Source organism: Paraliobacillus sp. PM-2 (genome assembly GCF_001368815.1).
Taxonomy (GTDB): Bacteria; Bacillota; Bacilli; order Bacillales; family Amphibacillaceae; genus Paraliobacillus.
Map to the genome: position 1 here is coordinate 57672 of NZ_CTEI01000003.1, position 57671 is coordinate 115342.

General features: G+C 35.9%; 63 protein-coding genes and 1 riboswitch (2 of these 64 cut by a window edge). Of the genes, 21 read left to right on the forward strand and 42 right to left on the reverse strand.

Annotated elements, in window-relative coordinates; all coding sequences use genetic code 11:
• The 4 genes from carB to BN1058_RS12875 form a co-directional block, all read right to left on the reverse strand.
• A protein-coding gene (carB, locus tag BN1058_RS12860; protein ID WP_090858469.1) for a carbamoyl-phosphate synthase (glutamine-hydrolyzing) large subunit crosses the window boundary here: on the reverse strand, window positions 1–1194 show its 5' portion. 2031 nt of this gene lie to the left of the window's left edge; only the first 1194 of its 3225 coding nucleotides appear in the window; its start codon is at window positions 1192–1194; the stop codon falls past the left edge of the window.
• Window positions 1187–2284, reverse strand: coding sequence for a carbamoyl phosphate synthase small subunit (locus BN1058_RS12865; RefSeq protein WP_090858472.1), 1098 nt, complete (start codon window positions 2282–2284; stop codon window positions 1187–1189). Before BN1058_RS12865 ends, carB begins: the two co-directional genes overlap by 8 nt.
• 141 nt (window positions 2285–2425) lie before the next feature.
• Complete coding sequence (argH, locus tag BN1058_RS12870; protein WP_090858475.1) at window positions 2426–3856, reverse strand: argininosuccinate lyase; 1431 nt, start codon at window positions 3854–3856, stop codon at window positions 2426–2428.
• Window positions 3853–5112, reverse strand: coding sequence for an argininosuccinate synthase (locus BN1058_RS12875; RefSeq protein WP_090858478.1), 1260 nt, complete (start codon window positions 5110–5112; stop codon window positions 3853–3855). Before BN1058_RS12875 ends, argH begins: the two co-directional genes overlap by 4 nt.
• A gap of 292 nt (window positions 5113–5404) precedes the next feature.
• Between BN1058_RS12875 and BN1058_RS12880 the strand changes: the two genes are divergently transcribed.
• Window positions 5405–6328, forward strand: a complete 924-nt coding sequence (locus tag BN1058_RS12880; protein WP_090858480.1) for a DUF4349 domain-containing protein — start codon at window positions 5405–5407, stop codon at window positions 6326–6328.
• 112 nt (window positions 6329–6440) lie between these two features.
• Here BN1058_RS12880 and BN1058_RS12885 read toward each other — a convergent pair whose 3' ends face one another.
• The 8 genes from BN1058_RS12885 to BN1058_RS12920 all read right to left on the reverse strand — a co-directional run bounded on the left by BN1058_RS12885 (window position 6441) and on the right by BN1058_RS12920 (window position 12310).
• Window positions 6441–7058, reverse strand: coding sequence for an NUDIX hydrolase (locus BN1058_RS12885; protein WP_090858482.1), 618 nt, complete (start codon window positions 7056–7058; stop codon window positions 6441–6443).
• A 15-nt stretch (window positions 7059–7073) separates the two neighbouring features.
• Window positions 7074–7586, reverse strand: a complete 513-nt coding sequence (locus BN1058_RS12890) for a GNAT family N-acetyltransferase (protein WP_090858485.1) — start codon at window positions 7584–7586, stop codon at window positions 7074–7076.
• A 280-nt stretch (window positions 7587–7866) separates the two neighbouring features.
• Window positions 7867–8970 carry a D-alanine--D-alanine ligase gene (ddlA, locus tag BN1058_RS12895; RefSeq protein ID WP_090858488.1) on the reverse strand — a complete coding sequence of 368 codons (1104 nt, stop codon included), beginning with the start codon at window positions 8968–8970 and terminating at the stop codon, window positions 7867–7869.
• Between the two features lie 103 nt (window positions 8971–9073).
• Window positions 9074–9742 (reverse strand): ABC-2 transporter permease, encoded by a 669-nt coding sequence (locus BN1058_RS12900; protein WP_090858491.1) that lies wholly within the window; start codon window positions 9740–9742, stop codon window positions 9074–9076.
• 18 nt (window positions 9743–9760) lie between these two features.
• Complete coding sequence (locus BN1058_RS12905) at window positions 9761–10390, reverse strand: ABC-2 transporter permease (RefSeq protein ID WP_176694522.1); 630 nt, start codon at window positions 10388–10390, stop codon at window positions 9761–9763.
• 2 nt (window positions 10391–10392) lie between these two features.
• Window positions 10393–11250 carry an ABC transporter ATP-binding protein gene (locus BN1058_RS12910; RefSeq protein WP_090858497.1) on the reverse strand — a complete coding sequence of 286 codons (858 nt, stop codon included), beginning with the start codon at window positions 11248–11250 and terminating at the stop codon, window positions 10393–10395.
• Window positions 11251–11268: 18 nt separating this feature from the next.
• On the reverse strand, window positions 11269–11637 hold the full coding sequence (locus tag BN1058_RS12915) for a GntR family transcriptional regulator (RefSeq protein ID WP_090858500.1): 369 nt from the start codon (window positions 11635–11637) through the stop codon (window positions 11269–11271).
• Window positions 11638–11773: 136 nt separating this feature from the next.
• Window positions 11774–12310 (reverse strand): CueP family metal-binding protein, encoded by a 537-nt coding sequence (locus tag BN1058_RS12920; protein ID WP_176694523.1) that lies wholly within the window; start codon window positions 12308–12310, stop codon window positions 11774–11776.
• 249 nt (window positions 12311–12559) lie between these two features.
• Between BN1058_RS12920 and BN1058_RS12925 the strand changes: the two genes are divergently transcribed.
• The gene (locus tag BN1058_RS12925) at window positions 12560–13342 is read left to right on the forward strand and encodes a carbon-nitrogen family hydrolase (protein ID WP_090858506.1); all 783 of its coding nucleotides are present in this window, start codon (window positions 12560–12562) and stop codon (window positions 13340–13342) included.
• Between the two features lie 35 nt (window positions 13343–13377).
• Here the strand turns inward: BN1058_RS12925 and BN1058_RS12930 are convergent, their stop codons facing one another.
• From BN1058_RS12930 to BN1058_RS14620, 6 genes are all read right to left on the reverse strand, one after another.
• Entirely contained in the window at window positions 13378–13806 is a 429-nt protein-coding gene (locus tag BN1058_RS12930; protein WP_090858514.1) for a DUF4064 domain-containing protein, read from the reverse strand.
• 259 nt (window positions 13807–14065) lie between these two features.
• Complete coding sequence (thiD, locus tag BN1058_RS12935) at window positions 14066–14869, reverse strand: bifunctional hydroxymethylpyrimidine kinase/phosphomethylpyrimidine kinase (protein ID WP_090858517.1); 804 nt, start codon at window positions 14867–14869, stop codon at window positions 14066–14068.
• A 24-nt stretch (window positions 14870–14893) separates the two neighbouring features.
• Window positions 14894–15379 (reverse strand): DUF456 domain-containing protein, encoded by a 486-nt coding sequence (locus BN1058_RS12940; RefSeq protein WP_090858520.1) that lies wholly within the window; start codon window positions 15377–15379, stop codon window positions 14894–14896.
• Window positions 15380–15458: 79 nt separating this feature from the next.
• Window positions 15459–15983, reverse strand: coding sequence for a type 1 glutamine amidotransferase domain-containing protein (locus BN1058_RS12945; protein ID WP_090858523.1), 525 nt, complete (start codon window positions 15981–15983; stop codon window positions 15459–15461).
• Window positions 15984–16020: 37 nt separating this feature from the next.
• Window positions 16021–16731: a nucleotidyltransferase domain-containing protein gene (locus BN1058_RS12950; RefSeq protein ID WP_090858526.1), complete on the reverse strand. Its 711-nt coding sequence runs from the start codon at window positions 16729–16731 to the stop codon at window positions 16021–16023.
• A 2-nt stretch (window positions 16732–16733) separates the two neighbouring features.
• Window positions 16734–17744, reverse strand: a complete 1011-nt coding sequence (locus BN1058_RS14620) for a GNAT family N-acetyltransferase (protein ID WP_090858529.1) — start codon at window positions 17742–17744, stop codon at window positions 16734–16736.
• A gap of 235 nt (window positions 17745–17979) precedes the next feature.
• Between BN1058_RS14620 and BN1058_RS12960 the strand changes: the two genes are divergently transcribed.
• The 3 genes from BN1058_RS12960 (at window position 17980) to BN1058_RS12970 (ending at window position 21552) form a co-directional block, all read left to right on the forward strand.
• Entirely contained in the window at window positions 17980–19053 is a 1074-nt protein-coding gene (locus tag BN1058_RS12960; protein ID WP_255307079.1) for a Fe(3+) ABC transporter substrate-binding protein, read from the forward strand.
• A gap of 145 nt (window positions 19054–19198) precedes the next feature.
• Entirely contained in the window at window positions 19199–20842 is a 1644-nt protein-coding gene (locus tag BN1058_RS12965; RefSeq protein ID WP_369688262.1) for an ABC transporter permease, read from the forward strand.
• Window positions 20843–20847: 5 nt separating this feature from the next.
• The gene (locus tag BN1058_RS12970; RefSeq protein WP_090858535.1) at window positions 20848–21552 is read left to right on the forward strand and encodes an ABC transporter ATP-binding protein; all 705 of its coding nucleotides are present in this window, start codon (window positions 20848–20850) and stop codon (window positions 21550–21552) included.
• Between the two features lie 54 nt (window positions 21553–21606).
• On the opposite strand, the gene thiE is transcribed toward BN1058_RS12970, so the two are convergent.
• The 6 genes from thiE to lepB form a co-directional block, all read right to left on the reverse strand.
• Window positions 21607–22236 carry a thiamine phosphate synthase gene (gene thiE / locus BN1058_RS12975; protein WP_090858537.1) on the reverse strand — a complete coding sequence of 210 codons (630 nt, stop codon included), beginning with the start codon at window positions 22234–22236 and terminating at the stop codon, window positions 21607–21609.
• A gap of 3 nt (window positions 22237–22239) precedes the next feature.
• Complete coding sequence (thiM, locus tag BN1058_RS12980) at window positions 22240–23049, reverse strand: hydroxyethylthiazole kinase (RefSeq protein WP_090858540.1); 810 nt, start codon at window positions 23047–23049, stop codon at window positions 22240–22242.
• A complete protein-coding gene (gene thiD, locus BN1058_RS12985; RefSeq protein WP_090859147.1) occupies window positions 23021–23860 on the reverse strand; it encodes a bifunctional hydroxymethylpyrimidine kinase/phosphomethylpyrimidine kinase in 840 nt (279 codons plus the stop codon). Before thiD (BN1058_RS12985) ends, thiM begins: the two co-directional genes overlap by 29 nt.
• Window positions 23861–23961: 101 nt before the next feature.
• Window positions 23962–24065: riboswitch (TPP riboswitch) on the reverse strand.
• Between the two features lie 104 nt (window positions 24066–24169).
• Window positions 24170–25198, reverse strand: a complete 1029-nt coding sequence (gene splB, locus BN1058_RS12990; RefSeq protein ID WP_090858542.1) for a spore photoproduct lyase — start codon at window positions 25196–25198, stop codon at window positions 24170–24172.
• Window positions 25191–25451: a transcriptional regulator SplA domain-containing protein gene (locus BN1058_RS12995; RefSeq protein WP_090858545.1), complete on the reverse strand. Its 261-nt coding sequence runs from the start codon at window positions 25449–25451 to the stop codon at window positions 25191–25193. The genes splB and BN1058_RS12995 overlap by 8 nt, the downstream gene beginning before the upstream one ends.
• Before the next feature lie 58 nt (window positions 25452–25509).
• On the reverse strand, window positions 25510–26055 hold the full coding sequence (lepB, locus tag BN1058_RS13000; RefSeq protein ID WP_090858548.1) for a signal peptidase I: 546 nt from the start codon (window positions 26053–26055) through the stop codon (window positions 25510–25512).
• 195 nt (window positions 26056–26250) lie between these two features.
• On the opposite strand from lepB, the gene BN1058_RS13005 reads away from it, so the two are divergent.
• The gene (locus tag BN1058_RS13005) at window positions 26251–27429 is read left to right on the forward strand and encodes a CynX/NimT family MFS transporter (protein ID WP_090858551.1); all 1179 of its coding nucleotides are present in this window, start codon (window positions 26251–26253) and stop codon (window positions 27427–27429) included.
• Between the two features lie 171 nt (window positions 27430–27600).
• Here BN1058_RS13005 and BN1058_RS13010 read toward each other — a convergent pair whose 3' ends face one another.
• The 3 genes from BN1058_RS13010 to BN1058_RS13020 are packed head-to-tail and all read right to left on the reverse strand — an operon-like array spanning window position 27601 to window position 29398.
• The gene (locus tag BN1058_RS13010) at window positions 27601–28266 is read right to left on the reverse strand and encodes a hypothetical protein (RefSeq protein ID WP_090858554.1); all 666 of its coding nucleotides are present in this window, start codon (window positions 28264–28266) and stop codon (window positions 27601–27603) included.
• A 3-nt stretch (window positions 28267–28269) separates the two neighbouring features.
• Window positions 28270–29073 (reverse strand): pyrroline-5-carboxylate reductase, encoded by an 804-nt coding sequence (gene proC, locus BN1058_RS13015; RefSeq protein WP_255307082.1) that lies wholly within the window; start codon window positions 29071–29073, stop codon window positions 28270–28272.
• Complete coding sequence (locus BN1058_RS13020) at window positions 29066–29398, reverse strand: hypothetical protein (protein WP_176694524.1); 333 nt, start codon at window positions 29396–29398, stop codon at window positions 29066–29068. Before BN1058_RS13020 ends, proC begins: the two co-directional genes overlap by 8 nt.
• A gap of 157 nt (window positions 29399–29555) precedes the next feature.
• Between BN1058_RS13020 and BN1058_RS13025 the strand changes: the two genes are divergently transcribed.
• The gene (locus tag BN1058_RS13025; RefSeq protein ID WP_090858557.1) at window positions 29556–29933 is read left to right on the forward strand and encodes a hypothetical protein; all 378 of its coding nucleotides are present in this window, start codon (window positions 29556–29558) and stop codon (window positions 29931–29933) included.
• A complete protein-coding gene (gene yidC, locus BN1058_RS13030) occupies window positions 29879–30700 on the forward strand; it encodes a membrane protein insertase YidC (protein WP_176694525.1) in 822 nt (273 codons plus the stop codon). The genes BN1058_RS13025 and yidC overlap by 55 nt, the downstream gene beginning before the upstream one ends.
• 47 nt (window positions 30701–30747) lie before the next feature.
• Here yidC and BN1058_RS13035 read toward each other — a convergent pair whose 3' ends face one another.
• Window positions 30748–31167, reverse strand: a complete 420-nt coding sequence (locus BN1058_RS13035; RefSeq protein ID WP_090858560.1) for an organic hydroperoxide resistance protein — start codon at window positions 31165–31167, stop codon at window positions 30748–30750.
• A gap of 411 nt (window positions 31168–31578) precedes the next feature.
• On the opposite strand from BN1058_RS13035, the gene BN1058_RS13040 reads away from it, so the two are divergent.
• Together BN1058_RS13040 and BN1058_RS13045 are read left to right on the forward strand one after the other, a co-directional pair.
• A complete protein-coding gene (locus BN1058_RS13040) occupies window positions 31579–32964 on the forward strand; it encodes a sodium:solute symporter family protein (RefSeq protein ID WP_090858563.1) in 1386 nt (461 codons plus the stop codon).
• 93 nt (window positions 32965–33057) lie between these two features.
• A complete protein-coding gene (locus tag BN1058_RS13045; RefSeq protein ID WP_090858567.1) occupies window positions 33058–34158 on the forward strand; it encodes a M24 family metallopeptidase in 1101 nt (366 codons plus the stop codon).
• A 155-nt stretch (window positions 34159–34313) separates the two neighbouring features.
• Here the strand turns inward: BN1058_RS13045 and pflA are convergent, their stop codons facing one another.
• From pflA to BN1058_RS13065, 4 genes are all read right to left on the reverse strand, one after another.
• Window positions 34314–35054: a pyruvate formate-lyase-activating protein gene (gene pflA, locus BN1058_RS13050; RefSeq protein WP_090858570.1), complete on the reverse strand. Its 741-nt coding sequence runs from the start codon at window positions 35052–35054 to the stop codon at window positions 34314–34316.
• Window positions 35055–35112: 58 nt separating this feature from the next.
• Window positions 35113–37368: a formate C-acetyltransferase gene (gene pflB, locus BN1058_RS13055; protein WP_090858573.1), complete on the reverse strand. Its 2256-nt coding sequence runs from the start codon at window positions 37366–37368 to the stop codon at window positions 35113–35115.
• A 464-nt stretch (window positions 37369–37832) separates the two neighbouring features.
• Complete coding sequence (locus BN1058_RS13060) at window positions 37833–39251, reverse strand: MDR family MFS transporter (RefSeq protein WP_090858575.1); 1419 nt, start codon at window positions 39249–39251, stop codon at window positions 37833–37835.
• 26 nt (window positions 39252–39277) lie between these two features.
• Window positions 39278–40162: a TetR/AcrR family transcriptional regulator gene (locus tag BN1058_RS13065; RefSeq protein WP_176694526.1), complete on the reverse strand. Its 885-nt coding sequence runs from the start codon at window positions 40160–40162 to the stop codon at window positions 39278–39280.
• Window positions 40163–40409: 247 nt separating this feature from the next.
• Between BN1058_RS13065 and BN1058_RS13070 the strand changes: the two genes are divergently transcribed.
• Window positions 40410–41576 (forward strand): iron-containing alcohol dehydrogenase, encoded by a 1167-nt coding sequence (locus tag BN1058_RS13070; protein WP_090858582.1) that lies wholly within the window; start codon window positions 40410–40412, stop codon window positions 41574–41576.
• A gap of 199 nt (window positions 41577–41775) precedes the next feature.
• Complete coding sequence (locus tag BN1058_RS13075) at window positions 41776–42204, forward strand: pyridoxamine 5'-phosphate oxidase family protein (RefSeq protein WP_090858585.1); 429 nt, start codon at window positions 41776–41778, stop codon at window positions 42202–42204.
• Window positions 42205–42245: 41 nt separating this feature from the next.
• On the opposite strand, the gene BN1058_RS13080 is transcribed toward BN1058_RS13075, so the two are convergent.
• Window positions 42246–42683: a hypothetical protein gene (locus BN1058_RS13080; RefSeq protein WP_090858588.1), complete on the reverse strand. Its 438-nt coding sequence runs from the start codon at window positions 42681–42683 to the stop codon at window positions 42246–42248.
• A gap of 297 nt (window positions 42684–42980) precedes the next feature.
• On the opposite strand from BN1058_RS13080, the gene BN1058_RS13085 reads away from it, so the two are divergent.
• The gene (locus tag BN1058_RS13085; protein ID WP_090858593.1) at window positions 42981–43211 is read left to right on the forward strand and encodes a hypothetical protein; all 231 of its coding nucleotides are present in this window, start codon (window positions 42981–42983) and stop codon (window positions 43209–43211) included.
• 55 nt (window positions 43212–43266) lie between these two features.
• Window positions 43267–45864 carry a bifunctional acetaldehyde-CoA/alcohol dehydrogenase gene (gene adhE, locus BN1058_RS13090; protein ID WP_090858596.1) on the forward strand — a complete coding sequence of 866 codons (2598 nt, stop codon included), beginning with the start codon at window positions 43267–43269 and terminating at the stop codon, window positions 45862–45864.
• Window positions 45865–45985: 121 nt separating this feature from the next.
• Here the strand turns inward: adhE and BN1058_RS13095 are convergent, their stop codons facing one another.
• The 6 genes from BN1058_RS13095 to BN1058_RS13120 form a co-directional block, all read right to left on the reverse strand.
• The gene (locus tag BN1058_RS13095) at window positions 45986–46942 is read right to left on the reverse strand and encodes a nucleoside hydrolase (protein ID WP_090858599.1); all 957 of its coding nucleotides are present in this window, start codon (window positions 46940–46942) and stop codon (window positions 45986–45988) included.
• Window positions 46943–46946: 4 nt separating this feature from the next.
• Window positions 46947–47885 carry a nucleoside hydrolase gene (locus BN1058_RS13100; protein WP_090858603.1) on the reverse strand — a complete coding sequence of 313 codons (939 nt, stop codon included), beginning with the start codon at window positions 47883–47885 and terminating at the stop codon, window positions 46947–46949.
• Window positions 47886–47959: 74 nt separating this feature from the next.
• On the reverse strand, window positions 47960–48631 hold the full coding sequence (locus BN1058_RS13105; protein ID WP_090858607.1) for a lysozyme family protein: 672 nt from the start codon (window positions 48629–48631) through the stop codon (window positions 47960–47962).
• A gap of 88 nt (window positions 48632–48719) precedes the next feature.
• Window positions 48720–48977 (reverse strand): hypothetical protein, encoded by a 258-nt coding sequence (locus BN1058_RS13110; RefSeq protein WP_090858610.1) that lies wholly within the window; start codon window positions 48975–48977, stop codon window positions 48720–48722.
• Between the two features lie 18 nt (window positions 48978–48995).
• Window positions 48996–49562 (reverse strand): hypothetical protein, encoded by a 567-nt coding sequence (locus BN1058_RS13115; RefSeq protein WP_090858612.1) that lies wholly within the window; start codon window positions 49560–49562, stop codon window positions 48996–48998.
• Window positions 49563–49666: 104 nt separating this feature from the next.
• Entirely contained in the window at window positions 49667–50359 is a 693-nt protein-coding gene (locus tag BN1058_RS13120; RefSeq protein ID WP_090858615.1) for a BMQ_0737 family morphogenetic spore coat protein, read from the reverse strand.
• A gap of 209 nt (window positions 50360–50568) precedes the next feature.
• Here BN1058_RS13120 and BN1058_RS13125 point away from each other — a divergent pair, with 209 nt between their 5' ends.
• Window positions 50569–51462, forward strand: a complete 894-nt coding sequence (locus tag BN1058_RS13125; RefSeq protein WP_090858618.1) for a hypothetical protein — start codon at window positions 50569–50571, stop codon at window positions 51460–51462.
• Window positions 51463–51663: 201 nt separating this feature from the next.
• A complete protein-coding gene (locus tag BN1058_RS14385; RefSeq protein WP_176694527.1) occupies window positions 51664–51828 on the forward strand; it encodes a hypothetical protein in 165 nt (54 codons plus the stop codon).
• Between the two features lie 96 nt (window positions 51829–51924).
• Here BN1058_RS14385 and BN1058_RS13130 read toward each other — a convergent pair whose 3' ends face one another.
• Window positions 51925–52257 (reverse strand): DUF1360 domain-containing protein, encoded by a 333-nt coding sequence (locus tag BN1058_RS13130; protein WP_255307098.1) that lies wholly within the window; start codon window positions 52255–52257, stop codon window positions 51925–51927.
• Between the two features lie 120 nt (window positions 52258–52377).
• Window positions 52378–53151, reverse strand: a complete 774-nt coding sequence (locus tag BN1058_RS13135) for an ABC transporter ATP-binding protein (RefSeq protein ID WP_090858622.1) — start codon at window positions 53149–53151, stop codon at window positions 52378–52380.
• 124 nt (window positions 53152–53275) lie between these two features.
• Here BN1058_RS13135 and BN1058_RS14210 point away from each other — a divergent pair, with 124 nt between their 5' ends.
• From BN1058_RS14210 to BN1058_RS13155, 5 genes are all read left to right on the forward strand, one after another.
• On the forward strand, window positions 53276–53416 hold the full coding sequence (locus tag BN1058_RS14210) for a YfhD family protein (RefSeq protein WP_141652154.1): 141 nt from the start codon (window positions 53276–53278) through the stop codon (window positions 53414–53416).
• 261 nt (window positions 53417–53677) lie between these two features.
• Window positions 53678–54193 (forward strand): diaminobutyrate acetyltransferase, encoded by a 516-nt coding sequence (ectA, locus tag BN1058_RS13140; protein ID WP_090858625.1) that lies wholly within the window; start codon window positions 53678–53680, stop codon window positions 54191–54193.
• Window positions 54194–54273: 80 nt separating this feature from the next.
• Entirely contained in the window at window positions 54274–55545 is a 1272-nt protein-coding gene (gene ectB, locus BN1058_RS13145) for a diaminobutyrate--2-oxoglutarate transaminase (protein ID WP_090858628.1), read from the forward strand.
• A gap of 59 nt (window positions 55546–55604) precedes the next feature.
• Window positions 55605–55991, forward strand: coding sequence for an ectoine synthase (locus tag BN1058_RS13150; protein WP_090858631.1), 387 nt, complete (start codon window positions 55605–55607; stop codon window positions 55989–55991).
• Between the two features lie 178 nt (window positions 55992–56169).
• Window positions 56170–56607, forward strand: coding sequence for a YueI family protein (locus BN1058_RS13155; protein ID WP_090858634.1), 438 nt, complete (start codon window positions 56170–56172; stop codon window positions 56605–56607).
• A gap of 60 nt (window positions 56608–56667) precedes the next feature.
• Here the strand turns inward: BN1058_RS13155 and BN1058_RS13160 are convergent, their stop codons facing one another.
• Window positions 56668–57671 carry the 3' portion of an aminotransferase-like domain-containing protein gene (locus BN1058_RS13160; RefSeq protein WP_090858638.1) on the reverse strand. 202 nt of this gene lie beyond the right edge of the window, so only the last 1004 of its 1206 coding nucleotides appear in the window; its start codon lies off the right edge, out of view; the stop codon is at window positions 56668–56670.

Below are 57671 nucleotides of genomic sequence, written 5' to 3' on the forward strand. Positions count from 1 at the left end.
ACGAATTGCTTTATTTAGTGCTGTTGGAAAATTTCTTGCTAACGCCATCACTTCTCCAGTCGCCTTCATTTGTGTTCCTAGTAAACGATCCGCTTGATAGAATTTATCGAATGGCCAACGTGGTATTTTTACTGCAATATAATCAATAGCTGGTTCAAAACTAGCATAGGTATCTCCTGTGATAGGGTTTAGTACTTCATCTAAGTGATAACCAAGTGCTACTTTTGCTGCAATTCTTGCAATGGGATACCCTGTTGCTTTAGACGCCAATGCACTTGATCTACTGACTCGAGGATTTACTTCAATAATAATATACTCGTTACTTAATGGATTTAAAGCAAATTGAATATTACAACCACCAATCACACCAAGCTCTCGAATGACTTTTACAGAGGATGATCGTAACATTTGATATTGATTATCTGTTAACGTTTGTGAGGGTGCAACAACAATACTATCACCAGTATGTACGCCAACCGGATCAACGTTTTCCATATTACAAACAATTACACATGTGTCATTTGCATCACGCATCACTTCATATTCTACTTCTTTCCACCCTTTTACACTTTGTTCAATCAATACTTGACTGATTGGACTAGCATGCATCCCTTGCTTAACAATTTGCTTTAAATCAGAGGCATTATTTGCAATGCCACCACCAGCGCCACCCAGTGTATAAGCTGGACGAACAATGATTGGATAACCAACTTTCTCAGCAAACGTTAGTGCATGATCGATCGAACTTGTAGACACACTTTCTGCTATCGGTTCATTAATCTCTTTCATCATTGATTTAAATATTTCACGATCTTCTCCTTTTTGAATCGTCTCTAATGGTGTGCCTAATAATGTCACATCGTGTTTTTCTAGCACACCTGCTTCTGTTAATTCCATTGCTAAATTTAATCCAGTTTGTCCGCCTAATGTAGGTAATAAGCCATCTGGTTTTTCCTTTACAATAATATGTTGAAGGGATTCTAAAGTTAAAGGCTCTAAATAAACAGTATCTGCAATATTTTCATCAGTCATAATCGTTGCTGGATTATTATTAACAAGAATGACTTCAACACCTTCTTCTTTCAGCGCAAGGCAAGCCTGTGTACCGGCATAATCAAACTCGGCTGCTTGCCCAATAACAATGGGACCTGAACCAATGACTAATACCTTCTTAATCTGCTCAAGCTTAGGCATGTTGTTTCACTCCTTTTTCACTTAGCCGCTTAACAAAATGCACAAAGATTTCATGTGTATCTCTCGGGCCTGGATGTGCTTCTGGATGGAACTGTACTGTTGTAATATCCATATGCCTATGTTTTAACCCTTCGACCGATTGATCATTTACATTTCGATGCGAAATAATCCAATCTGTGTTGTCAATAGAAGCATCATCCACAACATAGCCGTGATTTTGTGAAGTAATCACTACTTTCCCTGTTAATAAATCTTTTACTGGGTGATTACTTCCTCGATGACCATATGGAAGTCGTTTCGTTGTAGCACCAAACGCTAATGCAATGAGTTGATGACCTAAACAAATGCCTAAAGTAGGATAGATTTGTACCACTTGTTTTAGTGTCTGTAATTGCTCTTGTACATTTGTTGGATCACCTGGACCATTCGAAAGAATCACCCCATCAGGATCGATACGTTTAATAGAAGCGAAGGAAGTATCATAAGGAACAACTGTGACATCACAGCCTAAATGTAACAATGATTCTGTAATCGAGTGTTTATATCCAAAATCAATCACAACAACATGGACTTTTTGATGAGAAGAAGGAGATTGCAAAGCATGATATTGTTGCATAGATGGAACAGAAACCTGTTTTACAAGGTTAGGATTCACCTTGCAATTTTTTGGTTTATCGGCTTGATTTGTTGTTATCTTCCCGTATACTTCTCCATACTCACGAATGATTCGAGTTAATGCACGAGTATCTATTTCCTGTAACGTTGGGATGTTGTATTTGGTTACCATGTCTTTAATAGAATAAGCGGATTGATAATGATCTGGTGTATTACAAGCTGTTCCGATGATTAAACCAGCCAATGATGGGCAATAGCTTTCTTTCGTTGTATCATTACAACCATAGTTTCCGATTAATGGATAAGTGAGTGTAACAATTTGTCCTGCATAAGAAGGGTCTGTTAACACTTCTTGATAACCAGTCATGGCTGTATTAAAGACCATTTCACCTTCTTGTTTTATTGGTTTTCCAAGAAATTTCCCCTCCAATACATCCCCTGTATTTAAAATCAGATAACCTGTTTGCTTTGTCATCTTTTATCCCTCCATTCACTTATGCATAATTATACTAATAAACTAATAAATATACATTTTTTCTTAAAAGAAAACTAGCATGATGCTAGTTTTCTATTGTCTATACTGGACACTCAAATTTTTTAATTTAAAACAGATCTGTTACTTATTTAGTGATAACTTTTGCAGGATGGTTAATTTCTCTTTTAACCAGATTTTATTTGTCTCAAACAGTTCGTCAGCCTGTTTGAATTGTTCTTCTACGCGATTTTTAGCGGTTCCTCCTGCTACATTTCGAGCATTGACAACCGATTTTGGTGCTAGCACTTCATAGATATCTGCTTCAACTTCATCTGAAAATTGTTGAAATTCAGCTAATGTTAAATCAAGCAAATATTTTTCTTGTTCGATACTGTATAGTACGGTTTGCCCAACAACAGCGTGTGCTTCCCGAAAGGGGATGTTTTTTCCAACTAAATAATCAGCTAAGTCGGTTGCGTTGGAATAATCCTTTGCAACGGCTTCGTACATATTTTCTTTTTTTACTTCCATTGTTTCAATCATCGGCGCAAACAATGCTAGCGCGCCTTTCAATGTTTCCACCGTATCAAACATACCTTCTTTGTCTTCTTGCATATCTTTATTATAAGCAAGTGGCAGTCCTTTTAAAGTTGTTAACATACCCATCAAATGACCAACGACACGTCCTGTCTTTCCACGCACTAATTCCGGTACATCTGGATTTTTCTTTTGAGGCATCATACTACTTCCTGTACAGAAAGCATCATCTAATTCGATAAAATCAAACTCAGCACTAGACCATTGTACAAGTTCTTCAGATAATCGAGATAAATGTGTAGTAATTAAGGAAGCATCGGCTAAAAATTCAACAACAAAATCACGATCACTTACCGAATCTAAGCTATTTTCAGTGACACCATCAAAAGCTAATGTATCGGCTACATCATGACGATCAATTGCAAAAGACGTACCAGCTAAAGCACCTGCTCCTAAGGGAGAACGATTGATTCGTTTCCAACTATCAATGATACGTTCTATGTCACGTTGAAACATAAACACATATGCCATCATATGGTGTGCAAATAAAACAGGCTGTGCTCGTTGTAAATGGGTATACCCTGGTAATACAGTATCTAAATTATTTTGGGCTTGCTTATATAAAGCTTCTTGTACATTTACTAATAACTGATTGATTGTTACTACAGCATCACGTAAATACAACCGCATATCGAGTGCTACCTGGTCATTTCTACTTCGCCCCGTATGCAATTTCCCACCAACAGGCCCTACTTCATCAATGAGCAGTTTTTCTATATTCATATGAATATCTTCGTTCTCTTCTGTTAATTCCGCTTCTTCATTCGCAATTTTATCTGCAACTACCTTTAAACCTTTAGCAATTGTATCCGCATCTGCTTGTGAGATAATATTGCATTTTGCAAGCATAGCAACATGGGCGAGACTACCTTGAATATCGAAAGCGGCTAGCTTTTGGTCAAATCGAATGGATGCTGTATATTCATCTACTAATTGATTGGTAGGTTTGGTAAACCGTCCGCCCCATAATTTCATTGCTTGATCGCTTCCTTTACATCTATCGTTGTTTTTGTAATAACAGCTTTCTTATCTTGTTGTGCACCTGTTACTGTTTCATGTACCTGTGTTGGTAATCCCCAAAGTTTAATAAATCCTAAGGCTGCTTCATGATCAAATGCATCACCTTTTGTGTAAGTTGCAAGGTCCATATCATATAACGAATGTGTTGATTCACGGCCTACCACTTGTGCATGGCCTTTATATAATTTTACTTTTACCGTTCCTGATACATACGTTTGTGTGTCTTTAATAAAAGCCTGTAATGCACTAGTAAGTGGGGAATACCATAAGCCATCATAAATTGTTTGTGCTAATTTATGTTCAATAGTTGGCTTAAATTGTGCCACCTCTCTAGGTAATGTCAATGCTTCAAGTTCTTGGTGTGCCGCAATCAATGTTAATGCAGCTGGCGCTTCATAAATTTCACGTGATTTAATACCAACTAATCTGTTTTCAACATGATCAATACGTCCAACACCATGTTTCCCCGCCATTTTGTTTAGTTGTAAAATTAACTCATCTAGCGGTAGCTCTTTACCATTAATAGCTACGGGCTTCCCCTTGTCAAAAGAAATTTGAATCGTTTCTGGTGTATCTGGGGCATCAACTGGATCTGTAGTTAAATCGAATGCATCCTTTGGTGCTTCTGCCCAAGGATCTTCTAAAATACCACATTCATTACTACGTCCCCATAAATTTTCATCTACACTATAAGGGCTATCTAATCCGACAGGGACGGGTATACCATTTTTCTCTGCATATGCAATTTCTTCATCTCTTGTCATCTTCCACTCACGAACTGGTGCAACGATCTTCAATGATGGATTGAGTGCAGTAAACGCAACATCAAACCGAACTTGATCATTTCCCTTCCCTGTACAGCCATGTGCTACTGCAACTGCTCCTTCTTTTTCCGCAATATCAACTAATATTTTAGCAATTAATGGACGTGATAGCGCAGAAATAAGCGGATACTTTTGTTCATATAATAAGTTTGCTTGTAAAGCTGGTAGCACGTAATCTTCTGAGAATAATGCTTTCGCATCAACAGAATAAGATTTAATCGCACCAACGTCCAAGGCCTTCTTTTTTACAAATTCTAAATCTTTGCCTTCTCCTACATCTAAGCCTACTGCAATCACATCATAATTGTATTGATCTTGAAGCCACTTAATTGCTACCGATGTATCTAACCCGCCAGAGTATGCTAATACTACTTTTTCCTTCGCCATGTATAACCTCTCCTAACAATTTATTTATTTCTTTAAATACGTTTCATTTGTTTGTATGAATTATTATGCACCATTCAGTATATTAATTCAAGTGATTTTTAAGAATTTTTTAAATGTTTTTTATTATTTTTACAATAAAAATAATCTATTTAAAATATAAATAGTTATATCAGACAAGAAATTAAATATGCATGATTATTTAATATTTATACACTGTTGCAACCTTTTGTAAGTCCATGACGACTATAATAATAAGAAAACGTTTTTCTACCAAAAAAAGGAGGTTAATGACATGTATAAAAAACTCGGATTGATGTTGGTATTGTTGTTAATGTTTATACTCTTCGGTTGTAGTAGTAATGATAAAATGGAAAGTACATCGCAAGGAGCGAATGATTCAACGGAAATGATGACAGAGGATTCTTCAATAGGTGAGGAACTACCTTCTAACTCAGAGGACGAAGCCGCAAATCAATCAAATGAACGAGTCGAGCAAAAAGGTAATGAAGCTATTCCTGAAGGAGCGAAGGCAGATCGTAAAATTATCTATCATGCCAATTTAGACTTAGAAGTAACAGATTTTCAAGGTGCAATGGACCAGTTGGAAAAAGAAATTAATGGCACAGGCGGTTATATTGTTACTTCAGAGTCATACCAGGTAGATAATGAACAAAAAGAAGGAACGATTACTGCAAGAATTCCACAAGAGCAATTTGATAGCTTTATTCGCTTGGTAGAAACAGGTGACATGAAGGTATTACAAAAAAGTGTATCTGGTGAAGATGTGACCGAACAATATGTCGATCTAGAATCAAGATTGAAATCCAAACAAGTCGTTGAAGAAAGACTACTATCCTTTATGGAAAAAGCAGAAAAAACAGAAGATCTATTAAAAATTTCTAATGACCTTGCTGAGGTACAAGAGGAAATCGAGCAAATCACTGGAAGAATGAACTATTTAGAAAATAAATCAGATCTTGCTACGGTAACTATGCATATCCGAGAAAACCGGGTAGATATTGTTAAAGATGAAGACTTGAATACTTGGGAAAAAGTAAAAGAACAATTGAAGAAAAGTATAAACTTCTTGTTATCGGCCGGATCAGGACTGATAGTATTTTTAGTCGGTAATTTACCAGTTCTTCTTATTATTACGATTGCTGTCGGGTTTGGCTATTTTGTATGGAAACGCCAAAGAAATAACAGGAATGAATAAAGTAAATTATATTACTCCCACTCTTATGCAGTACATAGAGTGGGATTTTGCTTGTAATCGATTAAGTGCTAAACTATTTCAAACATCAAAACTAAATACGCTAAGAGCTATTCTAATCAAATATTGTTTGCTTTGACGGATTTTTCATAAAGTCAAACATCATCTTAATTTGTGCTTCGGTATTACGCTTTAATGATAGATTCGGTAAATGACTTTCTTGAAAAAATTGCACATCATTTGTTTCTACGCCGGTTCGCGCGTGTCCATCTACTATGTCACAATAGATAAACAGTTTATAAAAATGAAAAGGATCTGGTGGGTGGCCATGTTTATTTTTATCTAACACAGCTATTAGTTTTCTAGGCTCAACAATTAGACCAGCTTCTTCTTCGACCTCTTTTCTTAAATTCTCGGATGCGGATAATCCAATATCACAGAAACCACCCGGTAAAGCCCATGCATCATCAGATTTTTCTTTCACTAATAATAGTTGATTATGCTTAAACACAGCTGCACGGACATCTACTTTGGGAGTCGGATAGCCTGTCTCATTAGTAAATAAATCAGTAATCTTGTCTGTTTTCACCCCTGTATATGCGTGTAAAATCTCGACACTTAAATCGCTTAATTCTTGATACCGTTCTTGGTCGAACACATCTTTGGAAAAAGTTAACCCCGCTTGAGCAATTGCTTGCATCCTTTTTGCCCAATCTAACCATTTTTCACTCATTCTAACACCTCTCTACTAACTTTTTGGAGAATCATCATCCCAACCATAAGCTACTTCTATTAATTGTTTACCACCAATCGTTATTTCTTCTTCATCCACCTTTTTCCCACCAATTCCTTGGTAAAAACCTACGGAAGGATTGTCTGCTAATACCCAAAGGAGTACACCATTTAATTGTTGTTCTTTTAGATTTGTTGTTACACGTTGAATTAGCGCTTTTCCGATTCCTTTGTTTTGATACGATTGTAGTATATAGATCGCGTAAATTTCTGCTTGATAACGTGGATAATCTCCTGTACGTTCTTTTCCTCCATTAGCAAAACCGACAATTTGACCGCAATCGTTCTCTGCTACGTAAACCTTTGCTCCGCTAGCAAGTATCTTTTGCCAAAGTGTTTCCTTTTCAACATATGATAATTGATCTAAATAAGAATGAGGAACAATATGATGATACGTCTCACGCCAACTGTCCACGTGAACCTTTGCAATTGCGGCGTAATCCTCTGTTGAGGCAACTCTGATTTTCATTTCATAGCCTCCCTTCCATTGTTAGTTCGTTTTTTCGCTGATATATTCCTGCGAGCGCTGATATATTCCTGCGAGCGCTGATATATTCCTGCGAGCGCTGATATATTCCTGCGAGCGCTGATATATTCCTGCGAGCGCTGATATATTCCTGCGAGCGCTGATATATTCCTGCGCGATCATCTCCCAAAACCGGAGATGATCATTTTTCATCAAAAAATCACCACTTACTGATATGAAAAAAGATCAAATCGCTTCTTGATTTGATCTCCCTGTATTATTACTAGTCACCCAGCACTGTATTCTTAAGCTGATTATTACGATCGTGTCGTTCCATTGCGAACGTAATTAAACGATCGATTAATTCTGGATACGGTATGCCACTTATATCCCATAATCTTGGATACATACTGATCTTAGTAAATCCTGGAAGCGTATTGACCTCATTAACAACTAGTTCACCATTTTCTTGTAAGAAAAAGTCCACACGAGCCATGCCTTCACAATCCAATGTCTGGAATACATCTACTGCCGCTTGTTGTACTTTTTTGGTTAACGCTTCAGACAAATCAGCTGGTGCAGCAAGCTCTGCCCCTGTTTCATCAATATATTTTGATTCATAGGAATAAAAATCTGTCTGTGGTAAAATTTCCCCTGGCAATGAAGCGATTGGATCTTCATTTCCAAGAACCGCACATTCAATTTCACGCCCAATAATCGCTTCTTCTACTAGCACTTTATGGTCATATTGAAACGCATCTTTCATGCCTTGGTAGAATTCTTTCTCATCACGTACTTTACTAACACCAACAGACGAACCTTGATTTGCTGGTTTAATAAACATCGGTAATCCTAACGCTGCTTTGACTTCTTCAAAATTCAGCTCCTCTTGCTTACTTTTTCTAAAAGTCACTCCTTTAGCAACCGCGATTCCCGCTCCTTGCAGCAAACGTTTCGCAACATCTTTATCCATACTTACAGCAGAACCTAATACATCTGTTCCCACAAATGGAAGATTAGCTATGCGCATCATGCCTTGAATACTACCATCTTCGCCAAGTGTCCCGTGTACAATTGGAAAAACCACATCTACTTGGTCAAGCGGATTTGTGTTGGACACATTTACTAACTGCGCCTCTGCTTCACCAGGAACAACCGCCACCTGTTGGTTACTTTTGTTCAATTGAATTAACTTTGGATTCTCTTCATGTAATAAATAAGAGGATGGATCATTGATGTGCCATTTCCCTTGTTTATCTATTCCTAACAATACCACTTCATATTTTGATTGATCGATTGCATCAACGATATTCTTTGCTGATTGGAGCGAAACCTCATGTTCAGCAGATTTACCACCGAAAACAATTCCAACTTTAATTTTTGCCATTTTTTTGCTCCTTCTTTCTAAACATACTTTACACGTCACTTATATTTAAGATACCATATTGAAGCTTGTTTTGAGAAAGGTTTTTCTCGAAAAATCATCTGCATTATGAGTGGCGTGTGAGAATCTGCTCGGTAAGTAGCATGGAACAGCCATACAATAATAATGCACAAATCATACTTACACTAGGTGAAAATGGCATGATCATTTCTAGCCAATCAGATGTTCCGTAGGTTGTTCTTTCTAGATAACCATATTGCGTTTGTTGTTTAGCAAATCGATCAGCATTAAATTCAACAAAAATCCACATTGCAAGCCAAACAAATAACAATACATCAACAGCCAACTTTTTTTGAAAGAAATAGAATAGTGGTAAACTAATACTTAAAACAAACAATACAATAGCAAATGTGAAAACGAAATCTTGTATTCTAAATAGAAAGACAAATGCAGAAGCCCCTTTTCCTCTAGAAACAGTTGCCCACATGTTCATAAATTTTAGAAATGTCATAAATAGAACAACAGAAATAAGCAAAAAAGCGTATCGACTGTAAACAATCTTTCTTGTACTTATAGGTAAGCTCTTAATAAAAATATTGATCTGGTTGTTTCTATCTTCTCTAAATATAGAAAAACAAAACAGTACAATAAAAACCGTAACCGTTAGGACAGTCTGCCCTACAGCACCAAAGAAAAATATAGCAGCGAACATCCCTAAAAATACTTTATAAATAATCGATAAGTCTTTCCGCCATAACATCATGATTGTTTGCAAATAAATAACCTCCTATCATTAAAGCACTACTTTTTTCTCCACTAGTTGTCTTGAACATACAAAAGATACAACAAACGCAACGAAGCAAGAAATACTAAAACCAATAAGTTTCTCTTGATTTTGCGCAAAATAATCTACTGGAAAATCCCCACCTGGATTGGCTAAGATAAATGTTGTAAATAAAACAAGTTGTGAAACAAAGAAAGCGATTCTAGCTTCGATTGTTTCTGGTTTAAAACGAAAAAATAAAGGAATAAAGATGCTTGCTAGCATGACAATAAATAACACGTAAACAAACACATGTGATCCAATCTCTTGTAACGTAAATCGGTCGGATGAAAAAATATGCAGTAATTCATATCCACCCCACATTAATAAACCTACTAAAGTAATATAGAGTAAAATAAACACATAATAGAGGAGTACATAAGCCAATCTTGAAATCGGTAAGCTTAAGACAAATCGTTGGATGTGAAACCTCTCCTGCCTTTCTGCAACCGAATAAAACATGAGTAAGTTTACAAACAATAGCAAAACATATGGTGATATATTTAAATAATGCAAAACGAAAAACAGTAAGATGTTTAGCAAAAAGAAAGGTATATAAGCTTTCCAGTACAGACCGATCACTAACTGAAAATATTTCACGGCTACCACGCCCCCTTTTTACCTTTCATCAAATACATCATATCTTCTAGTGATGGTTTTTCAACTACCATCTCTTGATTGCCCGAAGCAAGCGGCGTACTATCCCCTTGAAATAAACCCGTAAATCCTTGCCCTGTTTCACGCAATCCTAAAAACGCATCACGTCCAATGGCAGTAAGTTGTTCTTTCGTCCCTTTTATTAAATGAAACTCCTCTTCTATCTCTGCCATACTTTTTTGTAGTTTAATCCGTCCATTATCGATAAATACAATGTAATCAGCTAACCGATCCAAGTCGTTGGTAATGTGTGTCGAAAAGAAGATTGTTCGCTGCGAATCAAGCATAAGTTCCTGTAACAAATCCATCAGTTCTCTCCTGAACACGGGATCTAATCCTGCTGTTGGTTCATCCATAATAAGTAGTTCTGGGTCATGTGCTAATGCAAAAAGTAATGACGTTTTCATCTTCATCCCTTTTGAAAATGTTTTTAATTTTTGCTTCATCGGCAATTCAAATGCCCTACGATAACGTTCAAACAGCGAATCATCCCATGACTCATATAATGGCGCAATGAATTTATGCATATGGCTAATGGTGAAATTGTCATACATATACAATTCATCATAAACGAATCCAATTCGCTGCTTCATTTCTGGATTTGTGTTTGATGACCCAAAGACTTCAATTTCGCCTTGTTTCGGTCGAATCACATCCATTATCATTTGAATGGTTGTTGTCTTTCCGCTACCATTTTGACCAATAAATCCAGTAACATAGCCTTTTGGTATGGAAAAATTCAAATCTTCTATTCGAAATTGACCCAATCGATTCGAAACATTCCTCACTTCAATAACATCCATTTGGAAGCCCCCATTCTATTAATCAAAAAATAAATGAATTCGTTCAATCATTGCTTGCTTCGTTAAGCCGATTTGTTGTGCTCTTTCAACGATCTGTTCTAAATCATTTTCTAGTTCGCGTATTTGTCGTTCTTTTAAAACATGTGGTTGCTGGCCTGCTACAAAGGTTCCTTTTCCTACAGAAGAAACCAGAAATCTTTCTTTTTCTAAATCTTCATAAGCACGCTTTGTTGTAATAACACTTACTTGCAACTGTTTAGCAAGCAACCTTATCGAAGGAAGCGCCTCTCCTTCTTTTAATTCTCCTTGATAAATCTGTTTTTTAATTTGTTCTTTTATTTGTTGAAATAACGGTTCTTTACTGGTGTTAGACAGCAGGATATGCATACGTATCACCTCACTGTTTATATTGTATATATAGTATATGTACAATATAAACAACTGTGATATATTTGTCAATATAAAACAAATAAAAAAACAGTTCAGTATTATTTACTGAACTGTTCGACGATCTCGCCGTTTATTAAGCTAATTGCATCGTTGTGATACAAGTATTGTCTCCTTCAAATGTAGAAATGCTTGCAGTTGTTTGTTTTCCGTCATAACTTATCGTTACATCATAATCTTTATTTCGTGGTAACCATAGATCAATAAAACCATTTGCTTGTGATTGTATCGTTTTATCTACAATCGTATTCCCCTCGGCATCTTCAATATAAATAGCAAATGACGCATTTGCTAATTCACCTTGGCAACCTGTTAAACTATGAACTGCACATGGATGTGTTGCATGAACATAAGGAGCAATAGAAACAAAAAATTCATCACTTGGAAGTTGATACGTTGTTTCGTTATTATTACTATTCTTAACAATTAATTGCTCTGAGTTAATAGATGCAGCTTCCCTAGTCGTTTGATTACTACTATAATCTGCTACTAATTCTTTTACATTCACCTGTTCCGTTGCTTCGTTTTCCCCCTCTGTATTCATGTATATATAAACGCTTATGCCGATGACAAAAATTGCTGCAATAAACAAGCTCGTTCGAATTCGTCTCATTTCAATCTCCTTTCTTGGATTAACTATAAGTTTATTATTCTCTTCATTCTTCCTTTTTATTCTATCATTTTATGTAGTAGCATACTGTGACAACTTTTAAAAAAATAAAATTGTAATATAACTGAAATAGACTACCTGCTTATAACACACTACCTACCTTATAAGAGAAACAATAGGCTACTTAATTGACAACGCTTACTTTTGGTGGGATAATACAGCATTACACAGATAAGAGGAGCTGATTTTCAAATGAGTCTACGTATTGCCTTACTTCAAACAGATATTGTATTTGGTGATCCAGAAGGGAATAAAAAGAAGATGGAACAGTACTTCAAATATATCAATTCAGATGTTGATATTGTCGTTCTCCCTGAATTATGGACTACTGGATACGATTTAAATCGACTAGATGAAATTGCTGATACGAATGCCCAAGATTCCATTGCGTTTTTAACACAATTAGCTAAACATTATCATGTAAATATTGTTGGTGGTTCTGTAGCAAAACGTACGCCAGAAGGGGTAACCAATACCATGTTGGTTATTAATCGAAAAGGAGAATTTGTTTCGGAATATGAAAAAGCCCACCTTTTTCGCTTAATGAATGAAGAAAAGTTTTTAATAGAGGGGAATCATACTGGCTTATTTACATTAGAAAATGAACCAAGTGCTGGTGTAATTTGCTACGATATCCGCTTTCCAGAATGGATTCGCACAAACATGGTTGATGGAGCAAAAATGCTTTTTGTCGTTGCTCAATGGCCATTGGTGAGGATTGATCATTGGAAGACTTTATTAACGGCCCGTGCGATAGAAAATCAGTGCTATGTAATAGCTTGTAATAGAGTTGGAGAAGATCCAAATAATACATTTGGTGGACATTCAATGTTCATTAATCCATGGGGAGAAGTAATCAGAGAAGCTAGCACAGAAGAGGAAATGCTACGATGTTCCATTAATTTAACAGATGTGGATAACATTCGTAAAACGATCCCCGTTTTTGATGATCGCCGCCCAGATATCTATCAATAATGGGACACGGGGCCTGACCCCCTGTCCCATTCTCATTAAAGGCTGGCGATTTCTTCTTTTGGTTTTCGCATAAGTGACATAATTCCTGCAGCAAGATAAAATATTCCTGTGAATATACTTATTCCTACGGGCAATATCGTTACAACTGCAACAGATACAATGAACAGGATCCCTGCTGCTTTTGGTTTTTTATTTCCTTTAAGGAATACTATCGCTACAATACCAGCAATCATTGCAGCTAAGGAAACAACAATTAAAATAACCGCTCCAGCTCCCATTGATTCAATAAATGTTTGAAAATCTGGTAGTGCTACTTCTGGATTTTGTTCGACCATATCTGTATAAATCTCTTCAATTGTCTCTGGATTTTTTCTCATCAAAAGCATTGAACCGCCCAGAATTGCGGCAATACCATAAATAAGCGTTCCAATAATCCCTAATATAATCTCTACTGTTCGTTTCATCTTAAAACTCTCCTTTTTTTATTGTCCTGCAATATCTCTTCTTGTAAATGACCACTAAGTAACTACGATGAACAGTATATAATATACCAATAATCTAGTGTTAGAGAAAGTCAAACTCATTCTTTTTTTCTAGACTACAGCCAAGACTAAATATACTTACGGATATAATGAATTAATTGTTTCATTTTTAATAAAGATAAGGCTTTTAGACTATTTAATTTATAAAATTATCAGCTGCTATCATTTGTAATAGCAACCATCATTCCACACCATAGTTTCTCCTTGCAGCATGGTTAGTTGAGCCAACTCCCCTACCAAAGGATAGGGAATGGCGAATAGCGGCATGAACAAATTCTTTTGCTAATCGTACCGACTCTTCCATGTCTCTTCCTTTAGCTAATTCAGCTGCAATTGCAGAAGAGTAACTACAGCCAGCCCCACTTGTATGAATCGTACGCACTCTTGGCTTTTCATAATAGTTAAACCGCTCCCCATCAAACAACACATCAATCGCTTGGTCTTTCAACGCACCACCTTTGATTAATACGTAGCTTGGTCCTAATTTGAAAAGCTCTTTGGCCGCTTTCTCCATATCTACTACGCTACGAATCATCGTTTTTCTATTTAATAATTTCCCTGCTTCATGTAAATTTGGTGTAATAATCGTTGCTAAAGGTATTAATTTTTCCTTTAAGACTACAATCGCATCATCTGCTAAAAGCTGCGAACCCATTTTACCGATCATCACCGGATCTACTACGATCTGTTTTGTAGGACAATCTTGTAACCAAGTAGCAATCTCCTCAATGAGTTCTTTTGAAAAAAGCATTCCTGTTTTAATCGTGTCGACACCGACATGTTCCAAAGCTGCTTCATATTGCGCCTTTACCATTTCTTTATCATGGATAAAAATTCCTTGTGTTGTTTTACTGTTATTAGCTACAATTGCTGTAATTGCAGCCATGCCATATACATCACACTCTTGAAAAGTCTTTAAATCCGCTTGAATCCCTGCACTTCCTTGCGCAGCGGATCCTGCAATACTTAATACGCGTGCTTTCATGTTAAATCCTTCCTTCCCGTTGCATTACCAGATGGCTAAAGAGACAAAAAACCAAATGATCATCATCAGTTGAATGAACACTTTTGCAGCAACGCCACCTAAAAAGCCAAATAATGACCCTATCGCAGCTCGAATCGCTTCTTTACCTGTTCGTTTTTGCATCAATTCAATCAAAATAACCACCACAAATGGAACAATTAAGATACCAAATGGCGGAACAATAAATGAACCAACAATCACAGCTACACCAGCTGCTCGCTCTCCCCATTTACTGCCACCATATCTTTTAACAAAATAGCCATTTGCAAAAACATCTGAGACAATTAGTATAATCGTCAAGACAGCCATTGATGTCCAAAATATCCAATTAAAATCTGAATTGAAAGTGAAATAATACAAGAAAAAGCCTATCCACAAAACGAGTGGCGAAGGAATGATCGGATAGATTATTCCAACAAAGCTCAAAATAAAACTTGCAATAATTAACATCCAAATAATGATATCCACCATATACACTCCCCCTTCGCTAGTTTGAAGTAGAAAATGGAGTTGTCGATAACGACAACTCCATCCTTACTAACCTGAAAATTTAGTTTTCTGCTAATTTATCAGCGAATGCTTTGACATAAGGTGGTAAATCTGGTGGACGACGACTAGAAATAATATGTCCATCAACAATTACCGCTTCATCATGCCACGTTGCCCCAGCATTGGTCATGTCATCTTTGATGCCTGGTGTACTCGTTACTTGTTTCCCTTGTAGAATGTTAGCTGAAATTAATACCCAACCAGCATGACAGATTTGACCAATTGGCTTCTTCATCTTATCCATATGTTTTATGAAGTCAATCACTTCTTGGTATCTTCTCAATTTATCTGGTGCCCAACCACCTGGTACAAGGATCCCATCATAGGATGACACATCTACATCTGTAAAAGCTTTATCCGATGTTGCTGGCACGCCATATTTTCCATTATAGGTTTTATTTGCTTCTTTTCCTACTAAATCTACCGTTGTTCCTTCCTCACGTAGACGAAGTACAGGATACCAAAGCTCTAAATCTTCAAAATCATCTTCTACTAATGCAATAATTTTTTTATTAGCAAGACGCATGTAACCCCTCCTTTGTTTAACTTAACAACCTATACTGTTATTCTTTCCCCAAAGAAAAACCTTCAAACAATCTGCCGCCATATGGTGCTAACACTTCATCAACTAAATCGATCAGCGGCTTTTTTTCTCCCTTTTTATAAAAGCTTTCTAATGCATGGATATAACGTTCAGCAAAGCCTTGATCATACCGTTTTAATTCTCGATAAATCCACTTCGATTCTCCAACCCATTGGTCATTTATTCGCAAATAAAATTCATGTAATGTAGCTGCTAAACTTAGCACAATACAAATCGCTTCTTGTCGCGTTGTCGCCCCAATAAAATCATCAACAAGATCAGTTAATGTATAACGCTGTATCTTGATCGTTTGATCTGACCATACTGCTGGTCCATTTGCAATGATTTGTTGCGCTTCTGTTTGCATCACCGATACGATGCCATTATCTCGAATAATACTCCCTTCTGCAACCATCCGAGGTAAATGAGGTGTACCACTAGCTGCATCCATTGCGAAAAAAGAAGAATAGGAAGTTGTGGTGTGCACAAACAATTCGATCGGCCATCCGAAAGCTACCAGTGATTCACGATAACTATGGTCCATTGTATCATCTATAATGACGATATCTAAATCAGAAGTACTTGTTGCTTCTTTGCGCACGACACTCCCTGCTAAAATTGCTGCACTACAATTCGGAAAATAGTGTTCTACAAAAAGTACTGCTGTTTCAAATGCTGATTTTCTCTCCACATTTAGTCACCCTTTTGATATGCTTTAAGCATGATTTGGGTTATTTTATGCAGTGGAGTAGGTAAATTTTCCATTGAAAAATAACAAAGTGCCTCACTTTCCCCATCATTCATCTGTAATTCTCCTGACACATCATTCGTTTTAAACAGTGAGATAACATGATACACTTGGTCTCCATTCGGGTATTTATCATATAAATGATCCCCTGATAGCAATTTGATAAAGGTTAACTGATTTGCATGCAAACCAGTTTCCTCCAATAATTCTCTTTTGGCTGTCTGTTCCAAGTTTTCACCAATTTCCATCGCGCCACCTGGTAATCCCCAATCATGCGTATCTGAGCGAAGCTGAAGTAATACTTCCTGTTTATCATTAAATACCATCACTCCAGCACCCGCCATGATTAACGGTTTTGTACCAACATATTTACGAAGATCAAGAATATAATTTTCCATCAGAGTTTTTTCCTGCTGTGGTAGCCATTCTGCTGCCAACATGCTATAAATGGCATGATCCACAAAACATCCATCTATTCTTTCTGCCTGTCTCAACCTACCTTCATATGTAAATCCTAGCCTTTCCGGAATCGCCCGGCTATTCTGATTGTATATTGCTGCGCGAATTTCTACACGATTCATTGCTAGTTCTTTAAATGCATAAGTTGTCAGACCGTAAACAACTCGGGTCATAATCCCTTTCCCTTGATAACGTTCCCCAAGCCAATAGCCAATATGAGCCGTCTTATTTGTCCAATCAAAGGAATTAAAACCAGCTACTCCAACGATTTGACCTTGAAAAATAATAGCTGTGTTTAATGACTTGTTATCTGCATACCCTTTAATCGTCGCATGTATAAAATCTATTGTATCTTGTACGCTTTTCGTTACATCTACCCACGGCAACCACTTCCTCAAATAAGTTCGTGATTGATCAGTTAAATAAAAGATTGCTTCTGCATCTGATTGCTCCAACTGTTTCAAATATATTTCCTCATCAATGGTATAGTTGAACATTGTATGTATTCCTCCTCTCTCTTTCACGATAGCATATCGCTATAAAACTGGATAGAAAAATACAACTTTACTTTAGGTATACCATATATTTGTGAAAATTTCACACGCAATATCGTAAAGGTTTTTAATAACATTCCTAAAAATTTTTATTAAAAAGCATTGACTTAAATATAATTATCAGTAAAATGATATTGAGAATCAATATCATTTAAGAGATTACATAGGGGGATTTAAATTGAATAAAAATCGTTTGTTACTCGGACTAGTATTATTACTAACTGCTGTCCTTGTTTTATCTGCATGTGGAGAGAAAGAACAGAAAGATAATTCAGCGGAAGGTAACCAGAATGCAGAAAGTGGCGTTGTAAACTTGTACACTAGTCGTCACTATGATTCTGATAATGAACTTTTTGCAACATTTACAGAACAAACAGGTATCAAAGTAAATGTAGTACAAGGTGACTCTGATGAATTAATTGAGCGCCTAAATCGTGAAGGCGAAGCAACAGAGGCCGATCTATTCTTTACTGCTGATGCAGGCCGTTTGTTCCGCGCCAAAGAAGCAGGCCTATTACAATCAGTAGAAAGTACAACCATTAGCAATAACATTCCTGAAAATCTTCGTGATGCAGATAATCAATGGTTTGGTCTAACGAAACGTGCTCGTGTAATGGTATATGCGAAAGACCGTGTAGATGAATCAGAGCTCTCAACTTATGAAGCACTAACGGATGATAAATGGCAGGGGAAAGTACTCATTCGTTCTTCTGAAAATATTTATAACCAATCACTTCTAGCCTCTTTCATTGAATTAAATGGAGCAGATGCTGCGAAAGAATGGGCAAATGGTATCGTTGAAAACATGGCTCGTAAACCACAAGGTGGAGATAGAGATCAAGCGAAAGGTATTGCAGCTGGAGAAGGGGATATTGCAGTTATCAACACCTACTATTTCGGAAAGATGTTACATTCTGAAGATCCAGAGGAAGTAAAAGTTGCTGAAGGGCTATCGCTTTTCTTCCCTAATCAAGAAACAACAGGAACGCATGTTAACGTTAGTGGTCTTGGTGTAACAAAGCACGCAAAAAACAAAGACAATGCTATAAAGTTGATCGAATTCCTATCTAGTGAAGAAGCTCAAGCACGTTTTGCTGAAGCAAACTACGAGTATCCAGTTAATCCAAATGCAGAAGTATCTGATTTACTTAAATCTTGGGGTAAATTTAAAGAACAAGACATTAATTTAACTAAGCTTGGTGAAAACAACGCTGAAGCAGTGATGATTTTTAATGAAGTTGGTTGGAAATAAAAAATATATGTTCACACAGACTGTCTCATCCATTAACATAGGGTGGGGCAATCTGTTTTATTCGTGAAAGATTTGCTTGCAATATTCGACTGACACGACTAAACTTTACAAGAAAAAATATATGTTTAACTTAGATTGCAAGGGTGTGTCTACCATCAAACGAATTCAAAAACTATTTATTCATATTAATGGTTGGTCTATGTTAACGTTCCTATTCGTTCTCATTGTCCTCCTACCAAACTTAACTATTCTTCTCCAACTTTTTTCTGAACCAAATCAAAATTGGGAACACATAAAAACGTATATGTTGCAAGAATACTTAGTTACTACTTTTATCATGTTAGCTTGCCTTGGGGTTCTTACAATCGTTATTGGTGTAAGTCTAGCATGGCTTGTTTCTGCATACGATTTCCCAATGAAACGATTCCTAAAATGGGGACTAATCTTACCATTGGCTATTCCACCTTATATAGGTGCCTATACTTACCATGGTCTATTAAATTACACCGGAATCATTCAAACAACGTTGCGTGATTTGTTTGCGATTCAAGTAAATCAAAAGTATTTCGACATTATGAACATACCGGGAGCTATTTTTATTTTTACGATGTTTTTATTTCCCTATGTATTTATGATCACACGTGCGTTTCTTGCAAAACAATCTGCTTCGATTATTGAAAATGCGAGATTACTAGGTAGTAGTTCATTTGAAATCTTTTTTCGCATTGTTATACCGATTTCTCGTGTAGCAATAGTTGGCGGCGTGAGTCTTGTTATTTTAGAATTTTTAAATGATTACGGTGTTGTTAAATACTTTGGCATTCAAACGCTCAGTACTGCTATCTTTCAAACGTGGTTTGGATTAGGCGACCTCGAATCGGCAATAAAATTAGCTGGTACGTTAATGGCAATCGTTCTTTTTCTTCTAATAATAGAAAAAATATTGCGCGGTAGAAAAAAATATAGTTCAACAACTACGAAGATGCGCCCTCTTCAGCCAATAAAATTAACTGGATGGAAAGCAGGAATAACTCTTTTTTACTGTGGAGGTATTTTTACATTTGCTTTTTTAATACCTTTTGCACAGTTGGTCATATGGGTATTTATGGCTTATGATGCAGTTCCTTATCAGGAATTTCTTAAAATAATTAAAAACTCCATTTTTGTAGCAAGCGTCGGTTCCATTGCAATTGTAATCATTGCTTTAGTAATTGGTAACTTTACAAGGTTAAATAATGGGTTGTTTTCCAAAATTTCGGAAAAGTTTGTTATTCTCGGTTATTCCATACCTGGTGCAGTAATTGCCATTGGGGTTTTGACAATATTTATTGGTTTGGATAAATTCCTTCGTTCCTTTTATGATTTACTCGGTATCAATCAAACATTAACTTTAAGTACTAGTCTTTTATTGTTATGCTTTGCATATGTCATTCGCTTTTTAGCAATTGGTTACAACTCCATTGAAGCTGGGTATGCAAAACATGGAAACCATTATACTGAAGCATCGAGAATGTTAGGAATGACGATGACACAAACATTTTTCAAAGTGGATTTAAAATTAATAAAAAGCGCCGTATTTAGTGCATTCATCTTATCTTGGGTTGAAATTATTAAAGAATTACCTTTGACGTTAATACTTAGGCCATTTAATTTTGAAACATTGGCTACCAAGGCGTTCCAATATGCCGGAAATGAAATGATCCAAGAAGCGGCAATACCTTCTATTATTATCGTTGTAATCAGTGGTATTTTTATCTTTTTCTTACATTATATTATGGAAAAGGAGTAATCCTAATGTACATTCAAATTAAAGATCTATGTTTCACATATAAAAAAACAGAAAAGATAGCAGTCGATCACTTTTCTATTGATTTAAACAAGGGGGAAATCTTATCCATTCTCGGAGAAAGTGGCAGTGGAAAAAGTACAATCCTACGATTGCTAGCTGGTTTAGAAGTCCCTTCTAGCGGTTCCATTAAAGTAGACGATTTGTTTCTCTTCAGTAAAAGTGATTTTGTATTGCCTGAAAAGCGTGGGATTGGTATGGTCTTTCAAGATTATGCTTTATTTCCACATATGACAGTTGCCAAGAATATTACCTTTGGATTAAAAAAATGGGGGCGTAAACAAGTGCAACAACGATTAGAGGAAGTACTTGATTTAGTAAACTTATCTGATTATCAGAAACGCTATCCTCATGAACTGAGTGGTGGTCAACAGCAACGTGTAGCTTTAGCCAGGGCTTTAGCTCCTAATCCCGTGCTTTTGTTATTTGATGAACCTTTCAGTAATTTAGACGCAAATTTACAATATAAGATCAGAGAAGAATTAAGAGTAATTCTCAAAAAGACAGGAACAACTTCCATCTTTGTTACGCATGACGAAAATGATGCAAGAACTTTGGCTGATAAAATGGTGATTTTAAACGAAGGAAAAATGGTTAAATCGGGTAGACCCTGTGATATGCTAAGCCCACTTAATGAAAAAGTGCATGCTTAAAACTTTTTCATTAAGTGGGTAGGTGATGAAGTTGCTATTATACTATGAGCTTTTTCATACGTGTAATTGACTAGCCGCGCTAGCTGCATCTTCGGCTAAGCTAATAGCAGAAATGACAGATACACCATCAGCGCCAGCAGATCGAATAGAAGATACATGAGAAGCAGCAATGCCTCCAATTGCAACCATTGGTGTATCACCAATTATCCCTCTCATCTGTTGTAACCCCTTTAATCCAATAGGTGCCTTTGCATCTCTTTTTGTATCTGTAGCAAAAACAGGACCTGCACCAATATAATCTGCACCAGCTTTAGCGGCTTGTTCCGCTTCTATTACATTTGTTGCAGACACGCCAACAATAAATGAGTTTGGACAACGCTGTTTCACTTCATCAATAGAGGCATCCTCCTGCCCGACGTGTATCCCATCTGCTTTCACTTCAATAGCAAGGTCTACATCATCATTCACAATAAAAGGCACATGGTATTGTCCACATAATGCTTTCATTTTTTCTGCTAATAAGCGTTTGTCTTTGCCAGTTAATGCGCCGCTACCTTTTTCCCTAAATTGAAACATCGTAATGCCACCGTCTAGAGCAGCTTTTAAAACCGCTAATGGATCTTTATCACCAACATTATTACTACCCATAATAAAATACACAGCTAAATGTTCTCTTTGAAACATCGTTTATCCCTCACCTACAATATGATGCGTTATTCTTGCATCTGCAGAAACATCCACACTCGTCGTTGACGCTAGCGCATCTAGAAATGCAATCTGAAAACTACCTGGACCTTCGGCATTTTGAGCAGCTTTTTCTGCAGCTACATTATAAAACATAACAGCAGCGGTCGCCGTTTTGACTTTATCTTCACCTGTTGCTAGGAATGCAGCAACAACAGCACCTAGTAAACAACCGGTCCCTGTTACCTTTGTTAACATAGGCGTACCGTTAGATACTTCGAATAAGGATTTACCATCGGTAATCACATCTTTTTCTCCAGTGACCAATACAGGGATACCTAAGATTTGTTGGGCATGACGTGCAATGGATTGATTATCAAAAGAACCCGATGAATCTACTCCACGAACTTGTGCTTCCAATCCTGCTAATTGACTAACTTCACCGGCATTGCCACGGATCATCGTTACTTTTACTTCATTTAAAATTCGTGATGCTGCTTGATTTCGATATGGTGTTGCACCTACACCAACCGGATCAAAAATAACTGGAATACCTTTGTCGTTAGCAGCTCTTCCAGCCTCGATCATCGCATCGACTTGGTCACTCGTTAGTGTTCCAATGTTTAATAGTAATGCATCTGCATTTCTTGCCATATCCGCCGCTTCTTCGATTGCATTGGCCATTACAGGCGAAGCACCTAGTGCATATAATCCATTCGCCGTGAAATTGATGACCACTTGGTTTGTAATATTGTGAACCAATGGATTTTTTTTGCGAACAGCATTAATCATTGTTGTTAGACTCATTTTCATTTCCCCCTTGATTTGGTAATTCTTTTAAGCGATAACCCCAGTGATTTGTCGGACCATTTCCTTTCCCAATGTTTAATGGATAACGAATCGCAGCAGTGATAAATTGTTTTCCCATTTTTACTGCTTCCAAGGTTGATTTTCCTTTTGCAAGTTCAGCAGTAATGGCAGCAGAGAACGTACACCCTGTACCGTGTGTATGTTTCGTGTTCACTCGATCAGCCTCTAAAAAGTGAAATTGTCTATCATAAAATACATCAACTGCTTTTCCATCTAGATGACCACCTTTAACAACAGCAGAAGCAGCACCTAATTCCTCTACAATTACCTTTGCGGCTTTTTTCATATCTTCTATATTTTGAATCGTAAAGCCAACTAAAATCTCTGCTTCTGGTATATTTGGAGTGACGACCGTAGCTTTTGGTACTAATACATCACGAATGACTTGACGAGAACTTTCTTCCATTAATGCATCTCCACTAGTAGAAACCATTACTGGATCAATCACATACGGTATACTGTCTGTTGACACATAGTTTGCAATAAGCTCCATCATTTCAATCGTAGAGATCATACCTGTTTTAATGGCATGTGGTTTTATATCTTGAAAAACGGCATCTAATTGCCTTTCAATAAAATCAATTGGTAAATGATGCACGGCCTGTACCCCTTGAGTGTTTTGTGCAACAGCAGATGTTAATACGCTCATCCCATATACTTCGCGTTCTTGAAATGTCTTTAAATCGGCTTGAATGCCGGCACCACCTGTAGGATCGGTTCCTGCAATCGTTAATGCACTGACAATCTGAGTCATCATTATCCCCCTCCTTCATAATCGAATACATACAAATAAGAAAAACCACTCCCAAAAAATGGAGTGGTTGAATGTATAGATCTATCTTGATGAAATAATTAAAAGAACCGACTCCACTTTCCTACGCTGGCATAACCCAGTTCAGGTTCAAAGGGACCAAAGAATACTCTTTATCTCAGCCATTTCGGCGCCCCTAGTGGTTTCTATTTATATATGTTGTACTTTAAATTAATCATTATTTGACCTATTTGTCAAACATATAAGGTTTGATGTATTAAAAATTTCTCTAATGTAGGATTTAATATATTATCACGTAAAATACTCAATAGAAGCAGTCGGAAATAATTTTTTAATCGTTTCGATAAATAATTGTTTCATCTCTTCTTGCTCTTGATCTGTGTAGACATACTTCCATATTCCATATCTTCCCCATTTTGTTTTACGCTTTGATTCATCTAATTCCAATTTTGTCATTGGATAATTTTTTTGAATCACTCGCTTTGCCGGCTTAGTAAAGCGATGTTGAATAAGTTCAAAGGTTAAATCTTTTTTTGCCTCTGCCGGAAGTGTTTCTGCTAGTTTTTCTAGCATCGAACGGTATCCTTCCCGCCAACCATCATGTAAATAAATCGGAGCAATAATAAAACCTAATGGATAACCAGCATGCGCAACCTTAGCAGCCGCTTCTAATCGTTCATGTAACCTGGATGTCCCCGGTTCAAAAAATTTAATCACATAATCATCATTAATACTAAAGCGAAAGCGTGTCTTTCCTTTATGATCTGCATCTAAAAGATGATCTACATGGGCAAACTTTGTTACAAAACGCAATCTTCCATGATCAGATCGACCAAAATATTCGATTGCTCCTTTTAATGTATGTGTTAGATGATCAATCCCAACAATGTCAGACGTACAAGAAGCTTCAAAACGCGTTATTTCAGGTGATCTTTCCTTCATGTATTCTTCCGCAGCGTCAAAAATTTCTTCTGTATTCACATACGTACGAATATACGGTTTACTGCCCATCGTTGTTTGTAAATAACAATAATGACAGTGCCCCATACAGCCTGTCGCAAACGGTATCGCATATTCTGCTGAAGGCTTTGACGTATCAAATTTCAAGGTTTTCCTGAGGCCTACCACGAGGGTTGATTTAGCGTTGCGATACTTTTGAAAGTCATTATCTCCTGGTAAATTACGAACTTGATTATGTGACGTCGTTTCTCTAATTTCGACATCCATATTAGAAAATTTTTTATATAAAGACTTTCCTAACGGATATTCTAATGCCTTCGGTTCAAAATAAACTAATTGAGGGACAAATGGTTTAACCATAGTAGCCCTCAACTTCTGTATCACCGAATGCTTGTTGAAAAGCTGTCTCTGCTTCGTGCTGTGTTTGATAAACAGCAACATCCTCAGAGAGCGGGTAATATGTTTCATATATAAACAACGCTAACTCATTTGGGCGTTCAGGATTATTCACCACTGCAGCCTGTTGAACATTGGCAGCACCTTGAACATGCGGATTTCTTATAATGACATATGCAATGTCACCTGGATGAAAAGATTCATTTTTAATTTCCATATATTTTCACCTAACTTTCTTTAAGTTAGGTGTAGTATTTCCATCATTACAAAAAATATTATTTAGGTATACCAATAGCATCTAACGGCCAGATACGAAAAACAACATCACCAATGACCGAATCTTCTTTTACAAACCCAAACCTACGACTATCTCTACTTACCGGGCGATTATCACCCAAAACAAATAAATAACCATCCGGCACTACGGTTTCTCCGGTTATTTCTTCTAAAGTGAAATTTTCTGTAAAATAATTGTTGACAGCAGTTTGTTTTTTATCAGTTAAATATTCTTCTTGATATGCTTTTCCGTTAATATATAGCATGTCATCTTTCATTTCAATGGAATCACCAGGTAATCCGATCACTCGCTTTACATAATTCTCATCAGTATCTGGTGCATGAAAGGCAATTTCATCAAACCGATTAATTGGAGTAACTTTGCTAATCATAATACGATCTCCATCTTGTAAAGTAGGATACATAGACTCTCCTTTAACAATGGAAGGTGTCATTAAAAATTCTCTGACAACAAATACGATTACTAATGCAATAATAATTGCTTTTAGCCATGAGAATAACTCTCGTGCAAATCCTTTAAGCATAAAACGCCCACTTCTTTCTGTATGATGTAGTGTAGAAAAATATCATTTCTATTATTCTATCATTTATATGTATTTTTATGTTAATCAAACCTACAGTTAACATAAAGAAAATAAACTTTTTTAAAGTTGCTAGTCATGCACTACTGTCCTATACTAGCTTTATATATATAAATTTATTCGTTTGGAGATGTTATCATGTCTAATCGCTTCTCAACACGATATATATTATTTACAATTGGAATCATTCTTGTAGCCTTCAACCTCCGTCCAGCCATTACATCTGTTGGTCCATTAGTGGGCCCCATTCGGGACCAAATGGGGCTAGACAATTGGAATGTCGGCTTAATAACCAGTTTACCTCTACTCTCTTTCGCAATCATGTCACCATTAGCACCAAAATTACGCAATCGTGTCGGAAATGAGCTTTCCATTTTGATTGGATTAATTTTATTATTTATCGGTATCATCACTCGTATTATTCCTCATAGCTTTCCACTTTATGTTGGGACGACTCTGGTTGGATTAGGGATTGCAATTTGTAACGTATTATTACCGGGTATTATTAAAGAGAAATTCCCTAATCACATTGGAACAATGACTGGCATATATACAACTTGTATGTCTATTTTTGCTGCTATTGCTTCAGGTGTAAGTGTACCACTAGCTAAAACAGCAGGGTTAGGATGGGAATATGCACTAGCTATTTGGTCTATTCCTACATTTTTTGGTTTAATTATATGGTTTGTTCTATATCGTACACAACCCAAATTAACAGAACGTGATTTTTTCGCAACAACTGGAAGCAACCTTTTTCGCTCCTTTTTAGCCTGGCAAGTTACTTTGTATATGGGGTTACAATCTTTTTTATTTTATGTCACCATCTCCTGGTTACCAGAGATCATACAAGCACAAGGCGTTTCCATTTCCACAAGTGGTTGGTTACTATCTTATATGCAATTTGTTGGTTTACCTGCTACCTTCTTAGCACCTATTATAGCCGGCCGAGTAAAAAAACAACAGAGCATTATCATTACACTCAGTTCGATGGCGATCATCGGTTACTGTGGCATTTTACTTGCAGATACATTTATTTGGCTTGTTTTGTGTATTACACTGATTGGCATTGCACTCGGCGGAAGTATTAGTTTAGCTCTTGCACTATTAGGTTTACGTGCTAGACATGCAAAACAGTCTGCAGAACTATCGGGTATGGCGCAATCATTCGGTTATTTACTCGCAGCAACTGGGCCTATCCTTATTGGATCAATTTATGACGTTAACCAATCATGGACCATGCCAATTATTGTCATTCTTTTTATATCTATCCTTATGATGGGATTCGGAATTGGAGCTGCAAGAGATAGATATGTCTGATAACTTTAAATATTGACTAAAAATACATCAGAGACTTAAATATCCCCAATATCTATAATGAGACATTGGGGATTTTACTTTTTATGAAAGTTCCTCTGGGTTATTTCACTCTGCAGCTATTATGTTCTAAAAATACAGTTGCTTTTCATTCTTAAAATACAGAGTATTTCTTTATTTAGAAAACTGTGCTTTTAAAATGTAAGCAAGCTCATAATCTTTTAGTGCGTCCATATTGTCGCTACTATTATTAAAGAAGTCAGGTGGAAGGGACTGCACTTCATTTTCTCCATACAGTAAACCGGCTAATACAATCGGTTCTTCCGTTACTTCAATCGTTGCATCATTTACATCTGGCATCGCCGTAAACCCGTATTCATCAAACATAGTAAGTTCATTTGCATAACTCGTATATCCACCGCCGTTATCGCTAATTATGCCGAGCCTTTGATTGTTTATGTTCTCTCCACCAACGGCTGTGTTGGAAAAAATAATTGTTCCTGATTTATTTATTGCCTTTTGGTATTTGTCAATGTCTTGCTTTTCTCCAAGTTGATATGTTTCGACCCATACTTTAAGGTCCTTGTATGATTCATCTATTTGAAACTCAAAAATAAAAGCCTGATCAGCTAATGTATCAATAATGGTTTCTTCTCGGTTTGTTCTAGTGATTAGCTTTAACTCATTCAATGCCTCTTCTGATTGTAAGTCTTCAGGTGTTAATACTTCATCCTTCGAATCTTGTTCATCATTTTGATCAATATCCTTATCGTCCTCTTGACATGCCACTAAGAAAAGCAGTAATACTAAACTAAATACAGCAATCAATTTCTTTTTCATGAATCACCAATCCTTCTTGCTTTTTTCATTATTGGAACGATCATGACAAGCCTTTATGACTTGTTTCATTATGCTGTTAAAATCATGCTGTTCTAGTACGTCTAATCCTGCTGCTGTGACCCCACCAGGTGTTGCAACCTGATCAATTAAACGTTGGGGATCATCACCTGATTGTAACATTGCAGCCGCTCCCGCAATCATATCAGCTACCAATTTCCTCGCTTGTTGTTCCGAAATACCTGCTTCCTTTGCAGGTTGGATCAAGCAATCTGCCATTTGGTAAACAAATGCAGGGGCACTCCCAGTAATCGGTGTTAAGGTATGGACCTGTTCTTCCGAAACGATCTCTGCCGTTCCAATACTAGCCAATATTTGCGCAAGCATGGATTCATGGGCTTGCTCTACATGTGTTCCTTTCGCACAAAGCGTCATCGATTTACCTTTTGAAGCAGCAGTATTTGGCATCAACCAAGCAACCGGGGTTTGTTCTGGTAATGCTTCTTCCAGATAGGACGGTCCAATACCAGCAGCAACTGTAATAACTAATTGTTTATCAATAAACAACGCTAGCTCTTTTAGAACAGAGTCATGTGCTTCTGGGGGCATCGCCAATACGATTACTGCCGCATCATCAATTTCCTCTTTCCAACTATCTGTCGTTTGAACACCATACTTCTTTTCTATTTCCTCTAAACGATTCACATTACCATTATTACTAACTACAATTGACCAATGACTTTGTTTCGTTAAGCCGGCTATGATTGATTGCGCCATTCTACCAGCACCGATAAAAACAACTTTACTCACTTACATCTCTCCTCATTTGCTTAGACTTATTTTTCTTCCTATCATATTTAAAAAGGGTTCGCTGTAATGGTACACGAGCCATACTAACATTCCAATTTATCATCATGTAATACTCACCATCTATTATAAATTCACCATTACCCAGATAAGATACCTCTCTACCTTGCTTTTGTAGTTCTACTTTTGCAGCTGTTACATGATCACTCCAGTCAACGTAACGGTCATCGAGATCTATAACAATACTCCTTTTTCGATATCCGAGTAACCAATTAAACGCAAAGAAAATTGCAATACCAACGATAAGCATCAATATTCTTTCTAGCATGTTCATTCCTCCCATTTAATCTTTCATATATATACGGAAGAAGGGAATGAAACGTTTCATCAGTATCGAATTTGTCACACATCTGTCTTTGACTTTCTGGCCCTATTGTATCATGATAGAATAGTACTTCAACTTTTAAAATAGGAGGTGAATACAGATGACAGTAGAATTAATTGGGCAATTAAATAGTGACCTTCACCCAATGTATATTTATTTGACGTTTTATATTGCACTAATATGTTCCTATGGTTTGCTTTATGTAACACATTACGAAATAACAAGACACCATAAAGTTATAAAAAATAATTATCATGCTGTCTATCTCCGACGGCAAGAAGCAATATTTCATCTAAGTCAATGGCAAGATATTCGTAATTGGATCACCATTAAAATGAAACGAAAAGAAAGTCCAGATGATGATGAAGATAATCATTCCTCCATGTTCCATCTATACTTACGAACATTACTAGGAGGAAAAACATGCACATACAATCTGTATTCACTTATATTAAAAAATATCGGTTCATTGGTTTAGCCTTAATAGCGGTAATTCTTTTATCGGGCTGTCAAGCTGCAGCATCAGGAGAGCCAATTGATCCAGAAACAGCAGGATTCTTTGAAAAATATTTTGTTCTAACATTCTCGGGTATTATAAAAGGAGTGGCCTCTTTCTTAGGAGGGAACTTCGGTCTATCGATTGTTTTCGTCACATTACTTATTCGTTTAGCTGTGATGCCTTTAATGTTAAAACAATCAAAAAAAAGCTATCAAATGCGTGATAAAATGGCAATTATTAAACCTGAAATGGAAGCAATACAAGAGAAATACAAAGGAAAAAAAGATGCTGAATCAAAAAGCAAAATGCAACAAGAGACCATGCAACTCTATCAAAAGCATAACTTTAATCCAATTGCATCAATGGGTTGTCTACCAATGATTATTCAATTCCCAATTTTAATTGGTTTTTATTATGCCATTCGTACGACACAAGAAATTGCTCAACACAGCTTTTTGTGGTTTAATCTTGGTCAAAGTGATTTAATTATGCCTTTTGTTGCAGCTGCGGTATATTTCTTTCAGTTCCGTGTTTCACAAATGGGAATGGATCCTAGCCAAAGAAAACAAATGGCATTTATGGGACTACTCTCTCCAATGATGATAGGATTTGTATCCTTTAATGCGCCGGCTGCTTTACCATTGTATTGGACAGTTGGTGGTATATTTTTAATTTGCCAACAATTACTTTCTAAAAAATTATACATGCCTGATCAACCACTAGCTCCGGCTGGTACTGGCCAATAATAATAATAACCCTTTTGAGTGGAAAACTCAAAAGGGTTTTCTATTTTTTATACAGCTTTTGCAATTACTTCCACATCAATATTACCTCGTGTTGCTTTTGAATACGGGCAAAATTCATGCGCTTGCTTGGCTAGTTCTTCAGCTTCTTGTTGAGAAACACCTTCGATTTCAACGTTTAGTGTTACACCAATTTGAAAACCATCATCGTTTGGATCTTTTAATAAGCTAACATCTGCTGTGATAGTAGAGTCAACTTCTTTGTTTTGCTTTGAAGCCATTAAATTAAGTGCTCCATCGTAACAAGCTGCATATCCCGCTGCAAATAACTGCTCTGGATTGGAACCTTTTTCACTTGATCCTGATCCAGGTTGAACAAGATTTAAATCAATTAAACCATCATCTGATTTAACATGACCCTCACGTCCACCTTGTGCTGTTGCATGAGAAGTAAATAATACGTTACTCAATTGAAACACTCCTTAAAATATTTTTTACAGGATGTTGGCTATCCTATAAAAAGTATTCCTTTTTAAATCTACTTTAAACTATTTTTTATTATATTTTCTGAAAATACACATCTCACTTCGAATAGTTACGCATTTTTTCGAATAAACAAACACAAAGTAATGCAAAGTAATAAATGATTTCACAGACTTCAAAATGCTTACACAAGCTGTTTGATTCCATTTTTTCAGCGTGTTATTATTTTAAAGTTGAAAAAAACAGAGGATTTTTAAAACTTAATTATTTCATTATTAATGTTTTAAAATCACGATGTAGATTTACTAGATAGTCGTGATTTTTTATCTTTATTAAGTAAGAAAACATAATAAGAAATAATAACAAAAACTTTTACACATCAGGAGTGTGACCTAAAAATGGAATTACAAGAAAACCCCCAATTATTGTGGTTTATTGGGATTTATGCCGTTCTCATGGTCGGCATCGGCATTTATATGTCAAAAAAAGTATCAAATAGTAAAGATTTTATTTTAGCTGGTAAAAGTTTGGGGCCTATTGTATTAATGGGAACGTTGCTAGCTACTTGGACAGGTAGTGGAAGTATTTCAGGTGGAGAAACATCTGTTGCCTATAGTTTTGGTATTATCCCTTCTTTGATGTTGATGATTCCAACGGTTATTGGTATTTTTATTCTTTATAGCATTGCCCCAAAAATTCGGGCTTTTGGTAAATATACGATCTCAGGAATCCTTGAAGCAAAATACGGTTCCTTCGCTCGTAACCTTGCAAGTATTATCGTTATCTTGGCTTACGTTGGCATTGTTTCCTATCAAATGACTGGTCTTGGATTTATATTAAATTTAACTACAGGAATGAGCGTTGAGCTTGGTACGATAATTGCGGCAGTATTAATCATATTCCTAGCTATGATTGGTGGACTTCGTTCCGTATCACAAACCGATGCTATTAGTGGATTTTTAATGGTGGGCGGTTTAATCATTACTGTTCCTATTATAATCTCTGTCGCAGGTGGATGGGATTCCATTGTTGCTAATGTACCAGATTCTCATATGACAGCAACAGGTGGATTAACGACCATTCAATTAATGGGCTATTTATTGCCTTCATTATTCCTTTTATTAAGTGACCAAAATATGTACCAACGTTTAGCGGCTTCAAATGCAGACAAGTCAGCAAAACGTGCCGCACTGAGCTGGTTGGGTATTATGCTACTTATTTCACCAGCAATTTCTATTATTGCATTTGTCTCTCGTTCTCTTTTTCCTGATATTGATCCAGGAATGGCATTAATGGCGACTACCACTGTATTACCATTAGGTGTTGGTGGTATTTTACTAGCGGCAGCTGCTGCCTTTATTATCACAACAGGGAATTCTTATTTACTTTCCGCAGCAACAAATATGACGTATGATATATATGGAAAGTACATTAATAAGAACCCATCTGACAAAAGACAATTAGTAATGACTAAAGTATTTATTGTTGTTCTTGGTGCATTATCTTACTTATTAATTAGCTATTTCCCCACGGTATTGGAAGTTCAAATGTATTCCTATACGGTTTACGGCGCAGGTATTACACCAGCCATTTTGGCGGTATTCTTTTGGAAACGTGTAACAACAATAGGCGGTATTTCTTCAATGATCTCAGGTGTTGTTACCACCCTAGTATGGGAGTTAGTGCTTGATACACCATTTGATTTAAACAGTTCAGTTGTTTCTGTTCCAGTAGCAATTATTATTCTAATTCTAGTATCATTAGTTACACAAAAGAAAAAATAAAACAAAATAATTATTGGAACGGTGAGGAATTTAATGAGTTTTGTTCCTCACCGTTCCCTTTAATACTAATAAATAATTAAGGAGTGTTCTACTATGAACAAACGGTTACAAGCTTTAACAGATTGGCTAAATGAAAAAGATATTGATATTGCGTTTCTAAATTCACCAGAAAATGTATACTACTTATCTGATTTTCTTACAGATCCACACGAACGCTTAATGGGGATCTTTGTATTTAAAAATGCAGAACCGCTGTTTGTTTTACCATCAATGGAGGTAAATCAACTAAGAGATGCGGGTTGGAAATATGAAATTATTGGCTATGCTGACCACGAAAATCCTTGGAATTTGATTCAAACGTCACTTGAATCTAGAAAAGTGACAAAAGCGAATGTCGTTGCACTTGAAAAAGAAGTTCTCTCTTTCGGTCGTACTGAAGCATTGCTTCACTTTTTCCCAAAGGCACATGTTGTGTCTGTTGAAGATAAATTGAATGACATGCGTGTGGTAAAAGATGAAAATGAAATTGAAATTATTAAGCGAGCAACAAAAATGGCAGACTACGGTGTTCAAGTAGGCGTTGATGCACTTGAAGAAGGTATTACAGAAATGGAAGTACTGGCTAAAATTGAGTATGAATTAAAGAAACAAGGAATTCGTGAAATGTCGTTCTCCACCATGGTTCTGTTTGGCGAGAAGTCTGGTAATCCCCATGGTAATCCCGGTAATCGTAAATTAAAAGCAGGTGATATGGTATTATTTGACCTAGGCGTTGTACTCGATGGCTATTGCTCAGATATTACGAGAACAGTAGCCTATAAATCTGTAAGTGATAAGCAGAAAGAAATATATGATATCGTACTAAAAGCAGAACTGGCAGCCTTAGAAGCTAGCAAACCAGGTACTCGTATTGGTGAATTAGACAACGCAGCAAGAAATATTATTACAGAAGCAGGATATGGCGAGTATTTCCCACATCGAATTGGACATGGAATGGGAATTAATGTACATGAATTCCCTTCAATGAGTCATTTGAATGATGGCATTTTAAGAGAAGGCATGATTTATACTATCGAACCAGGGATTTACATACCTGGTATTGGCGGTGTCCGCATTGAGGACGACGTATTGATTACGAAAGATGGATTTGAGACACTAACAAAATTCCCGAAAGAACTACAGATTATTGAATAGATATTTTTGCGTGAGCGCCGATATTTTTGCGTGAGCGCCGATATTTTTGCGTGAGCGCCGATATTTTTGCGTGCTCATCTCCCAAAACCGGAGATGAGCATTTTTTTTACAAAAAATTTATTCCAAAAAAAGAGAAGCCACATTTGGCTTCTCTTTTATGATATAACTTTCACTCGATTTAGAATATCTTCTGCATTCTTTACCCGATCTTCTGTCGGTGGTTCTACCCCTTCTAGTGGGTAAGAAAGACCGAGATTTTCCCATTTGTAAACACCAAGTTTATGGTATGGTAACACTTCAATTTTCTCTACATTATTTAATGTTGCGATAAAATCAGATAAACGTTGTAAATATTCATCATTATCACTACCACCAGGAACTAAAACATGACGTACCCAAACCGGCACATTTTTTTGATCCAAATATTTTGCCATATCAATGATATGTTCATTCGACATTCCTGTTAACTCTTTGTGTTCAACTGGGTCAATATGTTTTAAATCTAATAATACTAAATCGGTTACTTCAAGTAATTTATCTAAATTTTCCATAAAGCGAGGAGAACGACTAAAACAACCGGCAGAACTATCAATTGTTGTGTGTACACCTATTTTTTTAAGCTCAGTAAATAATTCAACTAAAAACTCAGCTTGAAGTAATGGTTCGCCTCCACTTACTGTTACCCCTCCATTGGTTGATTGGAAAAACGGAAGATAGTCTTTAATGTCTTTTACTAGATCTTGTACAGACATCTCTTTTCCTTCGCCCATCTTCCATGTATCAGGGTTATGACAGAATTTACAACGTAAAAGACACCCTTGTGTAAATATGACATAACGTAAGCCGGGTCCGTCCACTGTACCACATGTTTCTATTGAATGAATTCGACCTTTCATTTTGTTCGCCCTCCCCTAGGTTTTAAAAGTAAGAAGGGAAATCCCTTCTTACTTCGCCTTACATACTTTCATGGAATGTACGATTGATTACATCGATTTGTTGTTCTCTTGTTAATTTAATAAAGTTAACTGCATAGCCAGATACACGGATAGTCAATTGCGGATACTCTTCTGGGTGTTCCATTGCATCTAGTAATGTTTCACGATCAAATACGTTTACGTTTAAGTGGTGACCGCGTTTTGTTACATAACCATCTAACATACCTGCTAAGTTGGCTTTTCTTGTATCTTCATCTTTACCTAATGCTTTAGGTACGATAGAGAATGTGTTAGAAATACCATCTAATGAATATTCATATGGCATTTTTGCAACAGAGCTTAATGAAGCTAGTGAACCATTCTGGTCACGCCCGTGTAATGGGTTCGCACCTGGCGCAAACGGTTCGCCTGCTTTACGGCCATCTGGTGTGTTACCAGTTTTCTTACCATATACAACGTTAGAAGTAATTGTAAGAATAGATTGTGTATGAACAGAATTACGGTACGTATGATGTTTCTTAATTTTGTTCATAAATGTTTTTACAAGATCAGCTGCAATGTCATCTACACGGTCATCGTTATTACCGTATTTAGGGAAATCCCCTTCGATTTCATAGTCAACTACAAGACCATCTTCATCACGAATTGTTCTTACTTTTGCATATTTGATTGCACTCAAGGAGTCAGCTACTACTGAAAGTCCTGCAATACCACATGCCATAGTACGTAATACTTCACGATCATGCAATGCCATTTCTATTCTTTCATAACTATATTTATCATGCATATAGTGAATGATGTTTAATGCATTTACATACAGTCCTGATAACCAATCTAAGATTGTATCATATTTTTTCATTACTTCATCATAATCTAAATATTCAGAAGTGATTGGTGCGTAGTTTGGAGCTACTTGAATTTTTAATTTTTCATCTACTCCACCGTTAATTGCGTAAAGTAATGCTTTTGCAAGGTTTGCACGGGCACCAAAGAACTGCATTTGTTTACCAATACGCATTGCAGATACACAACATGCAATACCATAGTCATCACCGTAGTGTTCACGCATCAAATCGTCATTTTCATATTGGATAGAACTTGTTTTAATAGACATGTTCGCACAATATTTCTTATAGTTGTCTGGTAATTTAGTAGACCATAATACAGTTAAGTTTGGTTCTGGAGCTGGTCCTAGATTATCCAACGTGTGTAAGAAACGATAAGAACTTTTTGTAACTAATGGACGACCATCTTCCGCAATACCTGCTAGTGATTCTGTTACCCAAGTTGGGTCACCACTAAATAATTCATTATATTCAGGTGTTCTTGCAAATTTAACAAGACGAAGTTTCATTACAAAATGGTCAACTAACTCTTGTGCTTCTTCTTCAGTCATTACGCCGTTTTGAATATCTCTTTCTACATAAATATCTAAGAAAGTAGATACACGACCAAGACTCATTGCTGCACCGTTTTGTTCTTTGATAGCTGCTAAATATCCAAAGTATAACCACTGGAAAGCTTCTTGTGCAGTTGTTGCCGGTTTTGAGATATCAAATCCATACGCTTCACCAAGTTGTTTCAACTCTTGTAATGCACGAATTTGTTCTGAAGTTTCTTCACGGTCACGGATAACATCATCAATCATTGTACCGTTACCAATTAAGTCTAGTTCTTTTTTCTTCTCTGCGATCAAGTGATCCACACCGTATAATGCTACACGACGATAATCACCAATGATTCTTCCACGACCATAAGCATCTGGTAAACCTGTAACAACACCTGCTTTACGTGCCGCTCTAATCTCAGGAGTATATGCATCAAATACACCTTGGTTATGTGTTTTACGATAGTCTGTGAATGTCTTTACTACTTCATCATCAAGCTTATATCCATAAGATTCTGCAGCAGCTACTGCCATACGGATTCCACCAAAAGGTTGTAATGAACGCTTAAATGGTTCATCCGTTTGAACACCAACCACTTTCTCATGATCTTTATTCAAGTATCCTGCACCATGAGAAGTAATAGTAGATACGATTTTTGTATCTAGATCATATACTCCGCCATTTTCTCGTTCTTTTTTAGTAAGGTCCATTACTTTATCCCATAATGCTTTTGTTGCATCGGTTGGACCTGCTAAAAACTCTTCATTTCCATCATATAATGTAAAATTCTTTAAAATAAAATCACGAACATCGATTTCTTTTTGCCATCTACCTTCACGGAAGCCATCCCAAGGATTGTTTTGTGTAACCTCTTCTGCTACTTTCATTTCCTTTACCTCCTCAAATAATAACGTTTGTGTAATCATGCACAAACAATTAACTCTTATCCTTTAACTTAACTACATTATATACCTTTTCATCTATAAAATAAAGTGAAAAACATCACATTTTTAAACTGTTATAATAAATGTTCTTAAAATGTTCAAATTTTAACACGGCAAAGTGTTACTATGAAATAGACTAAATGAATTCGGATACATTATTGGTAAAACAACATTTTTAATGCACGTAGTTAGTAGAACAATTATATTTATATAATAATACAGGTAAACTGTACCATGCTGTTATAGTGTGATTATTTAATTACATTATAACAGAGAGAAGGCAATATCTGTTAGGAAAAATTAGTCTTTTGCAATGAGTTTAGACAAAATTCTATCAAGTCATTAGTTAGGCTTTTCCATAAAAAAAAGAATGCTCCTGCATTCTTTTCTTACTACTATTCTCAGCGTTAATAATTGCTTGCTTCTTTTTGTTCTTGTGGATTGGTTCCTTTAATAAAGAAGGATAGTACAAGACCAATAAACGTTAAGCCCGTTGCCACAAAAAAGGCAATATTTACACCGTGTATTAAATCACTAGGTGCAGCGTTAGGTCCACTATCTAAAGCAGATGTCGTCATCACTGTTACTAGAATGGCCGTTCCAATCGACGCTGCTACTTGGCGTAATGTGTTATTCATTGCTGTACCATGCGCAATCAATCGAACTGGTAATTGATTTAATCCAGCAGTTGTTACAGGCATCATCACCATAGACATCCCAAACATTCGTAATGCGAAAACAATTGTCAAAAACACCAATGATGTTTCCGCTGATAAATTGGTGAATAAAAAGGTTGTAATTGTAACAATAGATAACCCCACTATTGCTAAATATCTAGCACCAATTTTATCAAAAATACGACCAGTAACAGGAGACATGAAGCCCATTAATAAAGCCCCCGGCATTATCATCAAACCAGACTCAAGTGGAGAAAAACCAGCGTATTTTTGCATGTATATAGGGAGAATGGTCTCTGAACCAATCAATCCCATAAATACAATCATTCCAATTAATGTTGAAATCGTAAAGGTTTTAGATTGCAATACGCGAAATTCTAAAATAGGCTGATCCAATTGAAACTGCCTACGAATAAAGAACACTAGTGAAAACAGTCCAGTAATTAAAGCAATAATGACTTGTGGAGAGCTCCATTCTCCACTTCCAGCACTACTAAAACCAAATAATAAACCACCAAATCCCAATGTTGACAGAATGATTGATAAAATGTCTAATTTGGGGAAGGTACGCTCCGTTACATTTTTCATAAAAATATAAACTAGAATAATATCCACAATAATGATTGGTAAAATAATAAAAAACATCGTTCTCCATGGATATGTTTCCACAATCCAACCTGATAACGTTGGTCCAATTGCTGGGGCAAACGAAATAACTAATCCTACCGTACCCATTGCAGCTCCTCTTTTTTCAATTGGGAAAATAGTTAAGAATACTGTCATCATTAAGGGCAGAATAATTCCAGCACCACTTGCTTGAACCACTCTTCCTATCATCAAAATTGCAAATGTTGGTGCGATTCCACAAATAAACGTACCTAAAGCAAAAATAGATAGCGCACTTAATACAAGTCTTCTTGTGGTAAATGTTTCAATTAGAAAAGCAGTAATCGGAATCATCACACCATTGACAAGCATGAAAATGGTTGTCAGCCATTGAGCAATATTTTCTTCGATCTGAAAATCATTCATAACATGTGGTGTGGCTGTTGCAAAAAGCGTTTGATTTAAAATGGATACAAAGCCACCAGCCAACAAAACAAGTACAATTGGTGTTCGATTAAAATCCTGTGTGCTTTCATTCGTCATGTTGGCACCCCTTTCTCTTTCTTTCTCTATTCATCTAATTCATCTAACAGGTTTCCTAAAAAAGCTACCTCTTCACTTTCAATCAAATGTTCATCTAAAAAATAAAACAATGCTTTTAATAGAAAAAACCTCGGAGTCTCTTGCTCTATTTCTTTCTCAAACAATTGAATCGTATGATAAACATCCTTATGATTTACAGTACAAGGTTTTTTCACCCTAACAACGTGTTTTAACTTTGTAATTATTTGTTTCAATTGCTCATGAATCGTTAGTAATTCTTGATTTGTTTTAAGCATGCAATGTTCCATATGAACATCGGATATAACAGGGCTTTTGCCTTTTCTTATTTGGATAACAGCATCCATATTATCCACAATAATATTGGAGACATCTTCAGAAGATAGGTATTGTTTCTCTTGCATAATGAAGCTAACATATTCTTTAAGCATGCCTTGTAATACCATCACCATATCCCAAATGATTGGCCGAATTTCCTCACCATAAACTTTCAATAATATCTCTTGATGCCAGTCCAACATTTCTGATCGGACTTGCTTAAAAAAAGGTTGCATGTGTTTATTATTTTCTATCAACAATGACTTTGTAAGTAGATTAAAATAATCCTCGTTGTGCAATACCCCTTCAAATTCAACTTCAATTATCTTTTTCAATTTTTCTTTTGGAGTTAAGGTTGCATCAATATCAATATACTTGGCTCGTTCCACCATATTGTCATGATTATGTTTAAATACATTGATAAGTAAGGAGTCTTTTGATTCAAAGTATTTATATAATAGCCCCTTTGATACTTCAGCATTATTAGCAATTTCTTGCATAGAGGTGGCATGATACCCTTTTTCTGAAAAAAGTTTAATAGCAGCACGCATTACTTTTAATTTTTTTTCTGTCATTTTTATCTCCTTCATCAACCGGTGACTAACGGGTCATTTTTTAAACCTATTAGTTCTTATCCAACATAGCCTATATTATAATCAACTCATAAATTGAATGTCAATTTATTGATCTCTTTCTAAAAAAATAATAATTAATAGGTAGAAATTCACTTCCAATTCTTTAAATTGACTAATCAGTTTATAAACAAATTACTTTACTTTAAAAATGAAAGTTGCCATCATAATGACAGGAGGCGATTCAGTAATGCAAAATTTTGTTTTTCAAAATCCAACAAAACTAATATTTGGTAAAGGCACAGTTGAACAATTAAAAAATGAAATACCTCAATATGGTCAAAATATACTGCTTGTTTATGGTGGCGGTAGTATTAAACGCAACGGATTATATAATGAAGTGTTGCATCATTTAGAAGCGATCAATGCAAACGTATTTGAATTATCAGGGGTCGAACCAAACCCGCGTGTAACCACTGCGCGTAAAGGAATTGAAATTTGCAAAAAAGAAAAAATTGATTTTATCTTAGCTGTTGGTGGAGGGAGTACAATTGATTGTACCAAAGCGATTGCTGCAGGTGCGAAAACATCACATGATATATGGGATATCATAACGAAAAATGCACAAGCTGAAGATGCACTTCCATTCGGTACCGTCCTCACACTGGCTGCAACTGGTTCAGAAATGAACGCTGGTTCTGTTATTACTAACTGGGAAACAAAAGAAAAACACGGCTGGGGTAGCCCGCATACTTTTCCTCGCTTTTCGATTCTAGATCCAGCAAATACATTTACAGTACCTAAAGATCAAACGATTTACGGCATAGTTGACATGATGTCTCATGCGCTTGAACACTATTTCCATCATGAAAAAAATACATTACTACAAGATGAGATGGTAGAGGGATTACTTCGCACCGTGATCGAAACAGGACCAAAACTACTAAGTGACCTTGAGAACTATGAACACCGTGCAACAATTCTATACTGTGGAACCATGGCATTAAATGGGATGGTTAACATGGGATACCAAGGAGATTGGGCATCACATAACTTAGAACACGCTGTTTCAGCTATTCATGATATTCCACACGGCGGTGGCTTGGCGATATTATTTCCTCATTGGATGGAACATACACTAGATAAAGATGTTATGCGCTTCAAACAACTGGCTGTACGCGTGTTTGATGTAGATCCAAAAGGAAAGTCTGATCATGCGATTGCATTAGAGGGTATCCAAGCATTACGTGACTTCTGGAATAGTATTGGTGCGCCTTCTCGTTTGGCCGATTACAATATTAATGAAAACAGCGTTGAAGAGATGGCTGATAAAACAATCATTGCCCGCCCCGAATTCGGTAATTTCAAATCATTAACAAGAGAAGATGCAGTCTCAATATATAAAGCAAGCTTATAAAAGAATATAATTATTTTAAATAAAACTCCATCATATGTGGAGTTTTATTCTTTAAAGACACACGTTGCCATCTAGAAGTTCAATGCAAATGCAACTCCTAAATTTCGTTCTTTTATGATTTATTATCCAGTTTTGCTTATGTATAATTCCGATTACTTTCCTAATAATATGTAGAGAAGTAATTTGGAGGTTAGATATAATGAACAATCAAAACGTAAAAGAAACGGTATTGAAGATTCTTGATGATCATCAAATTGGTACACTCGCTACTGTTGAAGGTAACAAACCATACTCACGCTATATGACTTTTTTTCATGACGAACTTACTTTGTATACTGCAACAAACATACAGACACACAAAGTAAAAGATATAGAAACCAATCCGCACGTCCATATCTTAATAGGTTATACATTTGATGGTACAGGAGATGAATACATTGAGATAGAAGGTGAAGCATCCATTCACCAAGAAGAAGATATGAAAAAAAGATTATGGAATGATCATTTAAAACCTTGGTTTGAAGGGCCAGAAGATCCAAATTATACTGTATTAAAGATCACACCCATTGAAATTCGCCTAAAAAATACACGTGATGCGAAAGTGCACCATTTAGATTTAAAAAAGTAAAACACAGATTTCTGTGTTTTACTTTTTTAAATCTACCAGTACTAATCCTCTTTTAATAGAGCTTTATATTCGTCTACATCATCAAATTCATTTGAGAAATATACTGGCACATCATCTACTTGTGTTAATTGAATTCGTTTTCCATTGTTCATCTTATTAATAACTATTTCAAATGTGTTTTTCTCCGTTAATTCAATTTCAAGATTTTGCATATCGCCTTTAAGCTTAAATGTTTTATTGTACACGTTATTTTTAATTTCTTCATAAGTACCTTTATTGACTTCCCTACTACTTATATACTGAACAAAACTTTCTTCATCTGGTTGAAAAGACATAACAATCGTACCTTTTGGATAGCCATCAATCTCCTCTGTAGTCTGATAGGTACCTTTTAAAACAGGCTCCACACTAGCGGCACAACCCCCTAAATACAAAACAATGACTACAAATAAAAAATACCAAAAGATTTTTCTCATCATTTACATCCTCCATCTATTTACTATCCTATTTAACTATAACCCAAAACTTTCCTAAAACAAATAAGAATAAGTAACTTTCCCATTTTTCTTTATCCCGCTTCACTTTATAAATAAAGATAATTATTCAACTTCATTTATAAAAATTCATTTATAGGGCTATATTTATTGTTATAAATAAGAAAAGTAAATGATAACGTTTTATTGTGAAATGTTTCACAAACCTGTCACAAAACCTTTATTTTGTAAGCGTTAACAGGTGTTATGATGAAATCAGAAAGAGCGAAGGGGTGATAAAAAATGATTTTACATCAGTGGAAAGACTTTAGTACAGACGCTGAATCTTATACACAGGAGAACTTCGAAAAACAAGTTGGTGATACATTCGAAGCCATGTGTTTGGAAGAAAACCAAGATATCCCAAGCTATATTTGGACAAAACATTACGTGGTCGTAATTAAACCGAACACACGCATGATCAAGGATGTATCTTTTGTCAAAGTCCCCCGTAACCCGTCGTTAACTAATTAATTATTTTTTGGGTTTTTATGCTCAATAATTCACATAATAACTAGGAGGTATTTACATGGTCTCAAAAGTGGAAAAGAAACAAGAAGTAACTGTTGCAGAAAGCATTGACAAATTGGTTGGAAACGCACAAGAAGCTCTAACGGAAATGAGAAAATTAAATCAAGAACAAGTTGATTATATCGTTAAAGAGATGGCACTTGCTGGTTTAGATCAACATATGCAATTGGCAAAATTAGCTGTTGAAGAAACTGGTCGCGGTGTCTATGAAGATAAAATTATTAAAAATATCTTTGCAACTGAATATGTTTACCACAACGTAAAGTATGACAAAACAATTGGTGTTATTAGCGATAACGAACATGAAGGTATGGTAGAAATTGCTGAACCAATTGGTGTTGTTGCCGGAGTGACTCCAGTAACCAACCCAACATCAACAACATTATTTAAATCAATTATTTCTATAAAAACAGGTAATCCAATTATTTTTGCTTTCCACCCATCAGCACAAAAATGTAGTTCAGCTGCAGCGAAAGTTGTATATGAAGCAGCGGTAAAGGCTGGCGCACCAAAGAATTGTATTCAATTTATTGAGAAGCCTTCTATTGAAGGTACACAAACATTAATGAAACATGATGGTGTCGCAACTATTCTAGCAACTGGAGGTCCAGGAATGGTTAAATCGGCGTATAGTTCCGGAAAACCGGCTCTGGGTGTTGGTGCAGGTAACGTACCTTGCTATATTGAAAAATCAGTTAATGTAAAACGCGCGGTAAATGACGTGATTTTATCAAAAACATTTGATAATGGTATGATTTGTGCTTCTGAGCAAGCAATTATTGTTGATAAAGAGATTTATGATCAAGTGAAACAAGAAATGATTGATAACAGTGTTTACTTCTTAAATCCTGCTGAAAAGGCAAAAGTAGAAAAACTAGTAATCAACGAAGATACTTGTGCTGTTAATCCTGCAATTGTTGGTATGAAACCAGTAAAAATTGCTGAGATGGCTGGCGTTAAGGTACCTGAGGATACAAAGATTCTTGTTGCAGAACTAACAGGTGTTGGGCCTGAACATCCACTTTCTCGTGAAAAACTAAGCCCTGTACTTGCTGCATATAAAGTAAACAACAATGAAGAAGGAATTAAACGAGCAGAAGAAATGCTAGAATTTGGTGGTTTAGGACACTCTGCTGTTATCCATTCTGCAGATCAAACCGTGATTGACGCTTTTGGTGCAAAAATGAAAGCTGGACGTATCATTGTCAATGCGCCTTCTTCTCAAGGGGCAATTGGTGATATCTACAATTCGTATATGCCATCATTAACACTTGGATGTGGTTCATACGGCGGTAACTCTGTATCAACAAACGTAGGAGCAATTCATTTAATTAATGTGAAAAAAATGGCGAGAAGGAATGTTAACATGCAATGGTTCAAAGTTCCACCAAAAGTTTATTTTGAAAAGAATTCCGTACAATATCTAGCGAAAATGCCTAAAATCTCAAAAGCATTTATCGTAACAGATCCAATGATGGTTCAACTAGGTTATGTGGACAAAGTACTTTATCACCTACGTAAGCGTCCAGATTATGTACACTGTGAAATTTTCTCAGATGTAGAGCCAGATCCATCGAAAGAAACCGTTATGCGTGGCGCTGCTGCAATGGACGATTTCCAACCAGATGTTATCATCGCTCTTGGTGGTGGTTCAGCAATGGATGCCGCTAAAGGAATGTGGTTATTCCACGAACATCCAGAAACTGACTTTAATGGACTTAAGCAAAAATTTATAGATATCCGTAAACGTGCTTATAAATATCCAGAGTTAGGTCAACGTGCACAATTTGTTGCAATACCTACTACTTCTGGTACTGGATCTGAAGTAACATCATTCTCTGTTATTACAGATAAAGAAAACAACGTAAAGTATCCATTAGCCGATTATGAATTAACACCAGATGTAGCAATTATTGACCCACAATTTGTTATGACTGTTCCTAAAACAGTAACAGCAGACACCGGTATGGACGTTTTAACACATGCAATTGAAGCATATGTTTCTAATATGGCAAACGATTATACAGATGGTCTTGCTATTAAAGCCATTCAGCTTGTTTTTGAATATTTACCACAGGCTTACCGTGATGGTAGCAATGAATTAGCAAGAGAAAAAATGCATAACGCATCTACTATTGCCGGAATGGCGTTTGCAAATGCATTCTTAGGTATTAATCATAGTCTTGCACACAAACTAGGCTCAGAATTCCATATTGCACATGGTCGTGCGAATGCAATTCTATTGCCACACGTTATTCGCTATAATGCTAAAAAGCCATCAAAATTTGTGTCATTCCCTAAATATGAACATTTTATTGCAGACCAACGCTATGCTGAAATTGCAAGAGAATTGGGATTACCTGCAAGTACGACACAAGAAGGTGTAGAAAGCCTAGTTCAAGCTATCTATAAATTAGCTAAAGAATTGAACATTCCAATGAGCATTGCAGAAAACGGTGTTAATAAAAAAGATTTCGAAGCAAAAGTAGATTACCTTGCTGATCGCGCATTTGAAGATCAATGTACAACAGCAAATCCTAAATTACCACTTGTTACTGAATTAGCTGAAGTATATCGCAATGCTTTTAAAGGATAGTCTCCCCCCCCATTTTATATAGAGAAAAACGGTATCGTTCTATTGAACGATACCGTTTTTTATTGAGAAAGTAAGCGCTGCTTTTATTCATCTGAATCTTAAGTAGTGATTCGTATCATACTTAACGAATTGCATCTAAACAGGTTATTAGTGCAGATTTAAAACGTTCTCGATCCACTGTTTCACAAACACGCACATTGGTTGGGCGATCAAATCTCCCATTGATATCAACAAGGCTGTATCCTCTCGTTAATTCCCCTTTTGTTTCAATATCGACAAAATAGTACGTTGATTTTGTCATAATCGATTCATCTGCTGCAATAGCCATCAGTAGTGTATCCGGGTGTGTTGTTCCATCTAATCGATGCACCTTTTTGTTAAACGCTTTTACTACTTGATTGATTGCAATAAAGAAATCAGAACCTTTTGTTTGTAGTTGCTCGATCTCCTGATGATCTTGATCATTCATTACTGAATATTGTGTACACATTTCCCAACCAACCATTGTCATAGGTACACCTGAATGCATGACAATTCGTGCGGCCTCTGGATCTACATAAAAATTATACTCTGCTGCTGGCGTAATATTTCCTAAGTAATTGTTTGTACCACCCATAATAAAAATTTCTTTTATCTTAGGTACGATTGTCGGATCCTTTTTCATCGCCATTGCGATATTGGTTAAAGGCGCAATCGCCATAATGGATAATTCTCCTGGATTTTCATGTACCTTTCGAATCAAGAAATCCACAGCATGTTCTGATTCGGGACGTTGTTTCGCCTTTGGAAAATTAGCACCTCCCATTCCATCCGAACCATGAACATCTTCTACTGTACGATGTTGTTCATCCCCCAACTGTAGAATTGGTGCTTCATATCCCTTGAAAACAGGAACTTCTCCTCCTTTACCCGCAACTTCAATGGTGTACAGTGCATTCTCTACTTCTTGATCAAACTGGACATTACCACCAGTGATCATTACGCCTTCCACTTGAAAATGATGAAGTGCCATCAACAACGCAATTGTATCATCACCAGCTGTATCTGTATCAATAATTACACGTTTCATTTTATTCATCCTCTCACTTTACTTGTTGTGCTAGTCCAGTAATATAATCAAAGAACGCTTGAGCAGCTACATCATAAACGACATTTACTTCTCGTCCACTTTCTGATTCTATTGTTCTTCCTTGACTTGGGACTTGTGTTAGCACTTTACTTTTAACTTTTTTTGTCTTTACTAAGTCCGGTTTACCTATATAAGCAGTTGTTAGGACATCCCATAGATAATACGTTGAGTTTGTTTCTACATGTACAAGTGGTGGAACAGCCGCATAACATTGACCTAAGAAATCTACACCTTCATCTTTTCTTAAAGCTGCCCATTTCCTCCGAACATCTAGTGTTAATGGTACTTGTTGCGTACTCTCTAATGCAATCATTTCTATTCTTATTCCACTTGCCCATACACGTTGTACTGCTGCAGGATCCCAGAAAGCATTCCATTCTGCAGTACCATCATGTTCTGGTTCTTGTACATTCCCTACCGCTTGGAAGGTTCCACCCATCCACACTAATTTTTCAATCTTATCCTCTATTTCTGGCGCTTCATCCAACGCTCTCGCTAAATCCGTTAACGGACCAGTAAACAGGAGGGTAGTCTTTTCATTTGTCTCTAAAAGTTTCTCTACCATATGATGATGCGCATGCAGTGAACTTAGTGGCGTCTTCATTTCCCCACTTTCATTTAAGATTGGCAAAGCATCCACAACAAATGTATGCATTCTCCAATCACTTGGAAAAGGATTTTCTCCACGTGAATTAGATTTTGCCACTTCTACAGGATAATCAGAAAATCGATCAATAATTTTTCGACTTGCATCCGTACCAGGCTCTAAATAACCATCCGCTGGAATGACGGATACACCAGTCAGTTCCACTTCTTTCATTTGTGTTAATAAAAATAAAGAAACAAGATCATCTACCCCTGCATCATGATTAAAATATACTTTTTCAGTCATACTTTTTCCCCTTTGTTATCAGATTAACAATAGTTTACTATATATAATCGACAAGTTTCGAGCTATTTTGAAAATTATTTTCTTACTAACGCCACTTGTGCTACTTCAACCGTTTTCTGTGTATGTTCTAACGCTCTAGGAAAATACTTGGAAACAGCATCTACGTAGTAGATATCACCATAACATGCATCATATGCTTCGGCTTCTTCTCGCACACAGCTATAAATCCCCGTATCTTTTAACTCTTGATATTTTTTCTTAGAAAATTCAATTGCTAATGCTATAGAATAACCTTCCCCTTTATTATTGGCATAGTTAATAAAACCTAGACCAAAATTATACGATTGTAATGCTAATTCAACATCGCCGTTTGCTGCTTCCAATGTATCCATAAAGTAAGAAACACCTTGCTCAATGGACGTTTTCGGTTTATCTATACAACCGATTTTACCACACAAACTTTCAGAGGCTTGCATCGGATCATCTCCTCTGCCTCCAGACTCTTGCATCATTAATGCTAAAACAACAGCGGTATACGCTTCCTTATTTTCTTTTGCAAGTGCTTGTTCGACTAATGGCTGATAAGATAGAACAGCTTCAGTTAGTGGATAAGCATTCGAGGAATCTGTTAGGCGTTCATTAGCAAGCAGTACAAATAAAAAAAGCACAAAGGTAATCACAAACGTACTACCTATTGCTAGAATAATAGTTTTTATTCCCTTCTTCATTCGTCTTTTTTCTGCCATATCTATCACACCTTATTTATCAAAGTTGCACTCATTGTAGCATGTTTTTAAAGACAAAAGAAAAAAGGAAGGCAGCTATTCCTTCCTTTTAATAAAATGTTTGATTTAATTCCGTTAGGACACTTTCAAAACTACTTTTCTCTTTTTCCATCAACTGTTCAATTTGATTAACAATCCTTGATTCTCGTTGGTTTGATAACGTTAATGGCCCAGTATCTTTAAACCACTTTCTCTTAAGCAATAATAAATACAAAGTGTCTTCTATCGCTTCACGATCCACCTGGTCATTTAGCAACAAATCTTCTACTTCTTCTTTTATTGTCCTCCACAACAAATCCTTATTCACTTTCCCCATCACTCCTTTTTAGTCTAACTGTAGACTAATTTTATTATTCACCTGTATACCATCTTTCAGTTCTTCCGTATAGATAAACCCTTCTACAGAGCAATAAAAAGGGCTATCATTTTTCCAGGTTATTGTGAAATCAGAAAATGCCACCGTTGAAAAAGGTTGTATCGGTTGTTCGCCGATCCACTGAAACCAATACGTATGCTTATCTACTTTGTCCATCTGCCGCTTCCAGTTAGCAAGCATCGATTGGGTGCCTTGGTTTGTTTCTGTCACATATTTCCCCGAAAACTGATATTCATTTTCTGCTTTAATTACAAGGCCAACAGATAATTGGTTAACCGGTTTACTCGTATGATTATGTATGGTTAAACTCCCAATAATAAGATTATCTTGACCCTCTAAATCTGTCATATTACAACTGTGAGAAAAATAAGCTAACAATTGCCCTTCTGTTTCCACTAATTCTTCCTCCATCGTCCGATTATTATCCATAATTCGCTTTACCTTTGAAATAAACGCTTCCCTTTGTAGATCTAATTCTTGTAATTTCTCCTCTATTTTAAATGACACTTTATTCATTCAACCGCCTCCTTTGTATCAATTTATGTTAGATAAAATAAAATATTAATTATTATATAAAAGAAAAAAAGACTATCTCAAAAATGAAATAGTCTGTTCATTCACTAATCGTTTGAATCAGAACAACCGCTATTTGTTCCCGGAAAGACGACTGGACATTGTGGTGGAATTACTGGGTTTGGACATACTTCTGCAAGAATGTTGTCTCTTGGTTGACAGAAATCTGCTACTAATTCAAGTGTTACGTCCGCTACAGTTTGCACACTTTGACAAATACCTAGAGATAAATCCACACTTTCTAATGCATATGATGACGTACATTTTACATTAGCGCTACAATCTACATCAGAAATTCGAACAACTAATCTTGTTCCTTCTGGAGCACAAAGATATGGCGCTTCGGGAATTGTTAGTTCAATTGGATCAGACTTTTCTACAAATTTATAACCTCCATCCAAACCACGGAATACAATAACTACGTAGATGGTTTTGTCAAAGCTAACTCGTTGAAGTTTTACTTTATTACCATCAATTACAAATTTACGATCTTGTCTATCCCCTGTTTCTTCTACTTCAATCTCAGCATTCTCTGGTAATGGATTCCCATATGAATCTGTTAGAAAACATCTAGCAGATAAATTAGTAATTGAAGAAGCACATGGATTAATCGTAACTCCAGTTATATCTGATCCTGGTATGTTTTGGTTTACAGTTGTTTGAAGAACTACCCAATCATACACTTTTTCTGTATTAAAACAAACAAGCTCTTGTCCTCCGTTTGATGATTGACCCTGCATCTTATCTAACTCTCCTTCACAAATTATTTTGCTTTCGATAATACAGTATGTATATAACTTATAAATGCTTTGTACAGTAGTCTATTTTCTGCTTAATAAATTAAAAAAGGGTTTTTAACACAAATCTAATTTCATTTTGTATATGAAGCACACACGTAATTACGCATCATATAATTACATTAGTATAGTAATGTTGGAGCTGACTATCTATGAGATATGAACAAGAGGAAATTCAATATTTATTATTACAACAAAAGCGCTATAAAAAACTAATTAAAAGCTATCAACGAAATGACGTAAGTAAAGAATACACGATATTAAAGCAAAAAAATGAAAAATTAGTTTCTCAAATAAGTGATTTAAAAAAAGAAATTATTGCATTAGAAGAAAAGATGAAAAATCAAAAAAAAGAAAACGAACATTTACTTAAACAAAATAAACAATTACAACAGAAGCTAGAAGAAACGAAAGCGTCTGACGTGGTGAAAGAAACAACAGATTTCTTACAATCATTAGTTGCTGATGAAATTTCTGTTCATTTTCTAGCAATTTATCACCTATACCATCACTGGATTTCATTAAATCAACAAACGACTAAGGAGGTGTATAAGATGATTGAGTCTAATCCAAATCATTCAGATGATATGATTAACAAAAATAATGCTTTTCCCTTATTAAGTAAGCCGGCAGACAACGAAGGAAGTAGCAATAAACCTTCACAACCAAAACCCTTCCATTTTAAGGACCTACAATCCTATAAAAAGGCCTATATACTCCCTGAAAAGAAAAAGACCATTACAAATCACGAGCATTTGCTTCCACAATCTAAAATGAAAAATATAAAAGAAAGGAAAGAAGATCAACTAAATAAAAGCAATCATTTAGATCTTTCTAACAAAGAAGTGCAGTTAGATCACTTAGAAGAGAGTAACAAACCAACTATAGAATCGGTAAACGAACCTTCAGAAGAAAGGATAGAATCAGCAGAAAAAAATAATACATTATATACATCACATGAAGCGGATATACAAGTTGATAATACAAAAACTGTAGAAGATAAAAAATCTGCGTTTCGACGCTTTCTTGATCGATTAATGAACTAGTTACAATATATAAAGTAGCGAAGCAATGATTCACTTCTTTAATACAAATAAAAATATCAAGATCTATATTTTTTATAGGTCTTGATACAATCATCCAAACCATTTATTACATAAAATAAATGAAAACTTAAGAGAGCACAAATTAATCTCCATAAGTTTTCTATATAATCACTAAAAATTTCGTAAAGGGGGGTCAATCAATTGACTCAACGTAGAGTTATAGCAGCTAAAGCCGTGCGACGCTCAGGTGGTTGTGGTTGCAGTAAAAGAAGAATGAAAAGAAAGAAAAAAAACTTAACTATTACGGAGAACTCAAATTCGGATAATAACTCAGCTACACATGTAACCGAAATCAAAGAAGAGTAGCTATGTCCGATTATATTTTAGATTTAAAATTATGGTTATCTAAGATGTAAAAGAGAAAGCGACTACACCTAGTAAATCAGGTGATCAGTCGCTTCTTTACTTACTTAGAAAAACTTCTATGATACCAGCCAAAGCTGCAATTGCTAATACAACAATGATCGGTGTGAAAATCATTGGAGCTAATGTATATCCGGTGTATAAGCCAATAGTTGACCACATCCCTACACACCAATGACATGCAAGCATTTCGCCAATTATATAGCGAATACCTTTGCCTTTTCCACTTATAATAACTTCTACGGTTCCATCCTCTAAGAAATGTTCTTCTTCCACTTGAAAGTACTGACGTAGTTTAATCGATACAAGGTCGAAAGCAAATAGACGCATACATCTAAAAGCAGCTAAACCTAATAATGTAAATTCAAACACACTTAACAAAACACCCTCACCTCTTCTCTATTCAGATGATTTATTGTATTCCTGTACTGAATAAGGTGATTAAGGCAACTATCACATGTAACACATTATTTCTAATTAAGCATCATATTCTCACTTCTTTCTTATATAAGGCCTATTGTCCTCCCATGATAAGACAACAGGTATATTAAAAAAATGGGTTAGACTTTGTTCTGTAATAGTTGATTTCGTATCTCCTTGTGTAAATACTTCTCCTTCCTTTAATAGCAACGTATGTTGAAAGCAAGGTAAAATCTCTTCTACATGATGTGTTACATAGATAATGGAAGGACTATCTGTTCTTTTCGCTAATTGTTCAATCGTCTCTAATAATTGTTCTCTCGCCAAAAAATCCAATCCTATGGTTGGTTCATCTAATATTAGTAGTCTTGGATCACCCATTAGTGCACGAGCAATCATTACACGCTGCTTCTCCCCTTGGGATAATGTATAAAAACTCCTATTTGCATACTGATAACAACCTAGATTTTTTAATAACTTTTGTGCCTTTAACCGCATGTAATCTGTTGGTTCCTCATACAGTCCAATCGAGGCAAAAGCTCCACTTAACACAATCTGATAAGCACTATCTGACTCATAAAATCTAGCTTGAATCTTAGAAGATACGACACCAATCTGTTGTCTAAGCTCATCCCCTAATGGATCTTTACCAAATCGTTTACCTAACACAGATACAGATCCTTCTGTAGGGAAATAATATGCACATAGCATATGTAATAATGCTGTTTTCCCAGCACCGTTTAACCCTAATAGGGTCCAATGCTCTCCTTTTTTCATATTCCAATTTATATCTTTTAATATCCATTTACCATTACGGAGTAAACCAACATTCTCTAAATGTAACATAACATATTCGCCTCCCACCTTTATTATCGCGTAATCATCTGCACATTTCGAGCCCCATTTATTTTTTCATTTTTGTATATTTTATCACCTTAACCACAAAATAAGTTCAGAAAGGATGATAATAATGACTAACAAAGACAACGATAAAATAGAAAAAGCTGAGGATGTTTCATTTTCTCAATCAGTTGCAGATATCGAAGACAAGGAAGCACTGGAGCGAATGAAACAAGCAGATGAAAGAGTTGCCAGAAGACATAAAAAGTAAAAATAAAGTAAAAGTACCTACATGTTCTAATCATGTAGGTTTTTTTTGACAAAATAAATCGAATTGTAAGAATACTTAACAATATGCTAGCATTTTTAAAGCTACGCTACTCTCATTCATCTAATCACGATTTTTCCAACCTTAAAGCAATTAATCATCTTTAACCTTATTTGCGAGTCCAGTCATTTCCCTATAATATAATAAATGGAAACATTCTGACTTAATTATTATTTTACCAACTTACCAAGAAAGGAGCATATTATCATCAACAATCAAAGCGCAACTGCTTCATCAGATGCTGTTCATTTAGAAAAACCAACAGTAAAAGATGGTGCAGCAATGTGGGAATTAGTTAACCACTCAACATTAGATCAAAATTCTGCTTATAAATATATATTGATGTGTGAGTATTTTGCGGAAACCTGTGTTATTGCAAAATTAGATCAAGAATTAGTAGGATTTGTTACTGCATTTATCGCCCCCGAACGTCCGGATGCAGTTTTCGTTTGGCAAGTAGGTGTTGATTCATCACAAAGGGGAAAAGGAATTGCATCTAAACTTTTGAATGAACTCTTACAACGCGAAGCATGTAAAAACGTTCGTTTTGTAGAAGCGACCATTACGCCATCGAATAAAGCGTCACAAGCGTTGTTCCATAAATTAGCTCGTCAGCATAACACCACATGCGAAGAAAGCGAGTTTTTCACCAAAGATTTATTCCCAGATGATTCACATGAAGAAGAATGTAAGTTTCGAGTTGGACCATTTAAATTGTAATAAATGTGTTATCGAACACTATGAAGGGTATAGCATACTATACTATATTTTGTATGCGAAAAAATAAAGGAGGAAAATCTGTGAACGAAGATATAAAAGTTTTTGAAAATTTAGAATCCGAGGTTCGTAGTTACGTACGTAGTTTCCCTACTGTTTTCACTCAAACAAAAGGATATAAGATGTGGGATAAGGCTGGAAATGAATACATTGACTTTTTTTCTGGTGCAGGTGCATTAAACTATGGACACAATAATGACCATATGAAGCAAAAATTAATTGATTATATAACTAATGACGGAATTACACATTCACTTGACATGGCTTCCACTGCTAAAGCTGACTTTTTAGAAAAATTTCAAGATGTAATCTTAAAGCCACGTGAATTAGATTATAAAATTATGTTCCCTGGACCAACAGGAACAAATACTGTAGAAAGTGCATTAAAACTTGCTCGTAAAGTCACTGGCCGTACAGATGTGATTAGCTTTACCAACGGTTTCCATGGTATGACAATTGGTTCACTATCTGTTACAGGTAATTCCATGAAGCGTAAAGGTGCAGGTATACCATTACAGAACGTTGTGACAATGCCTTATGATAACTATGTAGATGATCAAGATTCCCTCGATTATCTAGAGCGTTTCTTAGAAGATAGTGGTAGTGGGGTAGCTATTCCTGCTGCAATGATTTTAGAAACGGTTCAAGGGGAAGGTGGAATTAACGCCGCAAGCTTTGAATGGTTAAAGAAAATTGAACGCGTATGTAAACGTTGGGGAATTCTGTTAATCGTAGATGATGTCCAAGCTGGTGTTGGTCGTACAGGAACTTTCTTTAGCTTCGAACCAGCCGGAATAAAACCAGATATTGTTTGTATGTCTAAATCATTAAGTGGCTATGGCTTACCATTTGCTGTTACACTTATTCGCCCAGACATTGATATATTTGCTCCTGGGGAACACAATGGTACATTCCGTGGAAATAATCATGCATTTGTTACTGCAACGGCTGCTCTTGATTATTGGAAAGATGATCAATTAGAAAATAATGTGAGAGAAAAATCGCAAAGAATTCTAGATTTCTTAGAAAAAATGGTAGAAAAGTATCCTGAAATGGAAGGTGAGGTTCGTGGCCGCGGATTTATGGTTGGTGTTGCAACAGGGGTAGACGGCTTATCCAATAAAATTGCAGCAAAAGCATTTAAACATGGCTTAATCATGGAAACATCCGGACCAAGCGATGAGGTATTCAAACTATTCCCACCTTTAAACATTGATGATCAAGGATTAGATAAGGGGCTAGCAATTATTGAAGCAAGCATTAAAGATGCAATTAAAGAACCAATAACAAACTAATTAGCAAAAACCATTGGAATTTATAAGTGAACGTAGATAACAATACAGGAGGAACAAACATGAAAGTAGTAGCTTTAGAAGAAGTATTAGGTACGAAGCATGAGGTGGACGGAGGTAACTGGATTAGCCGTCGTCTAATTACGAAGAAAGATGGCATGGGCTATTCTGTCAATGACACCATCATAAAAGCTGGGACAGAAACACATATTTGGTATCAAAATCACCTTGAATCTGTATATTGTATTGAAGGTGAAGGAGAAGTAGTAACATTAAGTGATAATAAAGTATGGCCAATTGAAAAAGACCAGCTATATGCTTTAGATGAAAATGATGAACATTTATTACGCGCAAAAACAGACATGCGCATGGTTTGTGTTTTCAATCCTCCACTAACAGGGAATGAAGTACACGACGAAAACGGCGTATATCCAGTAGATGAAGGATAAGGATAAGTGTAAAAAGCATCTCAACCATGGTGTTGAGATGCTTTTTTATTTATATAGTTAAGAAGTTATTATAGTCTCTATACTAAATCTTGGTCTATTGTTACTAAATGAATTTGTACTCAGCCTAGTAAATACTTTATAATAACGATGAATAGCTTCTTAGGGAGTGTGTTGTGTAATGAAAAAAGATGTTGATGATTATTTGCAAGAAGGCATATACGGTGCAAAAGAGATTAACCCTGCAGAACGAAAATTGTTTCTTGGCACTTTACGCGAAAGAGTCGTTTTTGTTTTAACAAAGGGCGAAGTAATGAAAGCAAAAGGAAAAAAAGAATTAGAAAAAAAAATCCTTGAAAACCCAGAAGCAACGTTATTATTAAATGGTAATATTACGTTCCGATTTTTTAAGCCCTATCGCCAACTAGCTAGCAAGCATAACATATTGTACACTACGGTAAACAACCGCGATGCTAAATCGGATTATGGACTGGTACTCACTTATGATCATGCGGTAGATTATAGTGATGAGGACATCATTTTACATGAAACAAATTCTACGAAAAAACCACCAAAAAAGAACACTTCTTTTTGGTCTAAATTATTTGGTTCAAATTAAATCTATTTTTGCACAAAAGGTAGGTGAAGATTTTTTCTTTAAATCTCACCTACTCATTTTTTAGTACGCATTCTCAACAGATTGAACCTTTGCCTTTTCCATCACGGTAACGAAGCGATTCATCCCTTCCTCAATTAAATCAGGAGTAGCGTTCGTAAAGTTAAGCCGCATTGTATTTTCTTTCGGATTTGAAACATAAAATGGTGCGCCCGGAACAAAAGCTACGCCATGTTCTACTGCTATCTGTAATAAATCAGTAGTGTTTATTGTTTCTGGCATATTAACCCACATAAACATACCACCCTTAGGTACAATATAAGACATGCCTTCTATATTTACCTCATCCAGTAATCCTTTCATCACAAGCATTCTCTCATAGTAAGTGTCCCGAATTACTTGAATATGTTGATCAAGATCAAAATCTTGCATTAAATGAACAAGTGCATATTGACTAATAGAATTAGTGTGGAGATCAGCTGCTTGTTTAGCTTGTGTCATCAAACGAATAATTTGATGAGGACCAACAATCCAACCTATTCTTATAGCAGGGACAACTGTTTTTGAAAATGTGCTGGTATATAAAACATATTTATTTTGATCCATTGATGCTAATGGTGGCGGTGTATCTCCTTGTTCAAATTGAATATCTCCATATGGATCATCTTCTAGAATAACCACATGATATTTATGTGCTAATTGTAATAATGCTTTTCTTCTTTCAAGGGACCATACCTTTCCTCCTGGATTAGAATACGTTGGTACAACATAAATACATTTTGGTTTTAGTCGTTTAATCTTATCTTCTAAATCATTCTCTAACATGCCATCTTGATCAGATTCAACCGCAACAATATTTGTCTCATACGAGGAAAATACCTGTAAGGCAGCTAAGTATGTTGGATTTTCTGTTAGAACAACATCCCCAGGGTTTATCATTATTCTTGCAAATAAATCAATTGCTTGTTGAGATCCAGAAGTAATTAATATATCTTCTGGCTGTCTTATAATCTGTTTTTGTTGTCTCATACGATTAGCTAACTGTTCTCTTAATTTATAAACGCCTT

Bases quoted from the DNA above. Each gene is read 5' to 3' on its own strand.
- BN1058_RS13120 (WP_090858615.1), bottom strand. From the start codon at position 50,359: ATGCAGGGTCAATCATCAAACGGAGGACAAGAGCTTGTTTGTTTTAAT.
- BN1058_RS13150 (WP_090858631.1), top strand. From the start codon at position 55,605: ATGAAAGTAGTAGCTTTAGAAGAAGTATTAGGTACGAAGCATGAGGTG.
- pflA (WP_090858570.1), bottom strand. From the start codon at position 35,054: ATGAAAGGTCGAATTCATTCAATAGAAACATGTGGTACAGTGGACGGA.
- splB (WP_090858542.1), bottom strand. From the start codon at position 25,198: ATGGTTAAACCATTTGTCCCTCAATTAGTTTATTTTGAACCGAAGGCA.
- BN1058_RS12880 (WP_090858480.1), top strand. From the start codon at position 5,405: ATGTATAAAAAACTCGGATTGATGTTGGTATTGTTGTTAATGTTTATA.
- BN1058_RS12875 (WP_090858478.1), bottom strand. From the start codon at position 5,112: ATGGCGAAGGAAAAAGTAGTATTAGCATACTCTGGCGGGTTAGATACA.
- BN1058_RS13115 (WP_090858612.1), bottom strand. From the start codon at position 49,562: ATGAATAAAGTGTCATTTAAAATAGAGGAGAAATTACAAGAATTAGAT.
- yidC (WP_176694525.1), top strand. From the start codon at position 29,879: ATGCACATACAATCTGTATTCACTTATATTAAAAAATATCGGTTCATT.
- BN1058_RS13025 (WP_090858557.1), top strand. From the start codon at position 29,556: ATGACAGTAGAATTAATTGGGCAATTAAATAGTGACCTTCACCCAATG.
- BN1058_RS12885 (WP_090858482.1), bottom strand. From the start codon at position 7,058: ATGAGTGAAAAATGGTTAGATTGGGCAAAAAGGATGCAAGCAATTGCT.
- BN1058_RS13105 (WP_090858607.1), bottom strand. From the start codon at position 48,631: ATGGCAGAAAAAAGACGAATGAAGAAGGGAATAAAAACTATTATTCTA.
- BN1058_RS12915 (WP_090858500.1), bottom strand. From the start codon at position 11,637: ATGCATATCCTGCTGTCTAACACCAGTAAAGAACCGTTATTTCAACAA.
- BN1058_RS13080 (WP_090858588.1), bottom strand. From the start codon at position 42,683: ATGATGAGAAAAATCTTTTGGTATTTTTTATTTGTAGTCATTGTTTTG.
- BN1058_RS13040 (WP_090858563.1), top strand. From the start codon at position 31,579: ATGGAATTACAAGAAAACCCCCAATTATTGTGGTTTATTGGGATTTAT.
- BN1058_RS12930 (WP_090858514.1), bottom strand. From the start codon at position 13,806: ATGAAACGAACAGTAGAGATTATATTAGGGATTATTGGAACGCTTATT.
- BN1058_RS13100 (WP_090858603.1), bottom strand. From the start codon at position 47,885: ATGACTGAAAAAGTATATTTTAATCATGATGCAGGGGTAGATGATCTT.
- ddlA (WP_090858488.1), bottom strand. From the start codon at position 8,970: ATGGCAAAAATTAAAGTTGGAATTGTTTTCGGTGGTAAATCTGCTGAA.
- argH (WP_090858475.1), bottom strand. From the start codon at position 3,856: ATGAAATTATGGGGCGGACGGTTTACCAAACCTACCAATCAATTAGTA.
- BN1058_RS13070 (WP_090858582.1), top strand. From the start codon at position 40,410: ATGCAAAATTTTGTTTTTCAAAATCCAACAAAACTAATATTTGGTAAA.
- BN1058_RS13155 (WP_090858634.1), top strand. From the start codon at position 56,170: ATGAAAAAAGATGTTGATGATTATTTGCAAGAAGGCATATACGGTGCA.
- BN1058_RS12970 (WP_090858535.1), top strand. From the start codon at position 20,848: ATGTACATTCAAATTAAAGATCTATGTTTCACATATAAAAAAACAGAA.
- BN1058_RS12910 (WP_090858497.1), bottom strand. From the start codon at position 11,250: ATGGATGTTATTGAAGTGAGGAATGTTTCGAATCGATTGGGTCAATTT.
- BN1058_RS12925 (WP_090858506.1), top strand. From the start codon at position 12,560: ATGAGTCTACGTATTGCCTTACTTCAAACAGATATTGTATTTGGTGAT.
- BN1058_RS14620 (WP_090858529.1), bottom strand. From the start codon at position 17,744: ATGTTCAACTATACCATTGATGAGGAAATATATTTGAAACAGTTGGAG.
- BN1058_RS12945 (WP_090858523.1), bottom strand. From the start codon at position 15,983: ATGCGTCTTGCTAATAAAAAAATTATTGCATTAGTAGAAGATGATTTT.
- BN1058_RS13135 (WP_090858622.1), bottom strand. From the start codon at position 53,151: ATGTTACATTTAGAGAATGTTGGTTTACTCCGTAATGGTAAATGGATA.
- thiM (WP_090858540.1), bottom strand. From the start codon at position 23,049: ATGAAAATGAGTCTAACAACAATGATTAATGCTGTTCGCAAAAAAAAT.
- BN1058_RS13020 (WP_176694524.1), bottom strand. From the start codon at position 29,398: ATGCTAGAAAGAATATTGATGCTTATCGTTGGTATTGCAATTTTCTTT.
- BN1058_RS12995 (WP_090858545.1), bottom strand. From the start codon at position 25,451: ATGGAAATTAAAAATGAATCTTTTCATCCAGGTGACATTGCATATGTC.
- BN1058_RS13065 (WP_176694526.1), bottom strand. From the start codon at position 40,162: ATGACAGAAAAAAAATTAAAAGTAATGCGTGCTGCTATTAAACTTTTT.
- BN1058_RS13010 (WP_090858554.1), bottom strand. From the start codon at position 28,266: ATGAAAAAGAAATTGATTGCTGTATTTAGTTTAGTATTACTGCTTTTC.
- adhE (WP_090858596.1), top strand. From the start codon at position 43,267: ATGGTCTCAAAAGTGGAAAAGAAACAAGAAGTAACTGTTGCAGAAAGC.
- BN1058_RS13045 (WP_090858567.1), top strand. From the start codon at position 33,058: ATGAACAAACGGTTACAAGCTTTAACAGATTGGCTAAATGAAAAAGAT.
- BN1058_RS12865 (WP_090858472.1), bottom strand. From the start codon at position 2,284: ATGACAAAGCAAACAGGTTATCTGATTTTAAATACAGGGGATGTATTG.
- pflB (WP_090858573.1), bottom strand. From the start codon at position 37,368: ATGAAAGTAGCAGAAGAGGTTACACAAAACAATCCTTGGGATGGCTTC.
- BN1058_RS13095 (WP_090858599.1), bottom strand. From the start codon at position 46,942: ATGAATAAAATGAAACGTGTAATTATTGATACAGATACAGCTGGTGAT.
- lepB (WP_090858548.1), bottom strand. From the start codon at position 26,055: ATGCTTAAAGGATTTGCACGAGAGTTATTCTCATGGCTAAAAGCAATT.
- BN1058_RS13085 (WP_090858593.1), top strand. From the start codon at position 42,981: ATGATTTTACATCAGTGGAAAGACTTTAGTACAGACGCTGAATCTTAT.
- thiD (WP_090858517.1), bottom strand. From the start codon at position 14,869: ATGAAAGCACGCGTATTAAGTATTGCAGGATCCGCTGCGCAAGGAAGT.
- BN1058_RS13075 (WP_090858585.1), top strand. From the start codon at position 41,776: ATGAACAATCAAAACGTAAAAGAAACGGTATTGAAGATTCTTGATGAT.
- thiE (WP_090858537.1), bottom strand. From the start codon at position 22,236: ATGTTTCAAAGAGAACATTTAGCTGTGTATTTTATTATGGGTAGTAAT.
- BN1058_RS14210 (WP_141652154.1), top strand. From the start codon at position 53,276: ATGACTAACAAAGACAACGATAAAATAGAAAAAGCTGAGGATGTTTCA.
- BN1058_RS13005 (WP_090858551.1), top strand. From the start codon at position 26,251: ATGTCTAATCGCTTCTCAACACGATATATATTATTTACAATTGGAATC.
- thiD (WP_090859147.1), bottom strand. From the start codon at position 23,860: ATGACTCAGATTGTCAGTGCATTAACGATTGCAGGAACCGATCCTACA.
- BN1058_RS12920 (WP_176694523.1), bottom strand. From the start codon at position 12,310: ATGAGACGAATTCGAACGAGCTTGTTTATTGCAGCAATTTTTGTCATC.
- BN1058_RS12890 (WP_090858485.1), bottom strand. From the start codon at position 7,586: ATGAAAATCAGAGTTGCCTCAACAGAGGATTACGCCGCAATTGCAAAG.
- BN1058_RS12940 (WP_090858520.1), bottom strand. From the start codon at position 15,379: ATGGTGGATATCATTATTTGGATGTTAATTATTGCAAGTTTTATTTTG.
- BN1058_RS13125 (WP_090858618.1), top strand. From the start codon at position 50,569: ATGAGATATGAACAAGAGGAAATTCAATATTTATTATTACAACAAAAG.
- BN1058_RS13060 (WP_090858575.1), bottom strand. From the start codon at position 39,251: ATGACGAATGAAAGCACACAGGATTTTAATCGAACACCAATTGTACTT.